This window comes from Caulobacter sp. AVps16 (assembly GCF_058681455.1).
The window spans coordinates 1,014,904-1,072,574 of the sequence record NZ_CM178739.1 but is presented as its reverse complement, the minus strand read 5'-3'; the positions used below and the strand labels follow the sequence as shown (position 1 = coordinate 1,072,574).

51 protein-coding genes (1 of these 51 running past the window's edge) are annotated in these 57,671 nt (G+C 66.4%); 17 read left to right on the top strand and 34 right to left on the bottom strand.

Annotated elements, in window-relative coordinates:
• A protein-coding gene (locus ACW17U_RS05105; RefSeq protein ID WP_492055088.1) for a Coq4 family protein crosses the window boundary here: on the bottom strand, positions 1-532 show its 5' portion. It extends 257 nt beyond the left edge of the window; 532 of the gene's 789 nt are visible here — the first part of the coding sequence; the start codon lies at positions 530-532; its stop codon lies beyond the left edge, outside the window.
• 70 nt (positions 533-602) lie between these two features.
• Here ACW17U_RS05105 and ACW17U_RS05100 point away from each other — a divergent pair, with 70 nt between their 5' ends.
• The 6 genes from ACW17U_RS05100 to ACW17U_RS05075 all read left to right on the top strand — a co-directional run bounded on the left by ACW17U_RS05100 (position 603) and on the right by ACW17U_RS05075 (position 8,060).
• Entirely contained in the window at positions 603-851 is a 249-nt protein-coding gene (locus tag ACW17U_RS05100; protein ID WP_492055087.1) for a ribbon-helix-helix domain-containing protein, read from the top strand.
• A 280-nt stretch (positions 852-1,131) separates the two neighbouring features.
• Positions 1,132-3,522, top strand: coding sequence for an ATP-dependent helicase (locus tag ACW17U_RS05095; RefSeq protein ID WP_492055086.1), 2,391 nt, complete (start codon positions 1,132-1,134; stop codon positions 3,520-3,522).
• 822 nt (positions 3,523-4,344) lie between these two features.
• Positions 4,345-4,785: a hypothetical protein gene (locus ACW17U_RS05090; RefSeq protein WP_492055085.1), complete on the top strand. Its 441-nt coding sequence runs from the start codon at positions 4,345-4,347 to the stop codon at positions 4,783-4,785.
• A gap of 54 nt (positions 4,786-4,839) precedes the next feature.
• Entirely contained in the window at positions 4,840-5,706 is an 867-nt protein-coding gene (locus ACW17U_RS05085) for a 50S ribosomal protein L11 methyltransferase (RefSeq protein WP_492055084.1), read from the top strand.
• 74 nt (positions 5,707-5,780) lie between these two features.
• Entirely contained in the window at positions 5,781-6,206 is a 426-nt protein-coding gene (locus ACW17U_RS05080) for a hypothetical protein (protein WP_492055083.1), read from the top strand.
• 42 nt (positions 6,207-6,248) lie between these two features.
• A complete protein-coding gene (locus tag ACW17U_RS05075) occupies positions 6,249-8,060 on the top strand; it encodes an aminopeptidase P family protein (protein WP_492055082.1) in 1,812 nt (603 codons plus the stop codon).
• 118 nt (positions 8,061-8,178) lie between these two features.
• On the opposite strand, the gene ACW17U_RS05070 is transcribed toward ACW17U_RS05075, so the two are convergent.
• From ACW17U_RS05070 to lpxC, 6 genes are all read right to left on the bottom strand, one after another.
• Positions 8,179-8,598: a DUF2147 domain-containing protein gene (locus ACW17U_RS05070; RefSeq protein ID WP_062147352.1), complete on the bottom strand. Its 420-nt coding sequence runs from the start codon at positions 8,596-8,598 to the stop codon at positions 8,179-8,181.
• 114 nt (positions 8,599-8,712) lie between these two features.
• Positions 8,713-11,064, bottom strand: a complete 2,352-nt coding sequence (gene ligA / locus ACW17U_RS05065; RefSeq protein ID WP_492055081.1) for an NAD-dependent DNA ligase LigA — start codon at positions 11,062-11,064, stop codon at positions 8,713-8,715.
• A 91-nt stretch (positions 11,065-11,155) separates the two neighbouring features.
• On the bottom strand, positions 11,156-12,424 hold the full coding sequence (locus ACW17U_RS05060; protein ID WP_492055080.1) for an NRAMP family divalent metal transporter: 1,269 nt from the start codon (positions 12,422-12,424) through the stop codon (positions 11,156-11,158).
• 271 nt (positions 12,425-12,695) lie between these two features.
• Entirely contained in the window at positions 12,696-14,393 is a 1,698-nt protein-coding gene (gene recN / locus ACW17U_RS05055; protein ID WP_492055079.1) for a DNA repair protein RecN, read from the bottom strand.
• A 156-nt stretch (positions 14,394-14,549) separates the two neighbouring features.
• Positions 14,550-15,467 carry an outer membrane protein assembly factor BamD gene (locus tag ACW17U_RS05050; RefSeq protein ID WP_062147363.1) on the bottom strand — a complete coding sequence of 306 codons (918 nt, stop codon included), beginning with the start codon at positions 15,465-15,467 and terminating at the stop codon, positions 14,550-14,552.
• A 108-nt stretch (positions 15,468-15,575) separates the two neighbouring features.
• Positions 15,576-16,472, bottom strand: a complete 897-nt coding sequence (lpxC, locus tag ACW17U_RS05045; RefSeq protein ID WP_062147364.1) for a UDP-3-O-acyl-N-acetylglucosamine deacetylase — start codon at positions 16,470-16,472, stop codon at positions 15,576-15,578.
• A gap of 340 nt (positions 16,473-16,812) precedes the next feature.
• On the opposite strand from lpxC, the gene ACW17U_RS05040 reads away from it, so the two are divergent.
• Complete coding sequence (locus ACW17U_RS05040) at positions 16,813-18,864, top strand: S9 family peptidase (RefSeq protein ID WP_492055689.1); 2,052 nt, start codon at positions 16,813-16,815, stop codon at positions 18,862-18,864.
• 119 nt (positions 18,865-18,983) lie between these two features.
• On the opposite strand, the gene ACW17U_RS05035 is transcribed toward ACW17U_RS05040, so the two are convergent.
• The 6 genes from ACW17U_RS05035 to yajC all read right to left on the bottom strand — a co-directional run bounded on the left by ACW17U_RS05035 (position 18,984) and on the right by yajC (position 23,767).
• Positions 18,984-19,697, bottom strand: coding sequence for a squalene/phytoene synthase family protein (locus tag ACW17U_RS05035; protein ID WP_492055078.1), 714 nt, complete (start codon positions 19,695-19,697; stop codon positions 18,984-18,986).
• Between the two features lie 70 nt (positions 19,698-19,767).
• Positions 19,768-20,379: a urate hydroxylase PuuD gene (locus tag ACW17U_RS05030; protein WP_492055077.1), complete on the bottom strand. Its 612-nt coding sequence runs from the start codon at positions 20,377-20,379 to the stop codon at positions 19,768-19,770.
• A gap of 87 nt (positions 20,380-20,466) precedes the next feature.
• Positions 20,467-20,829 carry an Mth938-like domain-containing protein gene (locus tag ACW17U_RS05025; protein ID WP_062147367.1) on the bottom strand — a complete coding sequence of 121 codons (363 nt, stop codon included), beginning with the start codon at positions 20,827-20,829 and terminating at the stop codon, positions 20,467-20,469.
• Between the two features lie 2 nt (positions 20,830-20,831).
• Entirely contained in the window at positions 20,832-21,797 is a 966-nt protein-coding gene (gene secF / locus ACW17U_RS05020; protein WP_236849460.1) for a protein translocase subunit SecF, read from the bottom strand.
• A complete protein-coding gene (gene secD, locus ACW17U_RS05015; RefSeq protein ID WP_492055076.1) occupies positions 21,798-23,399 on the bottom strand; it encodes a protein translocase subunit SecD in 1,602 nt (533 codons plus the stop codon).
• A 59-nt stretch (positions 23,400-23,458) separates the two neighbouring features.
• Complete coding sequence (gene yajC, locus ACW17U_RS05010) at positions 23,459-23,767, bottom strand: preprotein translocase subunit YajC (RefSeq protein WP_084745932.1); 309 nt, start codon at positions 23,765-23,767, stop codon at positions 23,459-23,461.
• 117 nt (positions 23,768-23,884) lie between these two features.
• Between yajC and ACW17U_RS05005 the strand changes: the two genes are divergently transcribed.
• Positions 23,885-24,724, top strand: a complete 840-nt coding sequence (locus ACW17U_RS05005) for an ATP-binding protein (protein WP_492055075.1) — start codon at positions 23,885-23,887, stop codon at positions 24,722-24,724.
• 811 nt (positions 24,725-25,535) lie between these two features.
• Positions 25,536-25,784, top strand: a complete 249-nt coding sequence (locus tag ACW17U_RS05000) for a hypothetical protein (RefSeq protein ID WP_062147382.1) — start codon at positions 25,536-25,538, stop codon at positions 25,782-25,784.
• Between the two features lie 40 nt (positions 25,785-25,824).
• Here the strand turns inward: ACW17U_RS05000 and dipM are convergent, their stop codons facing one another.
• From dipM to serS, 4 genes are all read right to left on the bottom strand, one after another.
• Positions 25,825-27,720: a cell division endopeptidase DipM gene (gene dipM / locus ACW17U_RS04995; protein ID WP_492055074.1), complete on the bottom strand. Its 1,896-nt coding sequence runs from the start codon at positions 27,718-27,720 to the stop codon at positions 25,825-25,827.
• A 98-nt stretch (positions 27,721-27,818) separates the two neighbouring features.
• Complete coding sequence (locus ACW17U_RS04990) at positions 27,819-28,478, bottom strand: protein-L-isoaspartate(D-aspartate) O-methyltransferase (protein WP_062147388.1); 660 nt, start codon at positions 28,476-28,478, stop codon at positions 27,819-27,821.
• Positions 28,475-29,269 carry a 5'/3'-nucleotidase SurE gene (surE, locus tag ACW17U_RS04985; protein WP_492055073.1) on the bottom strand — a complete coding sequence of 265 codons (795 nt, stop codon included), beginning with the start codon at positions 29,267-29,269 and terminating at the stop codon, positions 28,475-28,477. The genes ACW17U_RS04990 and surE overlap by 4 nt, the downstream gene beginning before the upstream one ends.
• A 5-nt stretch (positions 29,270-29,274) precedes the next feature.
• On the bottom strand, positions 29,275-30,570 hold the full coding sequence (serS, locus tag ACW17U_RS04980; protein ID WP_492055072.1) for a serine--tRNA ligase: 1,296 nt from the start codon (positions 30,568-30,570) through the stop codon (positions 29,275-29,277).
• Positions 30,571-30,933: 363 nt separating this feature from the next.
• Between serS and ACW17U_RS04975 the strand changes: the two genes are divergently transcribed.
• Positions 30,934-31,428, top strand: a complete 495-nt coding sequence (locus ACW17U_RS04975; protein WP_166504220.1) for a hypothetical protein — start codon at positions 30,934-30,936, stop codon at positions 31,426-31,428.
• Between the two features lie 374 nt (positions 31,429-31,802).
• Here ACW17U_RS04975 and tatC read toward each other — a convergent pair whose 3' ends face one another.
• The 8 genes from tatC to ACW17U_RS04935 form a co-directional block, all read right to left on the bottom strand.
• On the bottom strand, positions 31,803-32,702 hold the full coding sequence (gene tatC / locus ACW17U_RS04970) for a twin-arginine translocase subunit TatC (RefSeq protein WP_062147398.1): 900 nt from the start codon (positions 32,700-32,702) through the stop codon (positions 31,803-31,805).
• A complete protein-coding gene (tatB, locus tag ACW17U_RS04965) occupies positions 32,699-33,295 on the bottom strand; it encodes a Sec-independent protein translocase protein TatB (protein ID WP_492055071.1) in 597 nt (198 codons plus the stop codon). Before tatB ends, tatC begins: the two co-directional genes overlap by 4 nt.
• A 90-nt stretch (positions 33,296-33,385) precedes the next feature.
• Positions 33,386-33,601, bottom strand: coding sequence for a twin-arginine translocase TatA/TatE family subunit (gene tatA, locus ACW17U_RS04960; RefSeq protein ID WP_062147404.1), 216 nt, complete (start codon positions 33,599-33,601; stop codon positions 33,386-33,388).
• Between the two features lie 612 nt (positions 33,602-34,213).
• Positions 34,214-34,876 carry an SMC-Scp complex subunit ScpB gene (gene scpB / locus ACW17U_RS04955; protein ID WP_492055070.1) on the bottom strand — a complete coding sequence of 221 codons (663 nt, stop codon included), beginning with the start codon at positions 34,874-34,876 and terminating at the stop codon, positions 34,214-34,216.
• A 157-nt stretch (positions 34,877-35,033) separates the two neighbouring features.
• Positions 35,034-35,858 (bottom strand): segregation and condensation protein A, encoded by an 825-nt coding sequence (locus ACW17U_RS04950; RefSeq protein ID WP_492055069.1) that lies wholly within the window; start codon positions 35,856-35,858, stop codon positions 35,034-35,036.
• On the bottom strand, positions 35,855-36,877 hold the full coding sequence (nagZ, locus tag ACW17U_RS04945; RefSeq protein ID WP_492055068.1) for a beta-N-acetylhexosaminidase: 1,023 nt from the start codon (positions 36,875-36,877) through the stop codon (positions 35,855-35,857). The genes ACW17U_RS04950 and nagZ overlap by 4 nt, the downstream gene beginning before the upstream one ends.
• A 10-nt stretch (positions 36,878-36,887) precedes the next feature.
• The gene (gene ftsN / locus ACW17U_RS04940; RefSeq protein WP_492055067.1) at positions 36,888-37,679 is read right to left on the bottom strand and encodes a cell division protein FtsN; all 792 of its coding nucleotides are present in this window, start codon (positions 37,677-37,679) and stop codon (positions 36,888-36,890) included.
• Positions 37,680-37,849: 170 nt separating this feature from the next.
• Positions 37,850-39,034, bottom strand: coding sequence for a deoxyguanosinetriphosphate triphosphohydrolase (locus ACW17U_RS04935; RefSeq protein WP_492055066.1), 1,185 nt, complete (start codon positions 39,032-39,034; stop codon positions 37,850-37,852).
• A gap of 89 nt (positions 39,035-39,123) precedes the next feature.
• Here ACW17U_RS04935 and erpA point away from each other — a divergent pair, with 89 nt between their 5' ends.
• A complete protein-coding gene (gene erpA, locus ACW17U_RS04930; protein WP_062147421.1) occupies positions 39,124-39,456 on the top strand; it encodes an iron-sulfur cluster insertion protein ErpA in 333 nt (110 codons plus the stop codon).
• 78 nt (positions 39,457-39,534) lie between these two features.
• On the opposite strand, the gene ACW17U_RS04925 is transcribed toward erpA, so the two are convergent.
• A complete protein-coding gene (locus tag ACW17U_RS04925) occupies positions 39,535-39,873 on the bottom strand; it encodes a hypothetical protein (protein WP_236849461.1) in 339 nt (112 codons plus the stop codon).
• Positions 39,874-39,908: 35 nt separating this feature from the next.
• Between ACW17U_RS04925 and xth the strand changes: the two genes are divergently transcribed.
• Together xth and ACW17U_RS04915 are read left to right on the top strand one after the other, a co-directional pair.
• Positions 39,909-40,697, top strand: coding sequence for an exodeoxyribonuclease III (gene xth, locus ACW17U_RS04920; protein WP_492055065.1), 789 nt, complete (start codon positions 39,909-39,911; stop codon positions 40,695-40,697).
• A 55-nt stretch (positions 40,698-40,752) separates the two neighbouring features.
• A complete protein-coding gene (locus ACW17U_RS04915; RefSeq protein WP_492055064.1) occupies positions 40,753-41,649 on the top strand; it encodes a hypothetical protein in 897 nt (298 codons plus the stop codon).
• Between the two features lie 5 nt (positions 41,650-41,654).
• Here the strand turns inward: ACW17U_RS04915 and ACW17U_RS04910 are convergent, their stop codons facing one another.
• The 6 genes from ACW17U_RS04910 to ACW17U_RS04885 all read right to left on the bottom strand — a co-directional run bounded on the left by ACW17U_RS04910 (position 41,655) and on the right by ACW17U_RS04885 (position 49,733).
• A complete protein-coding gene (locus ACW17U_RS04910; RefSeq protein WP_492055063.1) occupies positions 41,655-42,302 on the bottom strand; it encodes a LysE family translocator in 648 nt (215 codons plus the stop codon).
• Between the two features lie 11 nt (positions 42,303-42,313).
• Positions 42,314-44,050: a dihydroxy-acid dehydratase gene (gene ilvD / locus ACW17U_RS04905; protein ID WP_062147436.1), complete on the bottom strand. Its 1,737-nt coding sequence runs from the start codon at positions 44,048-44,050 to the stop codon at positions 42,314-42,316.
• Between the two features lie 182 nt (positions 44,051-44,232).
• On the bottom strand, positions 44,233-46,458 hold the full coding sequence (locus tag ACW17U_RS04900) for an ATP-binding protein (protein WP_492055688.1): 2,226 nt from the start codon (positions 46,456-46,458) through the stop codon (positions 44,233-44,235).
• A 228-nt stretch (positions 46,459-46,686) separates the two neighbouring features.
• The gene (locus tag ACW17U_RS04895; protein ID WP_492055062.1) at positions 46,687-47,061 is read right to left on the bottom strand and encodes a response regulator; all 375 of its coding nucleotides are present in this window, start codon (positions 47,059-47,061) and stop codon (positions 46,687-46,689) included.
• 225 nt (positions 47,062-47,286) lie between these two features.
• On the bottom strand, positions 47,287-48,732 hold the full coding sequence (locus ACW17U_RS04890) for an AMP-binding protein (protein ID WP_492055061.1): 1,446 nt from the start codon (positions 48,730-48,732) through the stop codon (positions 47,287-47,289).
• Positions 48,733-48,794: 62 nt separating this feature from the next.
• Positions 48,795-49,733, bottom strand: a complete 939-nt coding sequence (locus ACW17U_RS04885; protein ID WP_492055059.1) for a Gfo/Idh/MocA family protein — start codon at positions 49,731-49,733, stop codon at positions 48,795-48,797.
• Between the two features lie 119 nt (positions 49,734-49,852).
• Here ACW17U_RS04885 and ACW17U_RS04880 point away from each other — a divergent pair, with 119 nt between their 5' ends.
• The 3 genes from ACW17U_RS04880 (at position 49,853) to ACW17U_RS04870 (ending at position 54,494) form a co-directional block, all read left to right on the top strand.
• Positions 49,853-50,884 (top strand): NADP-dependent oxidoreductase, encoded by a 1,032-nt coding sequence (locus ACW17U_RS04880; RefSeq protein ID WP_492055058.1) that lies wholly within the window; start codon positions 49,853-49,855, stop codon positions 50,882-50,884.
• Positions 50,885-51,504: 620 nt separating this feature from the next.
• Positions 51,505-53,502 (top strand): glucans biosynthesis glucosyltransferase MdoH, encoded by a 1,998-nt coding sequence (gene mdoH / locus ACW17U_RS04875; protein WP_492055057.1) that lies wholly within the window; start codon positions 51,505-51,507, stop codon positions 53,500-53,502.
• Between the two features lie 98 nt (positions 53,503-53,600).
• Positions 53,601-54,494: a hypothetical protein gene (locus ACW17U_RS04870; protein ID WP_062147452.1), complete on the top strand. Its 894-nt coding sequence runs from the start codon at positions 53,601-53,603 to the stop codon at positions 54,492-54,494.
• Between the two features lie 112 nt (positions 54,495-54,606).
• On the opposite strand, the gene ACW17U_RS04865 is transcribed toward ACW17U_RS04870, so the two are convergent.
• The gene (locus ACW17U_RS04865) at positions 54,607-55,995 is read right to left on the bottom strand and encodes an MATE family efflux transporter (protein ID WP_492055056.1); all 1,389 of its coding nucleotides are present in this window, start codon (positions 55,993-55,995) and stop codon (positions 54,607-54,609) included.
• Between the two features lie 277 nt (positions 55,996-56,272).
• Here ACW17U_RS04865 and ACW17U_RS04860 point away from each other — a divergent pair, with 277 nt between their 5' ends.
• On the top strand, positions 56,273-57,106 hold the full coding sequence (locus ACW17U_RS04860; RefSeq protein WP_492055055.1) for a flagellin: 834 nt from the start codon (positions 56,273-56,275) through the stop codon (positions 57,104-57,106).
• 7 nt (positions 57,107-57,113) lie between these two features.
• Here the strand turns inward: ACW17U_RS04860 and ACW17U_RS04855 are convergent, their stop codons facing one another.
• Positions 57,114-57,602 (bottom strand): PepSY domain-containing protein, encoded by a 489-nt coding sequence (locus ACW17U_RS04855; protein ID WP_492055054.1) that lies wholly within the window; start codon positions 57,600-57,602, stop codon positions 57,114-57,116.
• Positions 57,603-57,671: the final 69 nt, after the last annotated feature.

Below are 57,671 nucleotides of genomic sequence, written 5' to 3'. Positions count from 1 at the left end.
GGCTGCGGGTCTGGGCATAGGAAAAGGCGACCACGCAGACCTCGCCCAAAGCATCGGTGCTGTAGCCGGTCAGAACATGCCAGACATCGTGGACATCCCGCAGGCGCCGGCCGTACCAGGCGAGCGGATGCAAGGCGTCGACATCGTTGTCGGCCACCTTGCGGCTTTCGTCGGCCAGGCCCTCGGCCGACAGGCCACGCGGGGCGATGAAGTCCCGATAGGCCGCCCCGACCGTCCCCGGCGCGAACTGGGCCAGCCAGGCCTTGTCGGACAGGCGAAGTGCGAATTCGTCGCGCTCATAGGCGATGCGCCCGCCTTCCGGGGTCGACAGCAGACGGCGATAGCCGTTGGGAACCGCCTTGCCGGCCAGGGCCCGCATGATTTCGAACACCTGGGCGGTGTCTTCCTTGTCGGCGATCAGCCGGCGCAGGGCTTGGAGGGCCCGGATCGGCTGCAGCCGGAAGGCATCGCGCCTTTTCGGCACGAAGCCGGGCGGGGCAGCATGATCAAGGACTTGCGTGGCGGCGTTCATGAGGCATGCTCCGAGCGGACGCAACGAAGGTGACATCGCGTCACCTTTTTTCAAGAGGCAAATGGCCGCCATGGGCAGTCTCAAAAAGCGTTCGGTCAATCTGGCCGGCCACGCCACATCCTTGGCGCTGGAACCGGAATTCTGGTGGGCCCTCGAGATGGCTGCCGCAGCCGAGAGCCTGAGCATGGCCGCCCTGATCCAGCGCATCGACACCGGGCGCGGCGAGAGCCCCCTGGCTTCCGCCTGCCGGGTCTTTGCCCTCAGGCAGGCCCTCGCAGCTCAGCCCGGTCGGGAAGAGGTCGGCGACGGCAGGGGCTGAGGTTCAGGCATCGGGCTCGGCCGGGCCAATCCCGTCCGAAAGGACAGGTGTCCGGGCAGATTTGCAGACCCGCCAAGACGCCAGGCCATCATCAGGGTCAGCCCCACAACCAGCAGGCCCAGTCCGGCAAGCCAGGCCGCAGAACGGTTATGGCGGATGCGCTCGGCCATGCTGGCCTCCCCTCAACTATGCTGCCTCCTGAACGCCTTCCGGGCTGGACCGGTTCCGCAAACCGCCAAGGAGGGCTTAAGCCTCCGCCCGTCTGTGCTACATATGTTCCATGTCTTCAGGCTACGACTCGCATCCGCCCCATGGCGATCTCCCCTCCCCGCGCATCTCCGACCTCGCCCGCCCGCGCGGCCCGGGCGGCGATCCCGGCTATCTGGACGGGCTGAACCCCGAGCAAAGGGCGGCGGTCGAGACCACCGAAGGTCCCGTCCTGGTCCTGGCCGGGGCCGGCACCGGCAAGACCCGGGTTCTGACCACCCGTCTGGCCCATATCCTGTCGACGGGTCGCGCCCGCCCCTGGGAGCTTCTGGCCGTCACCTTCACCAACAAGGCCGCCCGCGAGATGCGCGAGCGGATCACCCACATCATCGGGGCCGAGGCCGAGGGCCTGCGCTGGCTCGGCACCTTCCACTCGGTGGCCGCCCAGATCCTGCGCCGCCATGCCGAGCTGGTCGGCCTGAAGTCCAGCTATACGATCATCGACAATGACGACCAGGAACGGCTGCTGAAGCAGCTGATCGAGGCCGAGAACATCGACGCCAAGCGCTGGACGCCCAAGATCCTGGCGGGGATGATCGACAACTGGAAAAACAAGGGCTGGACGCCCGATCGCGTGCCCCCCGCGGATGGGTCCGAGTTCGCCGCCGGCAAGGGCACCATCCTCTATCGTCAGTACCAGGATCGTTTGCGCATCCTCAATGCCTGCGACTTCGGCGACCTGCTGCTGCACAACATCACCATCTTCACCAGCCATCCCGACGTTCTGACCGACTACCAGACCCGCTTCAGATATGTGCTGGTTGACGAATACCAGGACACCAATATCGCCCAGTATCTCTGGCTTCGACTGCTGGCCCAGGGCCGGCAGAATGTCTGCTGCGTGGGCGATGACGACCAGTCGATCTATGGCTGGCGCGGGGCCGAGGTCGACAACATCCTGCGGTTCGAACGCGATTTCCCCGGCGCCAAGGTGGTCCGGCTCGAGCGAAACTATCGGTCTACGGAGCATATTCTGGCCGCCGCCTCGGGCCTGATCACCGCCAACAAGGACCGCCTGGGCAAGACCCTCTGGACCGACGAGGCGGGCGGCGAAAAGGTCAAGGTCAGCGGCGTCTGGGACGGCGAAGCCGAAAGCCGGATGGTCGCGGACGAGATCGAAAAGGCCAAGCGCGCCGGCCGCAAGTACAGCCACATGGCCATCCTGGTCCGGGCCAGCTTCCAGATGCGCGCCTTCGAAGAGCGCTTCGTGATGCTGCAGATCCCCTACAAGGTGGTCGGCGGGCCGCGCTTCTTCGAGCGGGCCGAGATCCGCGACGCCCACGCCTATCTGCGCCTGATCCAGTCGCCGGATGATGACCTGGCCTTTGAGCGCATCGTCAACACGCCCAAGCGCGGCATCGGCGATACCTCGGTGCAGAAACTGCTGCAGGTCGCCCGGCTGGAGAGCCTGCCGGCGGTCGAGGCGGCGCGCACCCTGGTGGGCAGCGACGAACTTCCGGCCCGAACCCGCACGGCCCTCAGCAACTTCCTGCGGGACCTGGATCGCTGGCGGGCCCTGGCCCAGACCATGCCCCACCAGCGGGTGCTCGAAGCCGTTCTGGAAGAGAGCGGCTATACTGACGCCCTGCGCCTCGACAAGGGTCCGACCAGCCAGACGCGGCTGGAGAACCTCAAGGAGCTCGTCCAGTCGATGAGCGCCTTCGATACCCTGGAGGCCTATCTGGAGCACGTGTCTCTGGTCATGGACCTCGACAAGGGGGCCGGCGACGACGCGGTCTGGATCATGACCCTGCACTCGGCCAAGGGGCTGGAGTTCCCTCTGGTGTTCCTGCCCGGCTGGGAGGAAGGCGTCTTCCCCAGCCAGCGCAGCATGGACGACAAGGGCACCAAGGGGCTCGAGGAAGAACGGCGCCTGGCCTATGTCGGCATCACCCGGGCCCGCGAAGAGGCCCGGATCAGCTTCGTGGCCAATCGCCAGGTCTATGGTCGCTGGACCAGCCAGCTGCCGTCGCGCTTTGTCGATGAACTGCCCCTGGCCCATGTCGAGGCGGCGTCCGAGACCGGCTATTATGGCGGCGGTCCAGGCATGCAGCAGACGGCGGCCTCGCGCTGGGACGATACCGGCCAGAGCGCGTTCGGCGGTTCGGGCTATGCCAGCCCTGGCTGGAAGCGGGCCCAGGACCGCATGGCCGGCGGCGGCAATTCCTGGAGCAATCCCCGCACTGGCGGCTCGGGCGGCCGCTCGGCCCCGATCGAGGGCGAAGGCCGCCTGGTGGCCGTCTCGGCCCCCTCCAGGGCCAGCGCCTTCCAGCGCGGTGACCGGGTGTTCCACGTCAAGTTCGGCTACGGCCAGGTCTCCAGCGTCGAGGGCAACAAGCTGTCGGTCGCCTTCGACAAGGCCGGCGACAAGAAGGTCATCGACAGTTTCGTTGAGAAGGCGTGACATTCAGGCTCCGGGTTAGGGTCCCGCCAGATTCGCCCCCTACGGGCTGCTGCGCATTTCATCTTCCCCCTCCGGGGGAGGACGACCTGCGAAGCAGGTCAGGAGGGGGCGAGTCTGGCTGACACAGCTCCACGCCCCCACGCGATCCCTCGCTGAGGTTCTGGAAAGGGTCGCGGAGCGTCCGGACCACGTCCGGATGAGAGATTGAAAATACCGTTTCGACGAAGCCGTCCGCTCCGCGTCACCGTTTTCCATCAGCCTCCCGCCAGGTGGCCCTGTTGAGGCCTTACCGGGACCCGGACCGCGCCGTTTCCAGCTCAGTCCGGCGGTCGAAGAGGACGGGCTTACAGCCAGACACGCCCTTTTGCCTTCAACCACGCCGACGGCGGGCGGGTCTGGCCAGCAACCAGATCCCCGGACACGCTTCAGTATCCCCCTGAAGCCCAGCCCCGCTCGATCACCCCCCGCCGCCGCAATGGTCGCTGGCCCTGCGCCCTTTCCTCGCGACGAGGTGGGTTGATTATGCGGCAGGTTTTGGGGCGTCGGACGGGCGCGGTGGTTGTTTTTACAGGGTGTTGAATAGGCTGGGGTTTGTTCGGGAAAGCACGGGGATAGAGGGCAGTCTTTCCCCGTACTAGCCCCCTACGGGCTGCTGCGCAGCCGTCTTCCCCCGGAGGGGGAAGATGTAGGGCGGCAATCTCATCTTCCCCCCGCAGGGGGGAGGACGACCTGCGAAGCAGGTCAGGAGGGGGCCAGCGGCGTCGGCCGGAAGAAATCCGCCCTCCCTACCGAACGGAACAGCGCCTCAGACGCTATCCGTCCATGGCTCTCGATCTAACGCCACTGATGACCTTCGCCGTCTCACGGCCGGTGCTGTTCGGCGCGCCGCTGGCGGCCATGCTGGGCGCGGTTCTGGGGCTGGTGTCCCAGGTCGGACCCCAGACGGCAGCCCCCGTCGAAACCCGGCCGCTCAACTACGCCGCGCTGGAAGACCGCCTCCAGCCGATCGAATGGCCGGCCGGCAAGGTCCCGGACTATGTGATCGGCACTGATTTTCTGGTCGAGGCCCGTCCGCGCGCGAAACCTCTCCGCCGCATGACACGATCGAGCCCCCGCCCATGGTCTATGTCGCGTCCGAGCCCGCGCCTCCGGTGCTGCGCGCCACCCGACCGGCACGCGACGAAACCCGCTGGCCTTCCGCCCAGGGCGATATCCTCGACCTTCGCCTGCCCGAAGACGACCCGCCAGGACCGACTTTGCTGAACTAAGCCGCCGCAAAGGCTCGCCTTTCGCCTCAGGGATCGGTACTGGAGCGGCATGACCGACTATACGCCCCAACAGATCGTCGCCCGCGGCGGCCGCCTCGACGCCGAAGCCGCCGCCGACGCCATCGACAACCACCCCGGCCTCGAAGGCGCGACCTACTCGATCCTGGAAGAGGACGAGGACAAGAACATCTGGCGGATCGACGCCTTCCCGACCACCCAGGAAGAATCCGACGGCCTTGCGAGCGTGCTGGCCGGCTACAAGGTCAAGGTGACCACCGAGGTCCTGGCCGATGCCGACTGGCTGGCCATGGCGCTGTCGGGCCTGCCGCCGGTCAAGGCCGGACGGTTCTTCGTCTATGGCATGCACGACCGCGGCCGCCTGCCGGCCAGCACGGTCAACCTGCGCATCGAGGCCGGGGCGGCCTTCGGCACCGGTCACCACGGCACCACCGTCGGCTGCCTGCAGGCCTATGACCGCCTGATCAAGGCCCGCAGCTTCAAGAAGGTGCTCGACGTCGGGGCCGGCACGGGCCTTCTGGCCATCGCCGCCGCCCGCACCGGCAGCAAGCTGGCCGTTGGCACCGACATCGACAAGCCCAGCGTCCGGATCGCCCGCGAGAATGCCCTGGTCAATCAGGCCAATGCGAAATTTGTCCACGCCTCGGGCCTGGGCCACCGGCTGGTCGCCGACAATGCGCCCTATGACCTGGTCTTTGCCAACATCCTGGCCCGTCCCCTGATCAGCCTGGCCCAGGACATCAAGCGCGCCCTGGTTCCCGGCGGCACGGTCATTCTGTCCGGCCTGCTGCGGACCCAGGAGCGGATGGTCAAGGCCGCCTATCTGTCGCGCGGCTTCAAGGTGGTCACGCGCATCCATCGCGACGCCTGGGCGACCCTGGTCCTGCAGCGCCCCTGAGCAAGGGGCCGGAACCCGCGGGCCAAAGACAACGTTTCCTAAGCCAGAACGTCCCCGGCCCAAGGAATAGCCCGATGACCTATACCGACCCCAGAGTCCCGCCGACCGAACGCGTGGTCGCGGTGCGCGAACCCAATACCACCGGCTGGATGGTGGCGGGCATCGTGGCTATTGTCGCGGTGATCGCCGTGGCCGTGATGCTGAGCCAGCGTCCCGCTGACACGACCCAGGATCAGTTGATGCAGGCCCAGGAGCAGGGCCGAAACGCCGGCATGATGGAAGGCGCTCAGTCCAGCCTCACCAGCAACGCCCAACAGGCCGCGCTTGCCGCCGAAAACGCCGCTCGCAGCGCAGCGGCCGCAGCCGACGAGGCGCGTCGGGAGACCGAACGCGCCGCCGCCAACGCCACTCAGGCCGCCAAGGACGCCACCGACCGCGCTGCAGCCCGGACGGATAGCACCGCGCCGTCGCCCGACAGCCAGCCCCCCCTGCGGCCATAATCAGCCTCTTCCCAGGCTTGGGTCGGCGGATTACATCGGGGCATGCGCCAATCCTTCGATGAATCCACCGACCCGTCCTTTGGTCCACGTCACGTTCCGCTGATCCGCGCCGCCATGGCCCGCCAGGGGTTGGATGGCTTCCTCGTGCCCCACGAGGACGAGCACCAGAACGAATACCTGCCCGCCGCCAATGATCGTCTGGCCTGGGCCAGCGGCTTTACGGGCTCGGCCGGGGCCGGCGTGATCCTTAGCGATCGTGCCGCCGTGTTTGTCGACGGGCGCTACACCCTGCAGGTCCGCGAGCAGGTCGACCAGGGGGTGTTCGAGATCCGCGACCTCGTCGAGGGCGGTGTCCCGGCCTATCTGGAGACGGCGTCTGCCGGATCGGTGATCGGCTATGACGCCCGGCTGCACAGCCCCCAGGCGCTGGACAGCCTGAAGGCCGCCGCCGCCAAGGCCGGTGCCGAACTGAAACCCGTCGCCCTCAATCCGCTGGACGAGGCCTGGGGCGCGACGCGTCCGCCTCAGCCGATTGCGCCGATCGTGCCGCAACCGGTCGAGCATGCCGGCGAGGACTCCGCCTCAAAGCGCGGCCGCATCGGCGCGAGCCTCGCAGCCCTGGGCGCCGACGCCGCGGTGATCACCGCTCCGGCCTCGATTGCCTGGCTGTTCAATGTCCGCGGCGGCGACGTGATCCGCACGCCCCTGCCCCTGTCCCAGGCGATCGTCAGCGCCGACGGCTCCGCCCGTCTGTTCGTCGATCCGGCCAAGGTCACCGAGGACTTGCCCGCCTGGCTGGGCAACCAGGTCAGCGTGGAGGCCCCGGACGCCCTCGACGCCGCCCTGGCCGACCTGGCGGGCAAGAGCGTCCTGGTCGATCCGGGTCAGTCCTCGGCCTGGTACTTCGACAGCCTGGCCGCCGCCGGGGCGACGGTGGTGCGCGGGATGGATCCCTGCACCCTGCCCCGGGCCTGCAAGAACAGCGTCGAGCTCGAGGGCACGCGCGAGGCCCATCGTCGCGACGGCGCGGCCCTGACCCGGTTCCTGCACTGGCTGGCCACCGACGGCCAGATCAACCCGCCGGACGAGAAGGAAGCCGTCACCAAGCTGGAGGCCTTCCGCGAGGCCACCGGGGTGCTGAAGGATCTGTCCTTCGACACCATTGGCGCGGCCAACGGCCACGGTGCCCTGCCCCACTATCGCCCGACCGAGCGCAGCAATGAGCGCGCGGCCCTCGGCTCTCTGCTGCTGGTCGACAGCGGCGGCCAGTATCTGGACGGCACCACCGACGTCACCCGCACCGTGGCCATCGGCCAGCCGACGGCGGAAATGGTTCAGCGCAATACGCTGGTCCTGAAGGGCCATCTGGCCATCGCTCGCCTGCGTTTCCCGGCCGGCACGACCGGGTCGGCGATCGACGCCTTTGCCCGCGCCGCCCTGTGGGCCCATGGCCTCGACTATGACCACGGCACCGGCCACGGAGTCGGGGTCTATCTCGGCGTTCATGAAGGTCCGCAGCGGATCTCCAAGGCCCCCAATACCATCGCCCTGCAGCCGGGCATGATCGTCTCGAACGAGCCCGGCTACTACAAGGACGGCGAGTACGGGATCCGGATCGAGAACCTCGAAGTGGTCATGCCGGCCGAAGACATTGCCGGCGGTGACCGCCCGATGCACCGGTTCGAAGCCCTGACCCTGGCCCCCATCGACCGCCGTCTGATCGACAAGGCCCTGCTCACGGCCGAAGAGATCGCCCAGTTCGACGCCTATCACGCCCGCGTTCTGAGAGAGGTCGGGCCGCGGGTTGAACCCGAAGTGCGGGCCTGGATGGAAGAGGCCTGCGCGCCGCTTTAGCGACGACTTGCCCCCTCCAGGCTGCTTCGCAGCCGTCCTCCCCCGTAGGGGGAAGACGCTCTCATCTTCCCCCTATGGGGGAGGAGCGCGCAGCGCGGAGGGGGCAAGAGTTCGAAACCTATTTCACCCGGTTCCAGACCTGGGTCTTGCACAGGGGCGCGACGATGCAGCCCTTCAGTTTCAGCTGAGTGTCGCTGATCATTTCCAGCGTGCCCGCATAGGTGCCGCCGTCATCGGGGTTGTACACCTTGCCGCCGCTCCACTTGGCGGGGCCGCCCGTGAAGTCCGACAGCAGCAGCAAACCCTTCAGCGTGCGCCCCTGCTGGGCGGCGTCCTTGTTGCGAATATCCTTAAGGGCCGGATTGGTGCGGATCTGGTTGGAGGTCACCAGCTTGCCGCAGAGACTGGCCCCGCAGCGGCTGATCTCTACATGTCCGCCATTGGTCGGCGTGGCCCACAGGCCGGTGACGTCAGCGGCCGAAGCCGGGCCAGCCAGCGCGCCGAGGGCCGCAAAGGCGATGAGGATGGTGCGGTTCATGGTTTTCTCCCTCGTTCGCGCTGTGCTGCGCGTTTGATGACCGATTGCGTGATCACGGCTAAGTCAGCAAGCCCTGAGGCAAATTGAAGGCCAAGACTTTCAGATTTGACCAGCCTAACCGGCCACCATGGCCAGCCACTCATCCTCGGTCATCACCTGGATGCCGAGTTCGGTAGCGGTCTTGAGCTTGGAACCCGCCCCCGGCCCTGCCACCACCAGATCGGTCTTTTTCGACACCGAGGAGGCGACCTTGGCCCCCAGGGCCTCGGCCTGGGCCTTGGCCTCGTCGCGGGTCATCTTCTCCAGAGCGCCGGTGAAGACCACGGTCTTGCCGGCTACGGCGGTGTCGGTCTTGGGCTTGGCCACGGCCTGGATGTCGAGCTGCTCGACCAGGGCAGCGACCTTCTGGCGATTGTGATCCTCGCTGAAGAACCGGGCCAGGGACTGGGCCGCCACGGGCCCGACGCCATCGACAGCGGCCAGGTGCAGATAGTCCTCACCCGGCGCGCCGTTGGCTGCTTCCGCCAGGGCCTGGGCAAAGGCGTCCCAGGTTCCGTAGCGCTCGGTCAGGGCGGCGCGGGCCGGCTTGGTCAGCTTGGGCACGGCATGACCGATCTTGATCTCCAGGCTCTCGGCCTGCGGCCACGGATCGGCCTTCAGCCCGCCTTTTCCGACCTCGACCAGCAGGTCCAGCGCCTTGGGCCCGACGCCGGGCGCGGTGGAAAGCTCCAGATAGGTCGCAGTCGGCAGGCCCGTGGCGGCGGCCTCGGCGGCGGCCTGCAGGTCAGCGAAGGTGTCGAAGTGGCGAGCCAGAACGGTCGAGGTGGTCTCGCCGATGTCCCGCATGCCCAGACCATAGATCACCCGGTCAAGGCCGATGGTGCGCCGCGCCTCGATGCCCTTGACCAGATTGGCCACCGAGGTCTCGCCATAGCCGTCGCGGGTGCGCAGAGCGTCCAGCTTTTCCGCATCTCGAGCCAGGCGGAAGATGTCGGCGGGCTCCTTGATCCAGCCCTCGTCAAAGAAGGCCTGCAGTTGCTTCTCGCCCAGGCCCTCGATGTCGAAGGCCCGGCGCGACACGAAGTGGCGCAGGTGCTCCACCCGCTGGAACGGACAGGCAAACTCACCCGTGCAGCGGCGCACGACGGACTCGGTCCCCGAGGCATTGGTCTCGCGGGCCAGAGGCGTCTTGAGCGGACACGGGCAGGCGTGGGGGAATTCATAGGCCGGCGGCGCGGGATCCGGTCGCGCTTCCAGCGCCACCTCGACGATCTGCGGGATCACGTCGCCGGCCCTCTGGATCACCACGGTGTCGCCCACCCGCACGTCCAGTCGGGCGATCTCGTCGCCATTGTGCAGGGTGGCGTTGGTCACAGAGACGCCGCCGACGGTCACCGGCTTCAGCCGGGCGACCGGCGTGATCGCCCCGGTCCGGCCCACCTGCAGGTCGATGGCCTCAAGGATGGTGCGGGCCTTCTGGGCCGGGAACTTGCGGGCGATGGCCCAGCGCGGCGAGCGCGAGACAAAACCCAGGCGCCTTTGCCGGTCCAGGTCGTCGACCTTGTAGACGACGCCGTCGATGTCGAAATCCAGGGTCGGTCGCAGGGTCTCGAAGGCGGCATAGATGTCGAGCAGGCCCTGGGCATTCTCCACCCGTTTGGCCGGCGGGGCCGTGGTCACGAAACCCCACGCTTCGAGCTGGGCCAGGGCCTCCCACTGGCTGCCGGCGAAGCTGTCGCTGACCAGGCCCCAGGCATAGCCGAAGAACCGCAGCGGGCGTTGGGCGCTGATCTTCGGATCGATCTGGCGCAAGGAGCCGGCCGCGAAGTTGCGGGGATTGGCATAGGTGCGCTGACCTGCGGCCTCGGCGGCGGCATTGAAGGCGGCGAAAGCAGCCAGTTCGACATAGACCTCGCCGCGCACCTCGATCACCTCGGGCCAGCCCGAGCCCTTCAGGCGATGGGGAATGTCGGCGATGGTCCGCAGATTGGCGGTGACGTCCTCGCCCACGCGGCCATCGCCCCGGGTTGCGCCCTGGACCAGCACCCCCTTCTCGTACCGGAGAGAGGCCGACAGGCCATCGATCTTGGGTTCGGCCGTATAGGCGACAGTCTCGTCCGCCGACAGCTTCAGGAACCGCCGGATCCGCGCATCGAACTCGGTCGCCTCGTCATTGGAGAAGGCGTTGTCGAGGCTCAGCATCGGTACACCGTGCTCAACCGGCGAGAACTGATCGGCCCGTGCCGCTCCGACCGACATCGACGGCGAGTTCTCCCGGATCAGATGCGGAAAGCGGGTCTCGATATCGAGGTTGCGACGCTTGAGCGCATCATACTCGGCGTCGCTGATCGTGGGCGCGTCCTGCTGGTGATAGCGCAGGTCGTGCTCGGCCAGATCATCGGCCAGTCGGGCCAGTTCGCTGGCAGCCTCGGTCTCGGACAGGTCGGCGACGGGGATCAGGGTCACGGGCGAATCCGGCTTGAGGGGTGTCGCCGGGATTTTAGCCGATGCCGGCGCAAAACGCTCCTTCCGGCGCACGCCAGCCTGTTCGTTAGACCTAGAGTGCCGTTACAAAGAAGATCACCGTCGCGGCAGTCATGACCGCCGTCGCGGCCCATCCCAGGGCCGTCTCGCCATTGGACAGGGTGAGCCGGCCCATGGCCCTGGGATTGCGAACGATCAGCATCATCACCGCCATCAGGGGCGCAGCCAGAACGCCGTTGACCACGGCGGCCCAGTAGAGCGCGCGGGCCGGATCGATCCCGATGTAGTTGAGCGACGCCCCAAGCAAGGTGGTCACGGCGATCGTGGCGTAGAACAGGCGCGCGCGCTTGGGCTTGGCGTCGAGGCTGCCGGCCACGCCGACCATCTCGGTCACGGCATAGGCCGCTGATCCCGCCAGCACCGGCACGGCGAGCAGGCCCGTGCCGATAATGCCCACCGCGAACAGCGCGAAGGCAAACGGTCCGGCAATGGGTTTCAGCGCCTCGGCCGCCTGGGCCGATGTGGTGATGGTGGTGATCCCGTGCGCGTGAAGGGTCGCGGCGGTGGCAAAGACGATCGCCAGCGAGACCAGCGTGCTGAAGGACATGCCCACCAGCGTGTCGGCACGGATGCGCCGCAGCTCCGGGCCAGCCTCCCTGGGGGTGATGCACAGGGGTTTGGCGTGATGGCGGTGCTGCTCCTCGATCTCCTGGCCGGCCTGCCAGAAGAACAGATAGGGGCTGATGGTCGTGCCGAGGATCGCTACGAAGGCGGTCGCATAGGCTGCGTTCCACTGGATCTCAGGAACGACCAGGGCCAGCAGGGCCTGGCCCCAGGGCACACCCGCAACCATCACCACGGCGAAGTAGCTGAGCAGGGACAGGGTGGTCCACTTCAGCACGGCTGCGTAACGGGCATAGTCCAGGAAGACTTCGACCACGACGCAGAACACGCCGAACAGCAGCGTATAGAGGGCACTAGGGCCACCGGTCAGCAGCGACAGGGCCGCGCCCATCGCACTCAGATCCGCGCCAAGATTGATGATGTTGGCGACCAGCAACAGCAGGACGACGCCAATCAGCAAGGGGCGTGGGTAATGGCGGCGCAGGTTGCGGGCTATGCCGCCCCCGGAGACCCGGCCGATCTCGGCGGCGACCTGCTGAATGACGGCGAGCAGGGGAAAGCTGAGAACGAAGGTCCAGGCCAGGCCATAGCCAAACTCGGCGCCAACCTGGCTGTGGGTGCCGATGCCGCTGGGGTCATCATCCGCCGCGCCGGTGATCAGCCCCGGGCCCAGCTGGGCGAAAAACCGTTTCAGTCGAGAGGGTTTGGTCTTGCTCACAGCCAAGCTGTAGAGCGCCGCAACCTCATTACCTTGATCCTGATCAAGGGAAGTTCAGCCCGTGACGCTGCGCCGGAACTCTCAGGCTATTACGCGTCAGCCCTGACGCAGGCTCCGAAGCCCTTCCCTTCCCTTCCCTTCCCTCGCCTCGCCGTGCCGAGCGCGCCGTCAGGATGAGCGCTGTTTCATCGCCGGAACCTGCAAAGGCCTCATCTTGAGCTTGTCGAAAGACGAGACTGTCGCGTCAGAGCGATCAGTATGTCTGCAGATCCTAGCTGATCAGCGCTCGAGCCGCCGCGCGCGCCGCCTCAGTGACCTCAGCGCCGGATAGCATGCGAGCAATTTCTTCCTCGCGCTGACCGGGCGACAGGGGCTCGACGCGGGTACGGATCGCCTGATCGTCGCCGGACTTGGCGATCCGCCAGTGGGCGTCGCCGCGAGCCGCAACCTGAGCCGAATGGGTCACCACCAGCACCTGTGCATTCTCGGCCAGACGCTTGAGCCGCTGCCCCACGGCGTCCGCCACCGCTCCGCCGACGCCCTGGTCGACTTCGTCGAAAATCATCAGCGGTTGGGGACCCGACCCGCGCCCGGCCAGGGCCGCCTTCAGCGCCAGGGCGAAACGCGCCAGCTCGCCACCGGAGGCGATGGCTTCCATCGGGCCGAAGGGGGCCCCGGGATTGGTTGAAATCTCGAAGGCCACCCGATCCATGCCGGTCGGACCGACCCGGTCCTCCGGCAGAGGCTCGACCGCCACCCGGAACCTGGCCTTGTCCAGTTTCAGCGGTGCCAGCTCGGCCTCGACCGCCACGGCAAGGCGATCACCGGCGGCCAGACGCTCGGCCGTCAGGGCTTCGGCCGCGAAGATGTAGCCATCGCGGGCCGAGGCGGCTTCGTCCTCGGCGGCCTTCAGCGCCTCGCTTGAGGTCTCGATGGCCTGCAGGCGGGTCGCGAACTCGGCGCGCAGGGACGGCAGGTTTTCGGTGGCGACATTCAGCTTGCGGGCCATAGCGCGCAGGGCGAACAGGCGCTCCTCGGTCTTTTCCAGCCGGTCAGGTTCGAACTCGAAGCTCTCGGCCACGGCGTCGATGGCAGCGCTGGCCTCCTGGGCCTCGACCAAGGCCCGGTCGACGGCATCGCAGGCGGCCGTCAGGCGGGTCATGGCCGCGCCGTCCGCTGGAGCCCCGGCGTGCAGGGCCCGTTCGCGCGCCCGCTCCAGGGCGCGGAAGGCCTGGGCCAGCTTGCCGGACAGGGCATCACCGCCGAGGGCATCCTGGGCCGAGGCGATATCGGCCAGGGCCTTTTCGGCTGAACCCAGCAGGGCGCGTTCCTCGGCCAGGGCGGTTTCCTCGCCTTCACGAGGGTCGAGACGATCCAGCTCGGCCAGGCGAAGGGTCAGCTCTTCGGTCTCGGCAGCGGCCTGATTGGCCAGGGCACGAAGGGCCTCGGCCTTCTCGCGCGCCGCCCGCCAGCCGCTCCAGGCCGAGGCTACGGCCGAGACCGCGACCCCGCCAAAGGTATCCAGCAGGGTGCGGTGGGTGCGTGGATCCAGCAGGCCGACCGTTTCGTGCTGGCCGTGCACCTCGAGCAGCAGGGCACCCAGATCCTTGAGCACGCCGACACTGGTGGCCTGGTCATTGACAAAGGCCCGGGACCGGCCGTCCGGCGACAGTTGGCGACGCAGGACCAGATCCTCGTCGCGGCCGTAGTCCAGCCCCTTGTCGTCCAGATAGGCAAAGGCGGGGTGGTCGGCCGGCAGGGCGAAGATGGCAGTGGCCGAGGCCTGGCCCGTCGCGCCGCGTCGCACGAGGCCGGCGTCGGCCCTTGCGCCGGTGGCGAGGCCCAGGGCGTCGAGGATGATCGATTTTCCGGCCCCGGTTTCACCGGTCAGGGCCGTCAGCCCCGGACCAATGGCCAGATCCAGGCTCTCGATGAGCACGACGTCGCGAATGGAGAGGCCAATCAGCATGTCGCGGAGAATCGCGCAGAATCAGCGTTTCTCAAAGCGCTCAGACGCCCTGATGTTCAGCTTGTGTTCCGAAAGGCGCGCGCCCGGTCCGGCTGGAGCCCCATCCAACCTGACGGCTTCATCAGGGGCGGACGATAAGGGCTCTAAAACAGAAGCCTAGAGCCCGAGCGCGCCGCGGACGCCGCCCTTACCGGCCGGCTTTTCACCGGGAGGAGCCAGGGTGGCGTTCTTGTCGCGCACCAGGCGGTCCAGCAGGTTCTTCTTGGCACCGGGAGTCAGAGGCTCGACGGCGGGCTTGAGACCGGCGTCGTTCAGGAGCTTGTAGGCGTCCATGTACCAGCGATCGCCGGGGAAGTTGAAGCCCAGTACCGCGCCGTTGCGCTTGGCCTCTTCGGTCAGGCCGAGCGTCAGATAGGACTCCACAAGGCGGTAGAGCGCCTCGGGGGTGTGGGACGTGGTCTGGTGACGGTCGATCACCGTCTTGAAGCGGCCGATGGCGGCCAGGGCCTGACCCTGGCGCAGATAGTAGCGCCCGATCGCCATTTCCTTGCCGGCCAGCTGGTCATTGACCATGTCGATCTTCAGGCGGGCGTCCTGGGCATATTCGCTGGACGGATAGCGCTGCACGACGTCCCGCAGAGAGGCCAGGGCCTGCTCGGTGGCCGCCTGGTCGCGATTCACGTCGACGATCTGCTCGAAATAGCAAACGGCCTTCAGATAGTAGGCGTAGGAGGCCGACGGATTGCCGGGATAGAGCGAGATGAAGCGGTCGGCGTCGCCGATGGCGTCATTGTACTGGTTGCCCTGATAATGGGCGAAGCCGGTCATCAGGATCGAGCGGCGCGACCACTCCGAATAGGGATGCTGGCGTTCGACTTCGCGGAAGTAGTCGACGGCCTCGTTCCAGCTGCCGCGATCCAGCCGGTCAGCACCGGTGGCGTAAAGCAGCTCCACCGGCCGCTCTTCATAGACCAGGGTCGGCTTCTTGGCCTTGCCGGCGCAGCCCGCGACCGTGACGGAGACGAGAACGGCGGCGAGGACGACGGCCGAACGACCCGGGAATTTAAGAAGCACGGACTATCACCCTCGAAGCAAACGCGCGCCTCAGCGCCGTGCAAGGCTTCTACACCACGCCGCCAAGGGCGCAAATGCGAAGGCCGACAACGCCGGTCGCGCTTTTCTTTAGACAGCCTCGGCCAGTTCCAGCGCGTGGGTGCGCAGGCGCCAGGCGCGCGGCTGGGCCAGCAACGCCCGAACCACGGCGTTATTGAGGCCGTGACCGGCCAGAACCCCTTCAAAGCGGCCGATGATCGGCGCACCCAGCACATAGAGGTCGCCGACCGCGTCCAGAGCCTTGTGGCGGACGAACTCGTCGGGACGGCGCAGACCTTCGGGATTGAGAACGCGATCGCCGTCGATGACGACGGCATTGTCCATCGAACCGCCCCGCGCCAGACCGATGGCACGCAGGGCCTCGACGTCACGGACGAAGCCAAAGGTGCGGCAGTTCGACAGCTCCGACCGGAAGGACTCTTCGTCCACAGTCAGATCGACGCGCTGGCGGCCGATGGCCTTGCTACCGAAGGCGATCTCGAAGGCCACCTCGAAGCGATCCGACGGGGTCAGGCTGGCGACCTTGTCGCCCTCCTCCACGCGGATCGGCTCCAGGATCTCGATATATTTGCGGGCGGCTTCCTGCCGGCGGCGGCCGGCGCGGTCCAGGACCTGCACGAAAGGCTCGGACGAGCCATCCATGATCGGGACCTCAGGACCGTCCAGTTCAACGATGCAATTGTCGATCGACAGGGCCGCCAGGGCCGCCATCAGGTGCTCGATGGTCGAGACCCGAACATCGTCGGCATTATTGATCACGGTGCCCAGCTGGGTCTGACAGACGGCATCCGGCTTGACCGGAACCCGGTTGTCCAGATCGTGGACATCGGTGCGCAGGAACACGATCCCGGTGTCGATCCCGCCGGGCCGCACGGCGACACGGACATGCTCGCCCGTGTGCAGGCCGATCCCCGCAAAGATCACCGGTCCTGCGACCGTGTGCTGAAAATACGCCGAAGCCGACACGAAAGACCCTTGTAACTCTACTCATGGGCGGTTCACGGGCGGTCCTTTGACCGCTCTATGCCCTGTGTACCATTTAGGGACGATGCCGCAGTGCGGCAAAGCAAGTCCTGTTTCGGATTGTTACCTTCCAAGCCTTTGTAATCGTGACGATTTTTTGACACAAATTCGCCACATCCTTTTCTTGGGCGGCGGACGATCGTCCAGGATGATCTTTCGCCCTCCCTGCTGGCCTCGCGTGCAAGCCAGGGATAGGCTGACCGCTTCCGTCCGGTAGAAAAAGGCCAGAACCTTGCGTTTCAAGATCAACAGTTTGCGTTTGGCGGCTTCGGCCCTGGCCCTGATGGTGACCCTGGACGGTGCGGCCCTCGCGGCCGGCGCGCCGGAACCCGTAAAGCGGCAGGTCTTCACCGCCAAGGACATGGCCAGCCTCAACCGCCTGAGCGATCCCCGCGTGTCGCCGGACGGGCGTTATGTCCTGTACTCGGTCCGGACGATGAATTTTGAGGCCAACAAGGCCTCGATGTCGCTGTGGATCGCCGATCTGAAGGCCAGGACCCCACCGCAGCGCCTGGCGATTTCGGACGGCGGGGCCAGCAGCGGCCGCTGGAGCAGCGACGGCCAGTCGATCTATTTCCTGTCCGGCCGCGCCAGCGGGACCGACCAGGTGTTCCGCACCGACGTGGCGGGTCAGACTGCCGTGCAGGTAACCCGGACGCCGTTTGATGTTCAGGCCTTCAAGGTGTCGCCGAACGGCAAGACCGTCGTCGTCGGCCTGGCCGTGTTCCCGGACTGCCCGGACCTGGGCTGCACCGAGGCCCGCCTCGCCGCCAAGGCTGCATCCAAGGCGACGGGCGTCGTCTATGATCGCCTGTTCGTCCGCCACTGGGATACCTGGGACAACGGAACCCAGAACCACCTGTTCGCCTATGCGCTCGACGACAAGGGCGTGGCGACCGGGACGCCCGTCGACCTGATGAAGGGCTTCGACGGCGACAGCCCCACCAAGCCGTTCGGCGGCGACGAAGACTTTGTCATCACCCCGGAGCAGGACGGCGTCGCCTTCACAGCCAAGCTGGCCGGCAAGGACGAGGCCTGGAGCACCAACTACGACTTCTGGGTCGCCAAGTTCGATGGCTCGGAGCCGATCAGCAATCGCACCGCCGCCAACAAGGCCTGGGACACGGCTCCCGTACCGTCGCCGGATGGCAAGTTTGCCGTCTATCGCGCCATGAGCCGTCCAGGCTTCGAGGCTGACCGCTTCCGCATCATGATCCGCGACCGGACCACCGAGCAGGACCGCGAGCTGGCCCCGGACTGGGACCGTTCGGCTGACGCCGTCGCCTGGAGCGCGGACGGCAAGACGATCTATGCCACCGCCTTCGATGTGGGCCAGGCCAAGCTGTTCGCGATCGACGTCAAGTCCGGCAAGGTCACGGCCCTGACCGGCGCCGGCCATGTCAGCGCCTTCGATGTCGGACCGCAGGGCCTGGTCTATGCCCAGGACTCCCTGAAAAGCCCGTCGGAGCTCTTCCTGCTGCCGCCCAAGGGACCTGCGGTCAAGATCGCCAGCGTCAGCGCCGAGGCCCTGAAGAGCGTCGCCTGGGGCGAACCCGAGCAGTTCAACTTCAAGGGCTGGAATGACGAAACCGTCCACGGCTTCGTCGTCAAGCCGGCCAATTTCGATCCGGCCCGCAAGTATCCGGTGGCCTTCCTGATCCATGGCGGGCCCCAGAGTTCGTTCGGCAATGCCTGGAGCTATCGCTGGAACCCGCAGGTCTATGCCAATGCCGGCTATGCCGTGGTGATGATCGATTTCCACGGCTCCACGGGCTACGGCCAGGCCTTCACCGACTCGATCAGCCAGCACTGGGGCGATCGTCCGCTGGAGGACCTGCAGAAGGGCTGGAGCCACGCCCTCAAGGCCTACAGCTTCCTGGACGGCGACCGGGCCTGCGCCCTGGGAGCTTCCTATGGCGGCTACATGATCAACTGGATCGCCGGCAACTGGAACGAGCCCTGGAAGTGCCTGGTCAATCACGACGGCATCTTCGACACCCGCTTCATGGGCTATGCGACCGAGGAGCTGTGGTTCACCGAGTGGGACAACGGCGGCACCCCCTGGGAGCCGAACACGACCTTCACGAAGTTCAATCCGGCTGACCACGTGGCCAAATGGACCAAGCCGACCTTGGTCGTGCAGGGACAGCTCGACTATCGCGTGCCGCTCGAGCAGGGGCTCTCGACCTTCACCGCCCTGCAGCGCAAGGGCGTGCCCAGCAAGCTGCTGTACTTCCCCAATGAGAACCACTGGGTCCTGAAGGCCCAGAACTCGGTGCAGTGGCACAAGGAAGTGCTGGACTGGCTGAACACCTGGACGGCCGAGAAGAAATAGTCCGCCTAGAGCGTTTTCCGATAAGTGTGAAACGGTTATCGGATCGAAAAACGCTCTAAACTTTTGATTTAGAGCCCTTTTCACCCGACCCTGATGAAGCCATCAGGTCGGAAAGGGCTCTAGACCCGGCCCGTCGCCACCGACCAGGTGAGGCGGGCCTTTTTCTCCAGCTCACCCGGGTCGCGTTCCCGGGCATAGGGACCGGCCAGGGCCGCCGTTGCAATCGCCGGGAAGGCGGCGACGGGCAGGCCCCTCACCTCGCGGCGAGCGGCTTTCAGCTGCTCTGCCACCCGCCGGGCCAGGTCGACCGGCGTCCACGCTTCCGGCAGGCGCGACCGTCCCGCCTGTTTCAACCGCCATAGACCGGCCAGGCCATAGGCGCGGGCCGCGCCCTTGACGGCGTGCGGGTCGGCGGACGCCTCCAGCCGCCGGGCGGCCAGCACGGCCAGGGCTCCGGCGGTGGCGTCGATATAGGCAAGCACCCTGCCCTCGTCTTCCGGCGGGACCTCGTCAAGATCGGCGAACCGGGCCTCGGCCATGGCGGCCAGGGCCAGGGGGTCGATGCCCGAGGCCGCGAGGGCCTCGACATTGGGATGCTTGCGCGGGGCCTTGCCGGCCGCGAGCTCATCCATGGCCTCACGCCACCAGGTCAGGCGGATCTCGCCCATCAGGGCGTTGGAGACCCCGCCGGCCACCCGGGCCAGCTCGTAATTGAACGCATAGAGCGCGATCACATCGGCCCGCGCTGCGGGGTCGGCGATGAAGCGGCTGGCCAGCCAGCGGTCGGGATCGACGCGGCGGACGAGATCGTCGAGGGTTTCGGTGTCGGCCATGGGTCTTCAAACGAGAAAGGGCCCGCCGATTCCCCGGCGGGCCCTCCCCTTACACGATTTTGGTCGGGGTTTAGCCGAACAGCGTCTGGTTCATCGTCATGGTGGCCAGCATCGGGATGCTGAGCAGGGTGTTGGTGCGCGAGAACAGCATGGCCAGTCGGGCCGACTTGGCCTTGGCGTCTGCATCGGCCTCGACGATGCCGAGCGCGATCTTCTGGTTGGGCCAGATAAAGACCCAGACATTGAAGAACATCACGGTCGCCAGCCACATGCCCACGCCGATGAAGGTGTAGCGCGCGTCGACGTCGGGCGAGTAACCGCCGGCCAAGCCCAGGGTCGCGGCCTCGAACAGATAGTTGCGGCTCATGGCGAGGATCACGCCCATGACCCAGGTGGCTAGGGCTGCCCAGCGGAACCAGAACAGGGCTTCAGGCGCGATGTACTTGCTGACCGCCGGCTTCAGCTCGGCCGGGATCTGCGGCATGACGCGGATCTGCACGAAGTTGAAATAGTAAAGCAGCCCGATCCACAGGATGCCGAAGAACACGTGCATGAAGCGGAACACTGCTTCGAAGAAGACCAGGCCGCCACCGGCATGCATGTAGTAGCCAACGGCCATCACGACTGACAGCAGGACGCTGACGATGATGGTGTTGCGGAAGTTCGCGAGAAGTCCGGACATCCAAGTTCCCCCTAAGAACCCAAGAAATTTGACGGCAAGCTATAGGCCGGATCGAAGAGTCGGGCAAAGCCCGGAAAACAACGCTTTCTAGACGGCGATCAGGGCCGCCGCCAGCCGCCGGCCTTCGCTGGCCAGGACATTATAGGTTCGGGCCGCCGCCTCGGTGCTCATGAATTCGAGGCCGATACCCGCCGCCTTCAGGGCATCGCGGACATCACGGGGCGGCAGGGCATTGACCAGCCCCCCGCCCAGCAGCACGAACTCGACCGCGCCGCCGGCAGCGAAGACCTCGACGAAGTCGTCGGGGGTCAGGGCCGCCAGGGCCGAGGCCGACCAGGCCCGCGGCTTGTCATCGATGACCAGCAGTGAGCCCGGATGCCAGAGGCCGGAGACGCGGAAGCCGCCGCCGCCCCAGGCGTCGATCGAGGGCGGACGGCGCGGTTCAGCCATGATCAGGGACGCGAGGCCGCGCCGAGCTTGATCGGCGTCGCCTCTTCGTCGCCGCGCTTGACGCCCCACAGCAGGATGATCGGCGCGCCGACATAGATCGACGAATAGGTGCCGACGGCGATGCCGAAGATCATCACGACCGAGAAGCCAAACAGCGCCTCGCCGCCGAACACCGCCAGACCCGCCAGGGCCATGATGGCCGTGACGCCGGTGATGATGGTGCGCGACAGGGTTTCATTAATCGAGAGGTCAATCACCTCGCCGAGCGGCATCTTCTTGTACTTGCGCAGGTTTTCGCGCAGGCGGTCGAACACGACGACGGTATCGTTCATCGAGTAGCCGATCACGGTCAGCAGGGCCGCGACCGTATTGAGGCTGAACTCGATCTTGAACAGCACGATGAAGCCGAAGGTCAGGATCAGGTCGTGCAGCAGACCCGCAACCGCGCCAAGGCCAAACTGCGGCTCGAAGCGGAACCAGATGTAGAGGAACATCAGGCCGATCGCGAGTGCCAGGGCGATGATGCCGCTGCGGAACAGTTCGCCCGAAACCTTGGGGCCGACCGCAGAGGGATTGATGAACTGCACAGGGTCGCCCAGTGACTGGCGCAGGGCGTTCTTGGCATTGGTCAGGGTGACGCCGGCGTCGCCGCCTGCGGGGGTCTGGAACCGCACCAGGGCGCGGTCGACGGCACCGAAGGCCTGCACCTGAACATCGCCCAGACCCTGGGCTTCAAGCGTAGAGCGCACCTTGGCCAGATCGACCGCGCGGGGCGCAGTCGAGACTTCCATGACGGAACCGCCCTTGAAGTCGATGCCCAGGTTCAGCCCGGGCTTGAAGACGCCGATCAGGGAGGCGACCACCAGGACCGCGCTGATCAGCGCCATCAGGCGTGCGAACTTGACGAAGGTGAAGTTGGTTTTCTGCGGGAGCAGCTTGATCAGGGGCCAGGCCATGGGTGCGCTCACTCAGATCGGAAGTTTCTTGGGGCGGGCGGCGCGGAACCACCAGCCGATGAGAAGCTGGCTGACCAGCACGGCGGTGAACACCGAGGTGAACACGCCGATCGACAGGGTCCAGGCAAAGCCGCGAACCGGGCCGGCACCGAAGGCAAACATGATGCCTGCCGCCACCAGGGTGGTGACATTGGCGTCGATGATCGTGCTCATGGCACGAGAGAAGCCGGCGTCGGCGGCCATGATTGCCGATCTGCCGGCCCGGGCCTCGTCGCGCATCCGCTCATAGATCAGCACGTTGGCGTCCACGGCCACCGCCAGGGTCAGGATCAGACCGGCGATGCCGGGAAGGGTCAGGGTGGCCTGGGTGATCGACATGGCCGCCACGATCATCGTGCAGTTGATCACCAGGGCGATGACCGAGATGCCGCCAAACAGCAGGCCATAGGACAGCAGCATGAACACGACGATGGTGATGAAGGCCACAAGGGTGGAGATTGCCCCGGCCTTGACGGCGTCGGCGCCCAGTTCGGCTCCGACCGTGCGCTGTTCTTCAACGTTCAGCGGTGCGGGCAGAGCGCCCGACCGCAGCAGCAGGGCCAGTTCCGAAGCGCTCTCCGGCGTGAAATTGCCGGTGATGATCCCGGAACCACCCGTGATGGCACCATTGATGACCGGTGCCGAGATGATCTTGGCGTCCAGGACGATGGCGAACTTCTTGCCGACGTTGCGGGCCGTGGCATCGCCGAACTTGCGTGCGCCCTGGCCGTTGAAATTGAACGAGACGACAGGATTGCCGCTCTGGGAATCGAAGGTCTGGCGGGAATCGGTCAGTTCGTCGCCCGACACCACGGCCCGCTTGCGCACGACATAGGCCGGAACATAGCCGTCCTCGCTGGGCAGCATTTCAGAACCCGGCGGGATGCGGCCGGCCGCCATGTCCTCGGGGGTGACGCTCTCGTCGACCATCTGGAAGGTCAGCTTGGCGGTCTTGCCGATCACCGCCTTCAGCTTTTCGGGATCGCTTTCGCCGGCCGCCTGGATGACGATCCGGTCGAGGCCCTGACGGGTGATGGTCGGTTCCTTGGTGCCCAGGCTGTCGATGCGGCGACGGATGGTCTCGATCGACTGCTCCACGGCCATGGCCGCGTCGGCCTTGGCGGCCTCGGGGACGAAGCTGATCTCCAGCAGCTGGTTGTCGCGGGTGGCGACCGAGATGTCGCGACCGCCCACCGCGCCGACCAGGGGCGAGCCCACCGACTGCCGCAGCAGGTTGGCGGCTTCATCGACCTTGGCGGCGTCGGTAATGCGCACGCTGATCACGCCGCCGGCTTCGCGCAGGTCGCCAAAGGCGATCTGCTCGCCCCGCAGGCTGGTGCGAACGTCTTCGACCAGATTGGTCAGGCGTTCGCGACGCAGCGCGGCCGTGTCGACCTCCATCAGCAGATAGGAGCCGCCCTGGAGATCGAGACCCAGGTTGAGCTTCTGCTTGGGAACCCAGCCGGGCAGAGCGTCGAGCGTTCTTTGCGGCAGAAGGTTCGGCAGGGTGAAGACAAGGCCGAAGATCACCGACAGGGTGACGACGATGATCTTCCAGCGGGACAGTGTCAGCATGGATTAAAGGCTCTGGACGACGCCTTGCGGCGTCTGTGGTCGGCGGACGATCTAGGTGATCAGCTCTTGGGGTCGTTGGCCGGGGCGGGTTCGCCCTTGGCGCGGACTTCGGTGATCATGCCCTTCACCACCTTGACGGTGACGCCCTGAGCGATCTCGAGACCGACTTCCTTGTCCTCGACCCGCACGATCTTGCCCAGCACGCCGCTGGACAGAACGACATTGTCGCCGCGCTTCAGATTGGACAGCATCAGCTGATGTTCCTTGGCCCGCTTCTGTTGCGGGCGGATCAGCATGAAATAGAACAGCACCACCATCAGGAGGATGGGGGCAATTTGCATAAGCTGCGCGCTCAGGCCACCGGACATAACGTCTCCAAGAATTTCTGCGGTCGGGACACCCATATAGGGTCTCGCCAAGTCGGCGGAAGCTATGCGTTCACCTGCTGTTTTGCAATGACGGCGCGGCAAGGTTAGGACCGGCCCATGATCGATGCCCAAAATGCCCTGCTCACCCGGATCGCCAACGCCCTTGAACGGCTGGCACCGGCCGCGAAAACCCCGCCGGATTTCAGCGGCGGACGCCTTTTTCGGCATGACTGCGCGCGTGACGCCTTCGTCGCCGCCCCGGATTATCCGATGGCCCTGGACCTGCTGGTCGGGGTCGAGCGGCAGAAGGACCGGTTCGTCGAGAACCTGAACCGCTTCGCCACCGGCCTGCCGTGCAACCACGTTTTGTTGTGGGGCGTGCGCGGTACAGGCAAGAGTTCGCTGACCAAGGCCGCCTTCATGGCGGTCTGTCGGGACCACGCCGATCTGAAGCTGATCGAGATCGATCGCGACGAAATCGCCGCCCTGCCGCCGTTGTTTGATCTGCTACGCACGCGGGCCGAGCGCTTTGTGGTGCTGTGCGACGACCTGTCGTTCGAGGACGGCGCAGCGGCCGCCAAGGCCCTGAAGTCGGCCCTGGAGGGCGGCGTGGCCGGCCCGCCGGAAAATGTCCTGTTCGTCGCCACCTCCAACCGCCGTCATCTGATGCCGCGCGACCATGTCGAGACCCAGGGTGCCATTGCCGCCGCCGAGAACGCTGAAGAGGAGATGAGCGTCTCCGACCGCTTCGGTCTGTGGATCGGCTTTCCGCCCATGGATCAGGCGACCTATCTGCAGGCGATCCGCGCCTATGCCGAACGCTTCGACCTGGTGGTCGAGAACCTCGACCGCAGGGCCCTGCAATGGTCGCAGCTGCGCGGCGCGCGCTCGGGCCGCGTGGCCTGGCAGTTCATCCGCGATCTGGCCGGGGAGCTGGGCAAGGGGCTGCCGGCTTAGCGGCCAGGCCCTGGACATGGCCGCGCGCCCTCGCGCTTGGGCTGCGAGGGTGATGGAAAGGGTCGCGGAGCGTCCGGACAACGTCCGGATGATTGGATAGAGTAACCGTCTCGACGAAGCCGACCGCTCCGCGTCACCGTTATCCGCCAGCCTCCCGCCAGGTGGCCCTGTTGAGGCCTTACCGGGACCCGGATCGCGCCGTTTCCAGCGCGTTCCGGCGGTCGAAGAGGACGGGCTTACAGCCAGACACGCCCTTTTGCCTTCAACCACGCCGACGGCGGGCGGGTCTGGCCAGCAACCAGATCCCCGGACACGCTTCAGTATCCCCCTGAAGCCCAGTCCCGCTCGATCACCCCCCGACGCCGCAATGGTCGCTGGCCCTGCGCCCTTTCCCCGCGACGAGGTGGGTTGATTATGCGGCAGGTTTCAGCGCGTCGGATTGGCGCGATGGTTGTTTTTTCAGAGCGTTGATTTCGCACGGATTTGTTCGAAACCGAAACGGGAATTAGGGCAGTTCATCCCCGCACTTGCCCCCTACGGATCGCTTCGCGATCGTCTTCCCCCGGAGGGGGAAGATGAAGGGCGACGATCTCATCTTCCCCCCGCAGGGGGGGAGGACGACCTGCGTAGCAGGTCAGGAGGGGGCCTGCGGCGTTAGCCGGAAGGCACTCCACCCTTCGCGCCGAACGGAGCCAGCCTGAAATCTCACGGCGCGACGGAACGAAGGGGCCAGGGGACAAGTCCCGGGATCGCAAGACACCGCTCGCCGCTTGGTTTATAATCGGGCAGGAAATCAACCCGGAGAGTCCCCATGGCCAAGCCGTGGTTTCGGACAAAGTCATACGGCTTCGGCGCGGGCCTGCCGTGCAGTTGGGAAGGCTGGGTGGTGCTGGTGGCCTTCATAGCCGCAATGATCGGCCTGTCTGCCCTGCCCGCGCCCCTCGTCCAGGCGCATCCCTGGCTGACTGTCAGCCTGCATCTGGGACTGATCGCCGGCGTCGTCGTGCTGGTCTGGAAAAAGAGCGACAAGCCCTGGGGCTGGCGCTGGGGCGACGAGTAGCCGAACGGCCCGCCTCTTGCGAAGCGGGCCGTCCTTTATTCTAGCGCGGCAGGAGCAGGGCCGGATCGACCGGGCGAGCCTTATCCTTGACCGTCGGCGCATAGCGCATCTCGAAGTGCAGCTGGGGCTCATTGACCCCGCCGGTCGAACCGACCGTACCGAGCTGCTGCCCCTTGACGACCTGCTGACGCATCTTGACGTCGGTCGAGCCGAGATGGGCATAGGCCGTGACCCAGCCGTCGGCATGCTTGACCAGCACCAGATTGCCGAAGGTCGGCACCTGGTTGCCGGCATAGGCGATCTCGCCATCGGCCGAGGCCACGACCGGCGCGCCGGCATTAGCGCGGATGTTCAGGCCGTCATTGCGCTGGCCGGTGCCCTTGACCCCGAAGTCGGAGATGATCTCACCCCGCAGCGGCCAGGAGAACTTGCCCTTGCCCGAGGCAATGATCTCGGCCTCGGTCGGGGCGGCGCTGCTCTCGATGATCGGACGGGCCGGCAGCGAGGGCGGCGGATTGACCGGCAGGGCCGCGACCGGAGCGCTGGGACGCGGCGTCGCCGGGCCGGGACGGTAGGGAATCGGCGCCGACGGCGTCGTCACGGTGGATTCGCCTGTCGTCGGAGCCTGGGCCACCGTCGATCCGGCCGCCGGCCGGGTTGAGGTGGTGGTCGTCTTGATCGGGCCCTTGTCCTTGTAGCCGTCGGGCAGGACGATCTTCTGCCCCTTCTTCAGGGTGGCGGTGACCTTCAGGTCGTTCTCGGCGGCCAGGGCCTTGGGCGTGACATTGAAGCGCTTGGCGATGGCGGTCAGGGTGTCGCCGGTCTGGGCGACATAGGCCTTGGCCGTGGTGGCCGGGCCCTTGACCTTCGCACCCAGCCTCAGGGCCTTGTCGGGATTGAGATCATTGGCCTCGGCCAGGTCGCTGACGCTCATGTCGAAGCGCCGGGCGATCGCCGTCAGGGTGTCGCCAGACTTCACCGTATAGACCTGACGCGGTCCGGCCACCGTGACCACCGCTCCCGTCACACTGGTCGTGGTCGTGGTGGTCGTGACGCTGGCCGGGGTCACCGAAGGGCTCGCCGCCGGGGTGGAAACGGGGGGCGGGGCGGCCTGGGTGGTGGTCGCAGGACGCGACGTCTCCGCCGGACGGACGGCAGGCGGCGTCGAGGCACCGGCAAGCGTCGTCACCGGGGTGCTGGACGGCGGGGCAGCGACGGCGGTCTTGGTCGGACCCTTGTCCTTGAAGCCGTCGGGCAGAAGCAGCTTCTGGCCCTTCTTGATCGCCGCGCCGGCCTTGAGGTCGTTCTCCTCGGCCAGGGCGGCGGCTGTGACGGAAAAGCGCTTGGCGATGGCGAACATCGTGTCGCCCGACTGCACGATATAGGCCTTGGACTTCGGACCGGCCGGCCCGACGATCTTCTGGCCCAGTTTCAGGCGGTAGGGCTTCTCCAGGTCGTTGAGCTTGACCAGTTCGGCGCGGGTCGTACCGAAGCCACGGGCGATCGCGTCCAGGGCGTCGCCGGATTCCACGATCCGCATCTGCGGCTTACCGGGCACGTCCACCACCGGGCCGGCCACCGTGGTCACGATGATCGGGGCAGCGGGCCGGATCTGGGCCGGAGGCGGGGGCGGCGGCGGGGGCGGCGGCGGCGGCGGAAGCTCGGCCCGGGTCACCGGCGGTTCGCTATAGGTCGGCGGTGCCGGCTCGACCGGGATCGGCTCGCGGCGGATGACTTCCGGGGCCGACGGGCGCGTATCGAGCGGCTCGGCGGCCGGTGCCTGGGTGATCGGGAAATTGGGGGTCTGGGCCCTGGGAGCCGGTCCGCCCGGCTGGCCGTCGCGCGCGGGATATTGCGGTCCCCCGGTCGACTCGCAGGCCGCGAGGGTTCCAGCCGTCAGGGCGATCACCGCCGCGCGCGTCCACAACTGCCTCATAGCCTCTCCTTTCCTCACAAGTCGTCCAGACGCCCCTGTGAGGGTAAATCAATCATTAACCGCAAGGACGCCGCACAGGCCGCGCCCCCATTCCCGCTTCACTGGTCGCGGGCCACGCCGTCGAGCAGCGGCACAAACCGCACGTCGCACAGCACCTCGACCTTGAAACCGCCCTTGCCGTCACCGGCATAGCGCCGAAGGCTCTGAACCGGCCCCTTCCCGATCGGCGCCACGAGGACACCATTGGGCTTGAGCTGGGACAAAAGGCGTTTCGGATCATCTTCGGCGGCGGCCGTGACCATAATACGGTCAAACGGCGCCTGTTCGGCCCAGCCTTCGCCACCATCCCCGAACTTGGTGATGACATTGGTCAGGCCAAGCCGGGCGAAACGCGCCTCGGCCTCCTTCATCAGGGTCCGGTAGCGCTCGATCGTATAGACCAGCCGCGAAACATGGCTGAGGACGGTAGTCTGGTAGCCCGACCCTGTGCCGATCTCGAGCACACGCGAGCGCGGCTCGATGGTCAGGGCCTGGGTCATCAGGCCGACAATATAGGGCTGGCTGATGGTCTGGCCGCAGGCGATCGGCAGGGCCGAGTCCTCCCAGGAGCGCGCCTTGAACAGATCGGGCGTGAACAGATCCCGCGGCGTCTTCTCGATGGCCGCCAAAACCTGGGGATCGGTGATGCCCTGATCGCGCAGGGCCTGCATCAGGAGGGGCAGATCGGTGGTGGGCGCGATCTTGGCCTTGCCGCTCATCCGCGCCCTCCGGCCTTGGGCGGCGCGCCGCCCAGAACCCCCTTCAGGGCATGGACGGTTTCATTGTGCGTGAGATCGATATGGAGGGGCGTGACCGAAATCCGGCCCTCATAGACCGCCTTGAGGTCGGTGCCGTCCTTGGGCTTTGACGGCGTGGCGGTGAACCCCATCCAGTAGTAGTCGCGGCCCCGAAGGTCCGTGCGCTTGTCCCAGTGGCGCAGGTGGCCGTCGCGGAAGCCCTGGCGCGTGACCTCGACCGCCGTCACCTGTTCCGGCGGCAGGGCCGGGAAATTGACGTTCATGATCACGTCGGCGGGCCAGCCCACCTCCAGCAGGCGCTGGATGATCCCCGGACCAAAGGTCTCGGCGGTCTCCCAGTGGGCGACGACCTCATCATGAAAATAGTTCATGGCCTGGGACAGGGCGATCGAGCGGATGCCCAGGGCCATGCCCTCGATGGCACCGGCCACCGTGCCCGACAGGGTGACATCCTCGGCGATGTTCTGGCCGCGATTGACCCCCGACAGCACCAGATCCGGCGCAGGACCGTCGATCAGCTGCTGGACGGCCATCATCACGCAGTCGGTGGGCGTGCCCTCGACGGCGAAGCGGCGATCATCCAGACGGCGCACGCGCAGCGGATCGGCCAGGGTCAGGGCCCGGCTGGCCCCCGACTGCTCGTATTCCGGCGCGCAGATCCAGATGTCGTCGCTCAGGGCGCGGGCGATCTTCTCCAGCGCAACGAGGCCGGGGGCATGGATGCCGTCGTCGTTGGTGAGCAGAATGCGCATGCGGCTCAGGCCTGACCGCCGAGGTGGGTGATGCCGCCCATATAGGGCAACAGCACCTCCGGAACGGTGATGACGCCGTTTTCGTCCTGATAGTTCTCCAGCACGGCCACCAGGGTGCGGCCGACCGCCAGGCCCGAACCGTTCAGGGTGTGGACGTACTGCGTGCCCTTCTCGCCGGCCTTGCGGAACCGGGCGTCCATGCGCCGGGCCTGGAAGTCGCCGCAGTTCGAGCAGGAGCTGATCTCGCGGAAAGTGTTCTGCGACGGCAGCCAGACCTCGAGGTCATAGGTCTTGCGAGCCCCGAAGCCCATGTCGCCGGTACACAGCAGCATGGTTCGGAACGGTAGCTTCAGGGCCTTCAGCACTGCTTCGGCGCAACCGACCATGCGTTCGTGCTCGGCCTCGCTCTGGTCAGGCGTCGTGATCGAGACCAGCTCGACCTTGTAGAACTGGTGCTGGCGGATCATGCCGCGCGTGTCGCGACCCGAAGCGCCGGCCTCGGAGCGGAAGCTGGGCGTCAGGGCCGTCATCCGCAGGGGCAGAGCGGCCTCGTCGGTGATCTGCTCGCGGACGATATTGGTCAGGGAGACCTCGGCCGTGGGGATCAGCCAGTGCTCGGCTGTGGTCCGGAACAGGTCTTCAGCAAACTTCGGCAGCTGTCCGGTGCCGTAGAGCGCCTCGTCCTTGACCAGCAGCGGAGGGCTGACCTCGATATAGTCATGCTGCACCGTCTGCAGGTCGAGCATGAACTGGCCTAGCGCCCGTTCCAGCCGGGCGATCTGGCCCTTGAGCACCACAAAGCGCGCACCGCTCATGCGGGCGGCGGCTTCGAAGTCCATGCCGCCCAGGGCCGCGCCCAGGTCGACGTGATCCTTCGGGGCGTTCAGGCGACCCGCGGGCAGGGTCGAGGCATCGCCCCAACGGCGGATCTCGATATTGCCCGCCTCATCCTCGCCGGGCGGCACGTCGTGGGCCGGGATGTTGGGCAGGCTGGCCAGCAGGTCCTTGAGCTGGCTACCGGCCTCGGCTTCCAGCACGGCGGCCTCGGCCATCAGGGCTTTCAGGGTCTCGACCTCGGCCATCAGGGTCTGGGCCTGGGCCTCGTCCTTCTGGGCCTTGGCCATGCCGATGCGCTTGGAGGCCTCGTTGCGCTTGGCCTGGCTTTCCTGCAGCGCGGTCTGGGCGGCGCGCAGCTGGGCGTCCAGCCTGACCGCTTCAGCGGCCGCGCCCGACCGCCCCTTGGCCGACCAGGCGGCTTCAAAGGCTTCAGGATTGTCGCGGATGGCCTTGATGTCGTGCATCGGAAGCGGGCTCGAGGAGTGGCTTAGAGAAGCGCCCTCTCTAAGGCGCGTCGGCTGAGGTGCCAACCTTTTCAGGGGGGCATGGCGTCACGGATTCGTCGCCAACTGCCATGTTGTCCCGAGACCACCAGCTGCGACAACAAGTCGCACCCAGAAATCACAGCGACAGATTGGCGCACCTTAAGAACAGATAGGAATACTTTCAAAAGCAGTTTTCAAGAACGTCGTTATCGCAAAGATGAATCTACCCACTATACCTTCAATAATTCACGTTAACTTTGTTTTTGAACTCCAATTTAAGGTGAAGCTGAGAAACCTAGATCCAAGTACGCAGAACCGCGTTTTCTCCCCTCAATATACAGGATGTACACCTTGAAGAAGTTCGCAGCCCTCGCCGCCATCGTCACCGTCTCGGCCGCCATCGCCGCCCCCGCCAGCGCCGCCAACCTCGTGCGCGTCTCGCTCGCCGGCAAGACCAGCGTCCAGATCAGCAACGAGATCAAGGCCGCCGCCGAAGCCGTGTGCGCCAACGAGAAGTCTGTCTCGGTCGCCGCCTGCATCGAATCCACGACCATCGACGCAAACCGCCAGCTGGCCTCCCTGCAGAAGGCCCGCACCGGTGCCACGAAGGTCGCCACGACTCAGGAAGCCGTGACCATCGTACGCGTCTCGGTGAAGGGTAAGTCGACCGACCAGATCCATGCCGAGATCCGCGCCGCCGCCGAAGCGGTCTGCAAGGCCTCCAAGGACTTCGCCAACCGCAATGAATATCAGGCCTGCGTCGGCGGCACCGTCCGCGCCGCCAAGGCCCAGCTGCAAGCCATGAACAACCAGCCCAAGCAACTGGCTGCCATGTAAGCTTGACGCTTCACGGCGCCTGAACAGGCCCCGGAAACCAGAAGGCCTCCGCTCTTTCCAGGGCGGAGGCTTTTTTGTTGGGTCATCCAGCGACTGTTCCCCGGTGGGCCCAACGCCCAGATCGATTGCGGGCCGGCGGCTCGAACAGACCTCACACCCGGATCAGCGCCCTGCACCACGGCCGGAGGCCGGACGGCGCAATAGCGCACGGGACAAGGCCGTGAGGACGGTGGCCGCCACGGCTCGAAAACCTCGTCCTTCAACAGGTTCAGGAACAGGTTTTCGTACGCGCGGTGCAAGCGCGCCATGATTGAGGGCTTGTCGAAAGCCGAGCGCCAGCCCCGCCGAGGGATCAGGCTCGCCGCCCTCTGACCCTAGACCGGGACGATCTCGTTGCGCTTCTTCTCGTCCCGCGCCTTGCCGCGCTCAATCAGCCAGACGCACCAGATGCCGATTTCGTAGAGCAGGCACATCGGGATGGCCAGGGTCAGCTGGCTGATCGGATCGGGCGGGGTCAGGATGGCCGCCGCGATAAACACGCCGACGATCGCATAGCGGCGGCCCTCGCGCAGGAGCTTGCTGGAAATGATCCCGGCCAGGCCCAGAAGCGACACCACCACAGGCAGCTGGAAACAGAGGCCAAAGGCCAGCAGCAGCGAGGTCACCAGGGTCAGATAGTCGCTGACCTTGGGCAGAAGCTGGATCGAGATGCCGGCCGTAGAGACCTGCTGGCTCAGCGAGAACCACAGCACGAACGGCAGCATGATATAATAGACCAGCGCCGCGCCGAGGGTGAACATCAGGGGCGAGGCCAGCAGAAACGGCAGGAAGGCCCCGCGCTCATTCTTGTAGAGGCCCGGCGCAACGAACCGGTAGAGCTGCCAGGCCAGGACCGGAAAGGTCAGGACCACCGCGCCGAAGCCCGCCAGCTTGATCTTGGTGAAAAAGAACTCCAGGGCCGCCGTATAGACGAGGTCGAGCGCCTTGGTCGAACCGGTCGGGATGTCCTTGAGACCGACCAGGGCCAGCAGCAGATCGAACGGACCGTGCTTGCCGCCGGAATGCTGGGCCGCCAGCAGCTGCTGGGCCACGGTGAAGGGTTTGACCAGGAACAGGAAGATCTGGTCGGCATAGGCGAAGCAGACGCCGAAACCGACGAACAGCGCAATCACACAGATGATCAGGCGCATGCGCAGCTCGACCAGATGGTCCAGCAGCGGGGCACGCGAGGCTTCGATCTCGTCTTCGGGCTGATGGCCGATCGCTTCGGTCACGAGACGATATCCGATGCGGTTGAGCCGCCGGCCTTGACGGCCTTGCGGCGCGGGGCGCGAGCCGCCTTGGGAGCCTCGACCACGACCTCGGCCTTTGGCGCGCGCTTGCGGGGCGCAGCCTTGGCGACCGGGGGCTCAACCACGGCCTGGGTCTTGGCGGCGCGCGGCTTGCGGGGCTTGGCGACGGGCGGTTCTGTCGCGGTATGGGGGGGCAGGATCGAGGGTTCGCTGACGGCACCGATCGGCTGGTAGCCGGCATGGGGCGAAACCTGGACGGCCCCGCTGCTCAGACTGGCGTCGATGTCGGCAAAGACCTGGTCGACGCCGACGTCCTTGGCCTGGTCGGCCGCTTCGCGCAGGGGCGAGGCATACTGGCCCGACCGCATGGCCTCGACCTCACGACGCAGGTCGTCGAGTTCGGACTGGCGAGCCATTTCGTCGAAGCTGGCGCGAAATTCTGACGCCATGCCGCGCATCTTGCCGACGAACTGGCCCAGCTTGCGGAGCAGCATGGGCAGATCCTTCGGACCCACCACGATCAGGGCGACCGCAGCGATGACCAGAAGTTCCGAGCCGCCGATATCAGGAAGCATTGACGCGCCTTAGTGCGACGCGGGCCTTGGCCCGCTGTCGCGAAGTGAAGGGGACGCGCGCGGCGGGGTTCGCCAGCGCGCCCGGGGTTCTTACGACTTTTCTTTTTCGGCTTCGGTGCGCGGCAGCGCGCCGGTGGCCTTGCTGTCAGCGCTCTCGCTGCTGGTGTCGTCCTTCAGGCCGTCCTTGAAGGCGCGAATGCCCTTGGCGGCATCGCCCATGATTCCCGACAGCTTGCCACGGCCACCGAACAGCAGGGCGACAACCCCAAGCACGATCACCCAGTGAATCCAGCTCATGCTACCCATAGCGACCATGCTCCTTGCGACAGCGGCCCATTAGCCGCTGCGGCGTGTCGTTACAATCTCTCAGACAATATAGGCGTTCGCGAGGCAGGGAGCCAAGGGTCTGTCCGCCCCCCTTCCCCCTCAACAACCGTCATTGCCGCCCTTGTGGCGAGAACCCCGGGTTCAGCTGACACCTGAAGCCCATTGGCGCGCCGGCGCGCCACACGTCCGCCCCTGCAGCGGATCGAGGGAGTCCCGCCACAGGGGCGAGTGTTCACCGGGACCGGCACGGGTTAGCGGTGGCAATCTGAAGGTCTGGTTTGGGCGTTTGTGCTGCTGGCTCCTCACGACCCAAAGCAGGCCTTGCCCTCTCCCCTTGCGGGAGAGGGTGGCCCGCGAAGCGGGTCGGGTGAGGGGTCGCGCGGACCATTCCGATAAGGTTTTCATCCCCTCATCCGTCAGCTTCGCTGACACCTTCTCCCGCAAGGGGAGAAGGATAGTGTTGTCCGCCCCCCTTCTCAGACGTTCGCAATGTCCGCATCCGGCACCGGCACCCGACCTTTGGCAGAGTCAGTGCATTCCCTCATTCAACGGCGGGAATGGGGAGGCCAAAGGGCGCTATCGCGCCTGACCTCAACCCTTCTCCAGCTCGCCCAGGAAGTCCTGGGCAAATTCCGGGGCCTCGTCGCCGTCTTCCAGCGGATCCTCGTCCTCGCCTGAGCGCAGGCCGAGCGGGTCGGGCACCGAAAAGCCCGGCGGCAGGTTCATTTCCAGCAGGCCGGCGGCCTTCATCTCGGTGATGCCCGGCAGGTCGGACAGGGTCGCCAGGCCGTAATGCTCGAGAAAGGCGTCCGTGGTGCCCAGCGTCACCGGACGGCCCGGCGTGCGGCGACGGCCGCGCATCCGCACCAGACCCAGCTCCAGCAGGACATCGATCGTGCCCCGGCTGGCCTGGACGCCGCGCACGGCCTCGATCTCGGCCCGGGTGACCGGCTGGTGATAGGCGATGATCGCCAGGGTTTCCTGGGCGGCCTTGGACAGGCGGCGCGGCTCCTCGCGCTCCTCGGTCATCAGAAAGGCCAGGTCCGTGGCGGTCTGGAAGCGCCAGCGATTGGCGACACAGACCAGCTCGATCCCCCTGCCCTCATATCGCGCCCGCAAGGCGGCGATCCCGGCCTGGATGTCGGCACCGTCCGGCAGGCGCTTGGCCAGGTCGACATCGCTCAGCGGCTCGGCGGCCGCAAACAGCAGGGCCTCGATGCAGCGCTCGGTGAACTGGGGGTCGATCTGGGTCATGGCCACCCTATAACCGGTCTCCCCGGCGAAAACCGGGGCCCAGATTCAGCCTGAGCGTCTGGGGATGATCCGCTTTGCGACCTTGCCAGGAATACAGGTGCCCTGGGTTCAATCTGGGCCCCGGCTTTCGCCGGGGAGACCGGGATTTTGCAAACCCTCACTCCACGGCCTCCAGCGGTTCGGCCCGGCTCCGCAGATAGATGTCGGTGAAAGCCTCCATCTGCCGCGCCTCCAGCACGCCCTCCTTAACCAGTTCCAGCGAGGCGGCAAGGGTAGAGGCCAGGTAGGAGGCCGGCGACGGGCCGTCGTCCTCGTCCAGGGACCGCTCCACCGGAGCCACGGTCGCCAGGGTCGTCCAGTCGTCCAGCCTTGGCAAAAGGGTGCGCAGCCGGTCGCGGGCATCCTCCAGCGGATAGGCCGTCGGCGGTCGCGGGGCGTAGTGGCGGCTGTGCTCTTTCTTGCGCTGGGTGATGTAGGCGCTCATCAGGCCATAGAGGTCGCCCTCCAGCCGCGTCGAGGAGACGATCTTCACCGCCTCGGGATCGCCGCGCATAAAGACATCGCGCTTCAGCAGCGGACGCTCCTTGAGGGCCTCGACGGCCTTGCGCATGACATCCAGCTTGGCGAGCCGGAACGCCAGCTGCGCGGCCATCTCTTCGGCCGGCGGCTCTTCGGTTCTGGCCCGTTCAGGCTTGGGCAAAAGCAGGCGGGATTTCAGATAGGCCAGCCAGGCGGCCATCACCAGATAGTCGGCCGCCAGCGAGAACCGCACGCGCCGCGCCTGCTGGACAAAGGCCAGATACTGCTCGGCCAGGCGGGTGATGGACAGCTGCAGCAGGTCGACCTTCTGGCTGCGGGCCAGGGCCAGCAGCACATGCAGGGGGCCTTCGAAGCCGTCGATGTCGATGACCAGCGCCGCGCCGTCCTCGGCCGCCTCATTGGCGGCTTCAAAGTCGAGCGTGGGCTGGAAGCCCGTCGTCACGCAAAGCGTCCATTGAAGGCCGCGTCAAACCGCGCGCGGGCCTCGGCGACATCCAGCGGCTCGACCACCTTGACGATCCGGCTCATCACGGCCTGGGACCGGCGGCGGGCCTCCTTGGACAGGCCACCGACCCCGGCCATCACGGCCTTCATCTCGTCCATGTCGCCATTGCAGTGCAGGACCACATCGCAACCGGCCGCCAGACTGTCCTTGGCCCTTTGCCGGAAGTCGCCCGACAAGGCCTTCATCGACAGGTCATCGCTCATCAGAAGTCCGTCGAAGCCGAGGGATTCACGGATGATTTTCTTGATGGCCTTCTTCGAGGTCGTGGCCGGGCGCTTGCGGTCGATGGCCGTGTAGACGACATGGGCGGTCATCGCCATCGGCATGTCGGACAGCACCCGGAACGGGGCGAAATCGCGGGCGTCGAGCTCGGCCAGCTTGGCCTTGACCACCGGCAGTTCCAGATGGCTGTCGCTCATGGCGCGGCCATGGCCGGGAATGTGCTTGATGATCGGCAGGACGCCGCCGGCCAGCAGGCCCTCGGCGGCGGCGCGGCCGAGACTGGCCACCTGCTCGGGCGTGTCGCCATAGGCGCGGTCGCCGATGATCTCGTGGCCCTTGGGGTCGGGCACATCCAGGACCGGCACGCAGTCGACATTGACGCCGATGGCCCGCAGGTCATGGGCGATCAGGCGCGCGCCCAGGCGGGTGATCTCCCGGGCGACCAGAGGATCATTGGCCACCAGCTCGCCATAGGCGCGGCCAGGCGGATAAAGCTTCCAGTGCGGCGGCTGAAGGCGGGCGACGCGGCCGCCTTCCTGGTCGATCAGGATCGGCGCGTCGGGCCGGCCCACCGTGTCGCGCAGGGCCTGGGTCAGGGCCAGGGTCTGTTCGGGCGTGTCGATATTGCGCCGGAACAGGATGAAGCCCCAGGGCTTCACGTCCCGGAAAAAGGCGACTTCATCGGCCGTCAGGGTCGTCCCGGCGCAGCCGAGGATCGCAGCGGAGGTGCTCAAGCGTCTGGCCCTACTTCACGAAGCAGGACTTGCCCGCGGCCGAGATGGCATCGCAGAAGGCCTTGGCGGCCTCGCGGCTGGCGAAACCCGTCACAGAGGTGCGGTAGAGGGTCGTGCCGTTCTTGTCGATCGCCTCGACCTTCTTGCCCTTGCCGGCGGCCAGACCCGGGGCCAGGCGGGCAGCCTCGCTCCAGGCCTTGTCGGCCAGGGCGGGCGACGACAGGGCACCGATCTGGACCATGGCCGCACCGCCGGCCGCACTGGCCGGCTTGGGGGCCGCGGCCGTGGCCGTAGCGACCACGACCGGCTTGGCGGCGACCGGCTTGGGTGCCGGCGCAATGGCGGCAGTCGCCAGGGTCTCGATGGTCGGGGCCGGCGCGGGCTTGGCAGCAGGCTTCAGCGCGGCGGGTTTCGGCGCGGCGGTCTCGACCGGGGTAGCCTCGACCGGCGCGGTCGGACGCGGCAGCGGGGTTTCCGGCTGGGCGGCGAAGGTGGGCGAGGGCTGGTTCTCTTCGTTGCGATAGATCTGCAGGCCGGCGGCCGGATCCGTGGGCTGGCTGCCGGCGGCCGGCGGCGTCTTGACCTCGGCGACCTGCGAACCGACCGTGCGCGGCGGCTCGTTGGGACCGCGAACCCCGCCGCGATAGATCAGCACCACCGCCACCACCAGGGTCAGTAGCACGACCGCGCTGATGATCAGGGTCATGGGCAGGGGACGGGATCCGCGCACCGGCTGACGCGCATCGAACGACAGCGGCGCATCGGTCGGCGGCGTATAGGCGCCGCGGTGGGGATCAGACATCGCGATTAGGCTCCAGACTTGTACGCACGCGGCTCGGCCCGCCGAATCACGCGTGGGCGAACCTAGTTTACCGAAGGCGCAAGCCGGCCATAACCGCCTGAGCCATCACGTTTTCATGGAAACGCCCATTCCCTCCCCAGATAGGGGGGACGGCGTTCGTTGGGCCGAGCCTAGTTCCAGACGTCGAGCTGGAACAGCTTCCTATGTTCCTCGATGGCGAAGCGGTCGGTCATGCCGGCGATATAGTCGCAGACCACCCGGGCGCGCCCGGCCTCGTCGCGGTTCTGCGACTTCTCGAACCAGACCGACGGCAGGACATCCGGCTCGGCCAGAAACAGCGTGAACATCTCGGCGAGAATCCGGCGCGCCTGGCTGCGTGTGCGATTGACCCGCCAGTGGCGGTACATGCGGGCGTGCAGGAACTGCCGCAGGCGGGCCAGATCCTCGGCCATGTCCGGCGAAAAGGCCACCAGCGCATGGTCCAGCGCCCGAACGGCATCGGCGGACTGCACGCCGGTAGCGGCCGCCCTTTGCAGGGTCTCGCCCATGACGTCGTCGACCATGGCCCCGATCATGCGGCGCACGGCCTCCAGGCGGGTCAGTCGCGCGTCCAGGTCCGGCCGCTCGCTCTTCACCGCAAACAGGATCGGCCCGATCAGCGGCACGTCCAGCAGTTCGTCGAGGCCAAACAGCCCCGCCTCGACCCCGTCATCGACGTCGTGGTTGTTGTAGGCGATGTCGTCGGCCAGGGCGGCGACCTGGGCCTCGGCCGAGGCCCAGGTGCCCAGGCCCAGATTGTACTCGTTGTCGTACTTGGAAATGGCCTTCCAGGAGGGCTTGCCCAGCTTCTCGGTCACCGGGCCGTTGTGCTTGATGATCCCCTCGAGGGTTTCCCAGGTCAGGTTCAGGCCCAGAAAGTCCGGATAGCGGTGCTCGAGTTCGGTCACCACCCGGAAGGTCTGAACGTTGTGATCAAAGCCGCCATAGGGCTTCATCTTGTCCTGCAGCTCGTCCTCGCCGGCATGGCCAAAGGGCGGGTGGCCGATATCGTGGCCCAGGGCGATGGTCTCGGCGAGATCGGAGTCGAGGCCCAGGGCCGTGGCCAGCGAACGCGCCACCTGGGCGACTTCCAGCGAATGGGTCAGGCGAGTGCGGAAATTGTCGCCCTCATGGGCCACGAAGACCTGGGTCTTTTCCTTGAGCCGGCGAAAGGCCGAGGTGTGGATGATCCGGTCCCGGTCACGGGCGAACGGCGTACGTGTCCGGCTCTCGTCCTCCTTGAACCGACGCCCCCGCGACCGGGTCGGATCCTCGGCATAGGGCGCGCGCGCGACAAGGTAGGGAGAAGACGTCATGAACAACTCTTGGACCGCATCAGGGCTTTCACCCCTTCCGTTGGGGCGATGATATCCTCATATAGGTCAAGGATGAGTTTTCCACAGCCATGACCGACACAGCCGTAACCCTTTCGCCCAACGCCGCGCGCCGCATTCACGCCATCGGACAGACCGAGGGACGCCCCGTCATGCTGCGCGTCGCGGTCGACGGCGGCGGCTGCTCCGGTTTTCAGTACCGTTTCGATCTGGTGGAAGCCGCCGAGGCCGATGACCTGAAGATTGAGCGCGACGGGGCTGCGGCCCTGGTCGATGTGATCTCCCTGGCTCTTCTCAAGGGTTCGGAGATCGACTTTGTCGATGAACTGGCCGGCGCGGAGTTCCGGGTCCGCAACCCCAACGCCAAGTCCAGCTGCGGCTGCGGCGTCAGCTTCTCGATCTAGAACGCGCTTTCCGACGAAGTGGATACCGGTTCGTCGGCGAGAAAGTGCGCCACTATAGCCGCCGTAGGGCCGCAGGCTCTACGAGGGCACGAACTGCAGGACGGTCAGGGCCAGCCCGCCCCAGGCGACGGGTGCGGCCATCGCGGCCCAGGCCTCGGTGTGTTTGCCCTTGCGCCACTGCATCCAGCCGACCAGCGGGGCCAGCATGCAAACGGCCCAGAACAGGGCTCCCAGGCCGAAGCCCAGCCAGGCCACCGGATTGCCCAGATTGCCCGGACCATCGAAGACCAGGGGCGAGAACACCGCCAGAATGGCACCGATCAGGGCGGCCAACGCCCATACGAACGTGATCAGGGCCAGCAGGATCTGCTGTCCCTTTTCCGAAATCCTGAACCCTGTCTTGAGCGCTCGCGTCATGCGCCCTAGCCTCCGCGCGCCCACTGGAGCCGTCAATGCGTATCGCCACCTGGAATGTGAATTCTGTCAATGCTCGCCTCGAAGGGGTTCTCGCCTGGTTCGAATCCCAGGCTCCGGACGTCGCGGTCCTGCAGGAAATCAAGTGCATCGACGAGAAGTTCCCGACCGAAGCCTTTGAAAGGCTGGGCTATAATGTCGCAGTCCACGGTCAGAAGACCTATAATGGCGTTGCCCTGCTGTCGAAGTTCCCGCTGGAGGATGTCCGGCGCGGCCTGCCGTTCCTGCAGGAGGACGAAACCGACGAGCAGTCTCGCTATATCGAGGCCGTGATCGCCGCCCCGACCCCGGTGCGGGTCTGCGGTCTCTATCTGCCCAACGGCAATCCGCTCGGGACCGAGAAATTCGCCTACAAGCTGGCCTGGATGCGTCGCCTGCACAGCCACGCCAAGGGCCTGCTGGCGCTCGAGGAGCCCCTGGTCATCCTGGGCGACTACAATGTCATTCCCGAGGTCGAGGATGTCGCCAATCCTGAGGCCTGGACCGGCGATGCCCTGTTCCAGCCCGAAAGCCGGGCCGCCTTCCGGGCGCTGAAGAATCTGGGCCTGACCGACGCCTATATGCAGGCCGACGGGGCACCCGGCGGTTATACCTTCTGGGACTATCAGGCCGGGGCCTGGCCCCGGAACCTGGGCATCCGCATCGACCACATCCTGCTGTCGCCCCAGGCCAGCGATCACCTGGTCGAGGTGGTGATCCACCGTGACGAGCGCGACAAGGAAAAGCCGTCGGACCACGTCCCGGTGGTCGCCGAACTGAGGCTTTAGCGGTCGGCCTCTCCCCCCTGTCGCGAATCCGGGATTCCGACTAGCTTCGACAGCCATGAGCGAACTTGCCCGCCTCCTGCTGTTTGTGGCCATCGCCGGATCGGCGGTGACCTTCCTCGGCAGCGCGGCGATCTGGTTCATGGACGACGACCGGCGGATCCGCCGGGCCCTGCGCTACGTGCTGAAGGGCGAACCCGAAGTGCTGATCCTAGCCCATGGCCGCGGTCGGGGGGCGGGCTTTTCCTTTGCCACCGGACTGGCGGCGGTCGCCTGGGACAGTGGCACCTGGTGCCTGATCTATCGCATCGACGAGCTGATGGGGGCCGAACTGCTGGTGGACGGCCAGGTGGTCGGACGGGTGTTCCGGGGCGAGACCCGCCGGGCCGTCGACCAGGTGGCCCCTCAGTCCGTACATGTCGTGACCCTGCGGCTGGTCTTCGACGATCCGCGCTACCCGGACTTTGATCTCGACCTCTGGACCCCGGGCGACGAGCAGCGTCGGGAAAGCCGGTCGCCGGCCGACGCCATGCAGGAAGCCAATCGCTGGCTCGCCCGCTGTGAGGCCATCGTCCGTCGCCCCAAACCGCCCCGCCCGGTGCCTGCGCCCCCGCCGGAGCCCCTGCCCGCGCCCTCCCCGATGCTTGCGCCGGCTCCTGAACCTCCGGCCGCAGCGCGGCCGCCCCGGCCCGAGCCGGACCCCGAGCCCGTCCGCCGCACGCCGCCGCCTCCCGCGCCTCCCGCGCCTCCCGCTTCAGCGTCGCCCCCGCCGTCACCGGAACCGGTGTTCAATTTCGATGAGGACGACGACGAACCCAGCTTTGATCTCGACGAGCCCCCCTGGGAGATCGATCCTTCTCCGCCCCTGAAACCGACCTACAGGCCAGTCTCAAAGGCCAAGCGCGATCCCAGGACTTCCCAGAGCGAATTGCCGTTCGATCTGGACGAGGACTGAACCGCTCAGGACCTCTGGCGGGTTTCCCAGACCATCCAGGCCGCCACAACAACCAGGGCAAGGGCTAGTCCCCGCGAGATCCAGACCTGCCCGCGCGCCCGGTCCAGCAGGCTGGCGGCGCGATCAGCGCCGAGAACGATCCCGCCATGGATCCCGACGCTGATGGCGATGTGGACCAGGCCCAGGATCAGAACCTGGGTCGTCGGCGGCGCGTGATCCGCCTTGATGAACCCCGGCAGCAGGGTGACATAGAACAGGGCCGCCTTGGGATTGAGCAGATTGGCCAGAAGGCCGCGCCGGAACAGCACCCAGCGCGAGGGTTGGCGGACATCGGCGGCCTCGGCATCACTGGCGGACCGCCAGGCATCATAGGCCATCCACAGCAGGTAGGCGACCCCGGCCCAGCGCAGAAGCTCATAGAGCGGGCGATAGCGCAGGAAGACTTCGGTCAGGCCGAACACCGCCGCCAGCATGTAGACGGACAGGCCGCAGGTGACCCCGGCTACAGCCATCAGGCCCGCGCGTCGGCCATGGGCCGCCGACAGCGCCGCCAGATAGGCCATGTTGGGCCCCGGCGTCAGTTCGATCAGGATGATCGCGGCCAGAAAGGGCGCGATCATCCCGGGATCAACAGGCCAGGCCGCGTGAGGCATGGCCTCTCCTCTTACAGATCGGCGTAGATGTGGGTCTCACCATCCGCGCCCGGATGGGTGGTGGCACCCAGGTGGGCCGGGCCCACCAGCTGGGCGAACTTCCAGATGGCACCGCTGTTGTAGTTGGTCTTGCGCGGCGACCAGGCGGCCTTGCGGCGCGCCAGCTCTTCCGGCTCGACCTCCAGATCCAGAATGCCGGCATCGGAGTCGATATTGATGATGTCGCCGTCCTGGATCAGGGCGATGGGACCACCGGCCTGGGCCTCGGGGCCGACATGGCCGATGCACAGGCCGCGCGTGCCGCCCGAGAAACGGCCGTCGGTGATCAGGGCCACCTTGTCGCCGCGGCCCTGGCCGGCCAGGGCCGCCGTGGTCGACAGCATCTCGCGCATGCCCGGGCCGCCCTTGGGGCCTTCATAGCGAATGACCAGGACGTCGCCGTCCTTGTAGTCGCCCGCCTCGACGGCGGCGAAACAGGCGTCCTCGCCCTCAAAGCAGCGGGCCGGGCCGCGATGGCTGCGGTGCGAGGTCATGCCGGCCACCTTGACGATGGCCCCGTCCGGAGCCAGCGAGCCCCAGAGGCCCACAACGCCGCCGGTCGGCGACAGCGGGTTGGAGACCGGGCGGATCACCACCTGGTCGTCGCGCCATTTCACGTCCTTGAGGTTCTCGGCGATCGTCTTGCCGGTCACCGTCATGCAGTCGCCGTGGATGTGGCCGCCTTCCAGCAGGGTCTTGAGCAGAACCGGCATGCCGCCGGCCTCGCCCATGTCCTTGGCCACGAACTGACCGCCGGGCTTCAGATCGGCCAGATAGGGCGTGCGCTTGAAGATCTCGGCGACGTCGCGCAGCGTGAATTCAATGCCGCACTCATGGGCCATGGCCGGCAGGTGCAGGCCACCATTGGTCGAGCCGCCGGTGGCCGCCACGACGACGGCGGCGTTCTCGAAGGCCTTGCGGGTGCAGATGTCACGCGGACGCAGATTGCTCTCGATCAGCCGCATCACCGCCTCGCCCGAGGCCACGGCATATTCGTCGCGGCTCAGATAGGGCGCGGGCAGCGAGGCCGACAGCGGAAGGGCCAGACCGATGGCTTCAGAGACGCAGGCCATGGTGTTGGCGGTGAACTGGCCGCCGCAGGCACCGTCCGACGGACAGGCATGGGTTTCCAGGTCGCACAGGTCTTCCAGCGTCATCTTGCCGGCCGAGTGCATGCCGACGCCCTCGAACACGTCGACCACGGTGACGTCCTTGCCTTGCCAGCGGCCGGGCAGGATCGAACCGCCATAAAGGAACACCGACGGCACGTTCAGGCGCAGCATGGCCATCATCATGCCCGGCAGGCTCTTGTCGCAGCCGGCCACGCCGACCAGGGCATCATAGCCGTGGCCCCGCATGGTCAGTTCCACCGAGTCGGCGATGCAGTCGCGGCTGACCAGCGAGGAGCGCATGCCCTCGTGACCCATGGCGATGCCGTCGGTGACGGTGATGGTGCAGAACTCGCGCGGCGTGCCACCGGCCGCCTTGACGCCCTTGGAGACGGCATGGGCCTGGCGCATCAGGGCCGTGTTGCAGGGGGCCGCTTCGTTCCAGCAGGAGGCGACACCGACAAAGGGCTGGGCGATGTCACGGGTGCCGAGACCCATGGCGTAATAATAGGAGCGGTGCGGCGCGCGCGACGGACCTTCGGTCACATGCCGGCTCGGCAGTTTGGACTTGTCCCAGCTTCCGTCAGGTTTCCTGGTCATGGCGCACGCCCTTGCGAATTGGAGCGGTGTCCTTACCGCCGCCAGACTTGGCGCGAAAGGCCCCAGCGAGGATTATTCCTCCAGCGAAACCGGCCAACCTGTTCATTCCTTGCCTCAACCCCGCCCTTACGCGCCCGTCCGAGGCATGTTTCGGGCTGGCGCGTGTCTGTCGGCGCAATCGGTCAGGCCGCTGAAGGCGCGGCCTCGGCTTGATCCAGAAACGCGGACAGCGCCATGACCCCCGCACGGGTGGCGGCTCCGTCACGCCGCTCGCCTGCAGCTTCCAGCCCAGCCCCGAGGTCCGTGATGGCCTGGAAGCCGAAGGCCCCGCCGGACCCCCTCAGATTGTGGCCGAGAAGGATGACGGTCTCGAAGTCCAGGCCGGCCAGGGCGGCGTCCAGGTCAATCGCTGTCTGCCGGCAGTTCAGCAGATAGGCGGGCCTACGCGCGGCCAGTTTTCGCGCCGCCGGTCTGGTCTGGTCTTCGGCGGGGCTTGCCGTAGCCGCCGGGGCCTTCAGGGTGGAATGTTCCCGGATCGCCTGCAGCAGGACGTCCTGCTTGATGGGCTTGGTCAGATAAGCGGTGCAGCCGGCGGCCAGACAGGTCTCGCGATCCCCCTTCAGGGCAGAGGCCGTCAGGGCAATGATCGGCGTCAGTGGCCGGTCATTGGCGGCCTCCCAGGCCCGAATGGTGCGCGTGGCCGTGAGACCGTCCATGACCGGCATCTGGCGATCCATCAGCACCAGATCGTAGCGGCAGGCCTCCACCATGGCGCAGGCGATCGCGCCGGTCTCGGCCACGTCGACGCGATGGGGCGTGTCGGCCAGATAGGCCAGGGCGATGGTGCGATTGTCCGGCGAGTCCTCGGCCAGAAGGATCCGAAGCCGGGGCTGGGGGACATCGGCATCCGCGTCCCGCGGGGCCAGTTTGGGCCGATCAGCGTCGGCCCAGATGGCGAGCGGCACGGAAAAGCCGAAACGGCTCCCGACCTCGATCTCGCTCTCGACCCAGATCCGCCCGCCCATCAGCTCGACGAGCTGTTTGGAGATGGTCAGGCCCAGCCCCGAACCGCCGAACCGGCGGGTCGTCGAGGAATCGGCCTGGGTGAAGCGTTCGAACACCTGCCGCAACTTGTCGCCCGGGATGCCGATTCCGGTGTCCACGACCGTGAATCGCAGGTCGGTGGGATTGGATCCATCCTGGTCACGCTCCACCGACAGGGACACCCGCCCGGTCAGGGTGAACTTGATGGCATTGCCCAGCAGGTTGAGCAGCACCTGCCTTAGCCGGGCCGGGTCGCCGACCAGGTCGTTGCTGACGTCGGGCGCGATCATCCAGACCAGGGACAGGCCCTTTTGGGCGGCGCGCGGTGCGACCATCTCGATCACCTTCTCCAGATGATCCGTCAGGGAAAAACCCGTCCGCTCCAGGTCCAGTTGTGAAGCTTCCACCTTGGAGAGGTCGAGTATGTCATTGATCAGGTTGAGCAAATTGTCGCCCGAGCGGCGGAAGATCTGGACGTACTTGTCCTGCTCGGGCGTCAGCTCTGTCTTGGCCAGCAGGTCGGCGATCCCCATGATCGAGTTCATCGGGGTGCGGATTTCGTGGCTCATGCTGGCCAGGAAGTCGGACTTGGTGCGGCTGGCGCTTTCGGCATCGGCCTTGGCCTGCTGCAGCTCGGCCTCGACCCGCTTGCGCTCGGTGACATCGCGGGCCGCCGCGAAGACGCCCTGCAGGGTCCGCTTGCGATCATAGAAGGTGGTGGCGTTGTAGGAGACGACCGTCTGCTTGCCGTCGCGGGCCCGGGCGGTGAGCTCGTAGTCGGTGACGGATTTCTCGCTCAGCACGCGCTTGATGCCGGCCTCGGCGCGGTCGGGATCGGTGAAACAGTCCTTGAACGGCGCGCCGATCAGCTCGTCGCGGGTGCAGCCCGTCAGGGCTTCCATCTGCTTGTTGACGTCGGTGATGATGCCCGACGGATCGGTCGTCATCAGGGCGTCGATGTTGGATTCGATCAGCGAGCGCGTGTAAAACTGCTGGTCGCGAAGGCGCTGATCGGACTTCTTCTGCTCCTCCTCCACCAGCTTGCGGGCCGTGTTGTCGGTGCCGATCAGCAGATAGCCGATGATCGTGCCCGGGGCGTCACGCAGGGCTGTTACCGACACCACGGCCGGAAACCGGGTCCCATCCTTGCGGATATAGGTCAGCTCATAGATGTCTTCGATCCCGCGAGAGGCCTTGAAAACCAGGGCCTCAAAGCCCGGCGTGATCGGGGTCGCCAGTTCGGCGCTGAGGGCCTTGGCCCGGGCGATCAGCTCCTGGGGATCGGAGATGTCGGCGGGGGTGATCGTGTTCATCACCTCGGCGGCCGTGTAGCCCAGCATCCGCTCGGCCCCGACATTGAAGATCTGGATGACCCCCCGCGCGTCGGTGGCGATGCTGGAGAAATTGGCACTGTTGAAGATGGCGCTCTGCAGGGCGCCGGCCGCAACGATCGATTCTTCAGTCTGGCGATGGGCTGCCAGGTCCTCGCCCTGACTGGCGAACTTGCCGGCGGGGCGTCCAGATTTTGATATCGGGATGGGGTTTCCTAGCGCAAAGGGTCGAGGACAAGGGGTGACGTGTTGCGGGTGGTCCTACTGGCCCAGGGTTTCGAGCAACGAACCGAGCGACGTGCCCAGGTCCTCAGGCGTGTAGGGCTTCGCCAGGAACTGGCCCCCATTCACGAATAGGCTCGCCATCTCGGTGTTGAGCGGCGTGCCGGAGGTGTAGAGGACCCGCAGGTCCGGCCGGATCCTGATCGCCCGATTGGCCACGTCGTAGCCGCCCAGGGCCAGGGCCCGCAGGCGGATGTCGACAAACAGCGCGTCGATCGAACCCGAGGCCGACAGGTGGACCAGGGCCTCGGTCAGATCACTGGCCATCAGGGGGTTGTGGCCCATGTCCTCCACCGCCCACTCCGCAGCCTGCAGGACGAAAACCTCGTCCTCAACGATCAGGATAGTCGCCATCAGGATGCCTGACGGGGGCGGCACAACGCTCGGCGCGGCATACTGAAAAAACCTCTGGCACCGTCCTGATGGACCCTCGGCGCAAGGACAGAACGCCACTCCGCAGACAAGGTTCCACGTCTTGCGGATAAACCGTCTTCGTCCGCAGTGCGCTTCAACCGGTCACCGCCAAACGGCGCTTTGCCGCCCTACGCCGAGGTACCGGGGCACGGCGTCATGATCGTCTCATTTCGCCGTCAGCATGGCCTTGAGGACTGACCTTTGGACCTTTCGTGTTCCCGAGTCGGAGCGTGGAAACTCGGCCATCGTCTCGACCCTGAGCCTGTCGATGCCCGAGAACCTGGCCTTGATCCGCTCCACCGCGCCCTCCGACGGACGGACCTGGGATTGGACCGCGACGATCATCTCCTCATCGCCCTCCGCCGTGTTGTGGATGAAGAGGCAAACGTCTTCGGCCGACAACTCGTCCTGGATCAAGGCCTCCAGCGGGGCCACGGCCCGCTTGTGGCCATGGAGATTGATCACATCGACAACCCGCCCAACAATTCTGACGCGTCCATCCGGCCGGCGCACGGCCATGTCGCCCGGATAGAAGCAGCCGTCGCGGAACACGGCAGCGGAAGCGCGGTCATCACCCAGATATCCTTGAGGATCATAGGCTTTCAGCCGGATTCTGAGTGTCCCTTCCACGTCCACCGGCACGACGTCGCCCTGGGCATCGACGATTTCAACCACGCAGCCCGGCGCAACATCCAGCCAGTGGAAATCATCGCCACCGTCATCCAGGCGCGACAGCGGCACGTCGATCAGCTCAGTCGCGCTGTATCGAAGAATGATGTTGCGCGACATCCGGGCGCGAATGAACTCCATCATCCGCTTCGTCACGAAACCGCTGGAGAGTGAAACGAGGGTGTCACTGGGTTTGAGGTCACCGGCTTGGGGCGACTTCATCAACTGCAGAATATCCGCCGGCAGGAGAGCGACCTGATCGGACTCTTTTGCGGCGTAGTTGAACAATTGGTTCGATCTCTGATCGAAGATGACCGTGCCGCCGACATGCCATACTGCTGACGGCTGCTTGTAGCCCGCGCCCGTCCAGACGCCAAAACTCATGCCATGAAAGATACTGGAGTCGTCAAGGCCAAGCGTCGCGGCGCGAAAAGCGTTGCGAAGATCCTCCTGCGCGCCGCTGAGAACAACGCCCTTACCCGAGCCCGTTGTTCCGGATGTAAAGAGCAGGTGGTCACCACATTCCAGATGACCCAAATTTACGTCTGAAGCGTCGAATACCTTGATCGTTCTCCAGAGCGAAGGAAAATAAATCTGTGGCAGTTTCTCAAATTCATCACCGCAACCTGAAGTAAGCTTTCCATCGCTTTCGACACGCAAAACAGCGGAGACACCAATGTTACTGGGGATTTCGGCCAAGGATCGCGCTGATATAGTGTGCAGGCCCTTCGCTCGGGCTGCTATTCCAACAAACCAGGCGTGAGCAATATTGCGCGCGATAACGGCGACAGTACTCCCTGCCGCCACATCGAATTGGGACAAAAACTTTATGGCACTTGTTATGCAGCCCGCGAAGGTCGCGTAATTGATGACTTGATCAGCATATATGATTGCGGTTTTCTCAGGTCGTCGAAGAGCAAACTCACATATTCTACTGTACAACAAAACCAGGCCCTCGGACTCACGAGATGCAGACCGACCAGAATTAGAGTTCGATCTTTAGCTTAGTGCCCTTCAGCCGCCTGCTCGACCGCGAGGGCAAGATCCAGCGCCCGCGCCGCCTCCTCCCCCGTCACCACCGGGCGAAGAGCCTCGCCGCGCACGGCAGCCAGGAAGCCGGCCACGCTGAGACCCAGCGGATCCTTGCCCGCAGGGGTTTCGGTGAAGTCCTCGATCAGCGGGAACGGCGTCGTATTGCGGAAGGTGCGGGCCAGGAAGTCGATCTCGACCTCACCGGAAGGATAGACGACCTTCATGGTCCGTTCGCGCGCCTCGGCCACCCGCGAAGCGTCGAACACGGCGGTGAAGCCGTTCTCGAAAGTGGCCTCGACCTTGACCCAGTCCAGCGAGTCCGAACGGGTGATTGCGCCCTCGCCTTCCACTGTCACCGGCTCGGCCGCGCAGAGGGCCAGGGCCAGGTCGATGTCATGAATCATCAGGTCCAGCACCACCGAAACGTCGAGATTGCGGTCCGAGGGCGTACCGCGCCGCACGGCTTCGAGGCGCAGGGGCTGTTCGGGGATGTCGAGCAGGCCCATGGCCCGGAACACCACCCGCTCCTGGTGACCGCAGGCCAGGGGCACCCCGGCCTTCAGGGCGGCGGCGACCATGGCGTCGGCGTCCTGCGGCGTCACGGCCAAGGGCTTTTCGGAATAGACCGGCTTGCTCGCCTTCAGGGCCGCCAGGGCTGCTCCTGCGTGGTGGACCGCGGGCGTGGCCACGGTCACCACATCAACCGCGGCCAGGAAGGCGGCCATGTCGTCATAGGGCGTCGCGCCCAGGGGCTCAGCAAGGGCCGCAGCGCGGGCCAGGTCGATGTCGAACACCGCGACGAGATCGACGCCGGGCAGTTCGACATATTTCTTGGCATGGTAGCCGCCGAACACGCCGGCACCGACGACGCCGGCCCTGAGGGCGGCAGCTTGCTGGATCGCTTGGGTCATGTGCGCTGTCTAAACCGCTTCGTCGTCGCATAGAAGCGCTGGAGCCCCGCAACGCGACGCGCTAAACAAGCGTTTAAATGAGCAACGCGCCGCGAAGGCGCGTGACCAAGGAGCTGTCCATGACCACCTCGCGCGAAATTCGCCTCAAGAGCCGCCCGGTGGGCGTTCCTACCCAAGCCGACTTCGAACTGGCCACTGTTGAGGTCGCCGCACCCGGCCCCGGCGAGGTCCAGGTCAAGAACCTGTGGATGTCGGTCGACCCCTACATGCGCGGCCGCATGTACGACCGGGCCAGCTATGTGCCGCCGTTCGAACTAGGCAAGGCCCTGCAGGGCGGTGCCATCGGTCAGATCGTCGCCTCGAACGATCCCGAGTTCGCTGTCGGTGACATCGTCAATTCCATGTTCGGCTGGCGGGAAGTGTTCAACGTCTCGCCCGCAGCCATCAAGGCGGCCGGCGGCGCGATGGGTGCCCTGACCAAGATCGACACCCACGGCCTGCCGCCCCAGGCCTTCCTGGGCATCCTCGGCATGCCAGGCATGACCGCCTATGCGGGCCTGCTGCGCGTGGCAGCCCTGAAGGACGGCGACGTCGTGTTCGTCTCGGCCGCCGCCGGAGCCGTCGGCTCGGTGGTCTGCCAGATCGCCAAGCTGAAGGGTCACACCGTGATCGGCTCGGCCGGCGGTCCGGACAAGGTCGCCTTCCTCAAGTCGATCGGTGTCGATCATGTCATCGACTACAAGGCCACCCCCGACGTGGTCGCCGAACTGGCCAAGGTCGCCCCCAAGGGCATCGACGTCTATTTCGAGAATGTCGGCGGCGTGCATCTGGAAGCGGCCATCAATTCGGCCCGCCCCTTCGCCCGCTTCGCCCTGTGCGGAATGATCTCGCAGTACAATGAGACCGGCAAACCGGTCGGCCCGTCCAACATCATCCAGGCCGTCGGCAAGAGCCTGCGCATGGAGGGGTTCATCGTCTCCAACCACTATGACCTCTATCCGGCCTTCGCCCGCGACATGGCCGAGTGGATCAAGGCCGGCAAGCTGACCTGGAAAGAGACCGTCGAGGACGGGATCGCGCGCGCGCCAGACGCCTTCATCAAGCTGTTTGCCGGCGAAAACCTGGGCAAGATGCTGGTGAAGCTGGGCTAGCGGTCCCTTCTCGAGCGCCGGAACCCTGTCATCCCCGCGACACCGTCGCGACGGGATGACAGGCCCTTCCGACGCCAGTGAAAACAGGCGGCCTGCGGGGCCCTCGGCACCGAAAGCGCAGCCCTACGCCGTCCTCTCGCTGCCGTGATCGCGCGTGAGAGTCGGGCGGCCCACAGCCGATAAATCGCCCGCTGAGTCGCCTCGCGAGCGGGCATCACCCGCTCGCCGCGCCCGGTTCGCCGGCTTACACGGCCTGCTGACACGGCACCCCGGCACGTAGTTCACGGGCCGGAGACGCGGCAAACAGGACGCAAAGTCCTTGTTTTTCAATATATTACTAAACACCCCTCAGGGCGCGACCGGCACTCGCCTGTGACGGATTCCAGCTTTTTTTCCGCAACTGCGAAAACGGCGTGATTTCCGGTAGCGATTTCGTGATCAAAGTTTTACTCTAGGCAGGCCGGTGGATCTCCACGCCGGAAATCGACTGTCATGAGCAAGCCCTCCACCGCGGCGACCGATCCCCCGGGAACGATCGTCAGCGTGCCCCGGGCAACCCTCATTCAGCGACACGCCGGAGAGAGCCCGGTTCAGGCCGGACAGACCGAGACAATGACGACATGAGCGATCGCTCTTCCCTCTTCGACCTCAGCTCGTCCACGAGCGTGTCGCTGGACCAGGTCCTGCAGCGCCGCGACACAGTGGAGATCCCGGTCGAGTCGCCCTTGGCCATGCCGGTCCAGCCCCTCTCGTTCTGGGAAGGCGGCGCGCGCCGCGCCACGGAAGTCGTCGGCGACATCACCGCCCGCCGCTGGATGGTGTTCCTGGCGACGGCCTTCATGGGCGTGGCCGGCTGGAAGGCGACCTTCGACACGATCGCCCTGGGCGGCGTCACCCGTCTGGAGTTCATCTGCCTGGTGCTGCTGGCGCCGCTGTTCACGGCCCTGTCGCTGTGGTTCTGCACTGCCGTCGCCGGCTTCGTGATCCTGCTGGGCAAGCCCAAGGATCCGCTGGGCATCGACAGCGCCAAGCCCATGCCCAAGCTGCGCGCCCGCACGGCGATCCTGATGCCGGTGCACAATGAGGACGCCACAGCCGTCTTCGCGCGTCTGCGGGCCATGGACGCCTCGATCGCCGAGACCGGCAACAGCCGCGCCTTCGACATCTTCATTCTGAGCGATACCCGCGACGCCGCCGTGGCCCTGGCCGAACAGGCCTGCTTTGCCCGCTTCCGCCGCGAAGCCAGCTCGGCCGTGTTTTACCGCGTCCGCCAGGAAAACAAGGGCCGCAAGGCCGGCAATATCGCCGACTGGGTGGCCCGTTGGGGCAGCGCCTACGAGCACATGCTGGTCCTCGACGCCGACAGCCTGATGACCGGCGACGCCATGGTCCGCCTGGCCGACGCCATGGAGCGTCACCCCGGTGCCGGTCTGATCCAGACCATGCCGATGCTGATCAACGGCCAGACGATCTTTGCGCGCACCCTGCAGTTCGCGACCCGTCTCTATGGCCGCGTGGCCTGGACCGGTCTGGCCTGGTGGTCAGGTTCGGAAAGCTCCTTCTGGGGCCATAACGCCATCGTCCGCACCCGCGCCTTCGCCGAAACCTGCGGCCTGCCCTCGCTGGACGGCCCCAAGCCCTTCGGCGGCGAGGTGATGAGCCATGACGCCCTGGAAAGCGCCCTGCTGCGCCGCGGCGGCTGGAGCGTGCATCTGGCCCCCTATCTGGAAGGCTCCTACGAAGAGAGCCCCTCCAACCTGCTCGATTTCGCCACCCGCGACCGTCGCTGGTGCCGGGGCAATGTCCAGCACATCCCGCTGGTCGCCCTGCCCGGCCTGCACTGGCTGAGCCGGATGCACCTCGTGATCGGCGTGCTGAGCTATGTCCTCTCGCCCCTGTGGTTCATGGCCCTGTCGGCCGGTGTGATCTCGCGCCTGCTGATGCCGTCGCTGAAGAAGGCCGCCTTCACCATGGCCGACCTGCAGGCAGCCGCTCACGCCCTGATCGACTGGAGCGAGATCCAGGCTACGGCCTGGGCGATGATCATCACCTTCATCCTGCTGTTCGGGCCCAAGATCCTTGGCTCGATCCTGGTGTTCTCGCGTCCTTCCGAAATCAAGGGTTTCGGTGGCCGTCGCCGCATCGCCGCCGGTCTCGGCGTCGAGATGCTGCTGTCGGCCCTGGTCGCCCCCATGCTGATGTTCACCCAGACCCGGGCCCTGATCGAGATCCTGGCCGGCAAGGTCGGGGGCTGGGCCACCCAGCGTCGCGACGCCGACAAGGTGACCGGTCAGGAAGCTTTCCGCGCCATGGGCTGGATCAGCGTCACCGGACTGGTGCTCGCCACCCTCTTCTGGTTCACGCCCGACCTGCTGACCAGCACCGCCCCGATCCTGGCGGGTCTGATCCTGGCCGTGCCCCTGACCATGCTGGGGGCCCACAAGGCCGCCGGGCTTCGGCTCAAGGCCAACGGCCTGTTCATGACCCCGGAAGAGCGCCGCCCGCCGGCGATCGTCCGCGCGGCCCTTGGACCGGTTTGCGAGCCGCCCGCCCGCTGGTTCGCCCGCAACGGTCGCACGACGCCCGCAGCAGAGGTCGCCGAGCAGACCGCCGCCTGAAACCTCGGCAAATTACGCGTGCAGGGCGAACGCCCGCTGGCCCTTAGGGGATTGGCGGAGTAGAAGCGCGGCTTCGTTCTTTTCCGACGGAGCCTGCCGTGTCGCGCCTGTTCAGCGCCTATGTGATCGTCGACTGGAGCGCGGCGGCCAAGCCGACGACCGGTGCGGACTCCGTCTGGATCGGCGTGCTGAAGCGCGACGTCCGCTTCCGCCTGACCTTCGAGAGCCATAACCCGGCAACGCGCCAGGAGGCCGAGACCAAGCTCGCGGCCATTCTCGACGACTTCAAGAAGCGCGGCGAACGGGCCCTGGTCGGGTTCGACTTCCCGCTGGGCTTCCCGCGCGGCTTTGCCAAGGCCCTGAGCCTGCCCGGAGAGCATCCGTGGCGCGCGGTCTGGGACCAGCTGAACAAGATGGTCAAGGACAAGGCCGACAACACCAACAACCGCTTCGGGGTCGGCTCAGAGATCAACCGCCGCCTGACGGGTGGTCCCTTCCCGTTCTGGGGCTGTCCGCCCCGCGACACCCTGACGACCCTGCAGCCCAAGCGCACCCGCGAGCATGGTCCCGACGACCTGCCAGAGTTCCGCCATGCCGACGAGGCCGCCAAGGGCGCGCACTCGATCTGGAAGCTCTACTACAACGGCTCCGTCGGGGGGCAGGCCATCGTCGGGATCCCGGCAGCCCGACGGCTCAAGGATGCCCGTGGCGACGCGGTGCGGGTCTGGCCGTTCGAGACCGGCTTCAAGGCACTGACCGAGGCGGACCTCGAGGGCGTCCTCGTGGTCATGACCGAGGTCTATCCCTCGCTGCTCAAGGCCGTGCCGGCTGCGGGCGAGGTCAAGGACCTGGCCCAGGTGCGGGCCCAGGCCGAGCACTTCGCCAAGCTGGACGAAGCCGGCAAGCTGGCGGCGCTGTTTGCCGGGCCCAAGGCGTCGGATGAGGTGCTCGAGGCGGCCGCTACCGAAGAAGGCTGGATCCTGGGGGCTTAGCAGCCACTTGCCCCCTCCTGGCTGCTTCGCAGCCGTCCTCCCCCGGAGGGGGAAGACGAGATCATCTTCCCCCTCCGGGGGAGGAGCGCCGCAGGCGCGGAGGGGGCTAGTGTTAGCCGGCCAAGCCCCGATCCTTCACATCCAGCATCCGGAACCGTCCGAGCAGGAAGGCCATCGACACAAAGCTGGTCACGATCACCGACCAGACGATGCCGTTGACACCCAGGCCCATCGGAATGGCCAGCCACCAGGCCAGCGGCCCCATGATCACGCCATAGCTGATCAGGTGGGTGATGGTGGGGATCCACACCTCGCCGCGAGCCCGCAGGGCCTGGGCCGCCACAACCTGCACGGCGTCAGGGGCCAGGAACAGGCAGGTCAGGGCCAGGGCCGGCGCGATCAGGGCAATGGCACCGGGGTCGGCGGTATAGGCCGACGCCACCAACTCGCGCAGGGGGAACAGCAGCAGGGCCACCGCCAGCCCGACCACGGCCGTGAAGGCAAAGGCCACCCAGCCGGCGCGGGTCATGCCCGCAGGGTCGCGCGAGCCGAAGGCGCGACCGACCTGCACCGAGGTCGCGGTCGAAATGCCCAGGGGCAGCATGAAGATCACGGCGGCGACATTGATCACCACCGCCCAGGCGGCGACCGAGAGTCCGCCGATCCAGCCGGCAACCAGGCTCATGCCGGCAAAGGCCGCGACCTCGAAGAAGTTCGACGCGCCGGCACCATAGCCGATCCGGCGCTGTTCGATCGAGGCCGGCAGATCACGAGCCGGCTTGTCGAAGATACCCAGCGTGCGCGCGTCCTTCAGGCGCAGGACATAGACGGCGAGCATGATCAGCAAGGCCGCCCGCGCCACGAACGTCGCCCAGGCCCCGCCTACGGCCCCGAGCGCCGGCAGGCCGAAGGTTCCGGGCACAAGCAGCAGATTGACCGCCAGATTGACGGCATTGGCCACCCACATGGCGATGGTCACGGGACCGGGGCGCGACAGCCCTTCCAGCCAGAAGCTCAGCACCACGGTCAGGGCATAGAGCGGCAGGGATAGCGAGAAGACGATCATCGGCGCGGTCGCGCCATCGGCCAGGGCCTTGGGCAGATGGACGGCGTGCAGCAGGGGTGGCCCCAGCAGGGCCAGGGATACGGCCGAGGCCATGCCGATCCAGAAGGCATAGACGAGGCCCCGCCGCAGCACGGCCCCGGTATCGTGCGGCCTGCCCGCGCCGATCGCCCGCGAGGTCATCACCTGGGCCCCCACCAGCAGACCGACCGTCATGGTCACGAAGACCGAAGACGGAGCCCAGGCCATGGCGTGAAAGCCCAGCTGCTCAGCCGAGAACCTTCCCACGACAATGGCGTCGGTCAGGCCCATGACCATGATGCCCAGGCGCGACAGCACCACCGGCCCGGAAAGGCGCAGCAACTCGATCAGATCCAGCATCAGGGGGCTGCGGGGCCGCTCGGGAGACGGCGCCGACGTCACCGCGTCACTTGGCATGGGCAGGCCTTTCAGAAGGGCCGGCAAGTTGGCGCATGGGGTCCTGCGGGGCAAGGCCGGTCGCGATCGTTGTTGAACATCCGACCGGGGTCGTGGTTTTAGGGCCGCAGCACCGAGCCGGCGGCCGGTTTCCTGGATCGACGACCATCGACGGGTGTGAAAGGCCTTCTTTTTCTCCGGACACGAACGGAGCGCTAACGCTGTTCCGGTTAGGCTTCTCGCCAGGTGCCCGTTGCGCCTTCGGTCCTTTGACCGAGCCCAGGAAGCAGTCCCGTCGATGTCGCTGAACAGCGTCAACACCAATGCCAGCGCCATGATCGCCCTGCAGTCGCTGGCGTCGGTCAATCGCGACCTGTCCGGCACCCTGCGCCGCATTTCGACCGGACTGGCGGTCTCGAGCGCCAAGGACAATCCGGCCGTCTGGGTCATCGCCCAGTCCCAGCGCGCCGAGGCCAACGCCCTGGACTCGGTTCGGGATTCCCTGCAGCGCGGCCGCTCGATCACCGACGTCGCCCTGTCGGCCGGCGAGACCGTGGTCGACCTGCTGGGCAAGATGAAGGAAAAAATGCTGGCCGCGGCGGACACCAGCCTGACCACCGCCAGCCGCATGGCCCTGAACAGCGACTACCTGACCCTGAAGCGACAGATCGACCGGACCGTCAGCAATGCCGATTTCGGCGGCATCAACCTGATCTCTTCAGGTTCGGTCGGCCAGGTTCGCGCCCTCGCCAATGCCGACTGCAGCGACACGATCGACATCGACCATGTCGACCTGTCGACGACTGGCGCAGCGCTGGGGGGTCTGCCCGCCGATCTGCTGGCCGCACCGGTTACCGGGACCCAGATCGCAGCCATGAGCACGGCCATGGAGACGGTCACCTCGTCCCTGGCCCGCATCGCCACGGGCTCCTTTGCCCTCGAGGCTCACCAGACCTTTATCGACAAGCTCCAGGATACCCTGAACACCTCGATCGGGCGCCTGGTCGACGCCGACATGGCCAAGGAGTCGACCAAGCTTCAGGCCCTGCAGGTCCGGCAGCAACTGTCGATGAAGGCCCTGGCCATCGCCAATTCAGGCTCGTCCTATCTGCTGACCCTGTTCGGCCGCTAATTAGGTCTCAGTGCGGCCAGGCCTCTGCCAGCACCCTGGCGACACCGTCCTTGTAGCTGACCTCCAGCGCCGGGGTCTTGGGCTGGCCGGCGGCGAACAGTTCATAGATGACCCTGCCGTCGTTCTGGGTGCTTTCGATCACCCTCACAGGCCGGGCCTTGCCGGCGGCGGTCTGCACGGCTGCAGGCGCTTCGGTCCAGGCGATATCGCGCTGGGTCTCGACGATCTCCCAAGCGCCGTTGCGCTCCAGCAGGTCGAACTCGATCTCAGCCCCGCCGGGCAGGACGCCCTCGACGTCGAAATAGCGGCGATCCTCGCGCTCCTTCAACTCGGCCTCGATCACCTTCAGACCGGGGGCGGCCTTGAGCACAACCGACAGCACGCCGGGCGGCAGATCAGCGACGGCGACGGGCGTGATCCTGGTTTCCGGCGCGCCGGCATGGGCGGCGGCGGCAGACAGTGTCAGGCAGAAGGCCAAGACAGGACGGATTGGCATGTCAGTCTCCATGGACAGGGCATGATCAGGTAACCGGTATCATGCCTTGCCACGCGATCCACCCGCATG

Coding starts and splice junctions, on each gene's coding strand:
- ACW17U_RS04935 (WP_492055066.1), bottom strand. CDS start 39,034: ATGACGTCTTCTCCCTACCTTGTCGCGCGCGCGCCCTATGCCGAGGAT.
- ACW17U_RS05100 (WP_492055087.1), top strand. CDS start 603: ATGGGCAGTCTCAAAAAGCGTTCGGTCAATCTGGCCGGCCACGCCACA.
- ACW17U_RS04885 (WP_492055059.1), bottom strand. CDS start 49,733: ATGACCCAAGCGATCCAGCAAGCTGCCGCCCTCAGGGCCGGCGTCGTC.
- ACW17U_RS05035 (WP_492055078.1), bottom strand. CDS start 19,697: ATGGCCGACACCGAAACCCTCGACGATCTCGTCCGCCGCGTCGATCCC.
- erpA (WP_062147421.1), top strand. CDS start 39,124: ATGACCGACACAGCCGTAACCCTTTCGCCCAACGCCGCGCGCCGCATT.
- serS (WP_492055072.1), bottom strand. CDS start 30,570: ATGCACGACATCAAGGCCATCCGCGACAATCCTGAAGCCTTTGAAGCC.
- mdoH (WP_492055057.1), top strand. CDS start 51,505: ATGAGCGATCGCTCTTCCCTCTTCGACCTCAGCTCGTCCACGAGCGTG.
- ACW17U_RS05005 (WP_492055075.1), top strand. CDS start 23,885: ATGATCGATGCCCAAAATGCCCTGCTCACCCGGATCGCCAACGCCCTT.
- ACW17U_RS04925 (WP_236849461.1), bottom strand. CDS start 39,873: ATGACGCGAGCGCTCAAGACAGGGTTCAGGATTTCGGAAAAGGGACAG.
- ACW17U_RS05095 (WP_492055086.1), top strand. CDS start 1,132: ATGTCTTCAGGCTACGACTCGCATCCGCCCCATGGCGATCTCCCCTCC.
- ilvD (WP_062147436.1), bottom strand. CDS start 44,050: ATGACCAGGAAACCTGACGGAAGCTGGGACAAGTCCAAACTGCCGAGC.
- scpB (WP_492055070.1), bottom strand. CDS start 34,876: ATGACCCAGATCGACCCCCAGTTCACCGAGCGCTGCATCGAGGCCCTG.
- ACW17U_RS05030 (WP_492055077.1), bottom strand. CDS start 20,379: ATGTCCGGACTTCTCGCGAACTTCCGCAACACCATCATCGTCAGCGTC.
- secD (WP_492055076.1), bottom strand. CDS start 23,399: ATGCTGACACTGTCCCGCTGGAAGATCATCGTCGTCACCCTGTCGGTG.
- recN (WP_492055079.1), bottom strand. CDS start 14,393: ATGCTGATTGGCCTCTCCATTCGCGACGTCGTGCTCATCGAGAGCCTG.
- ACW17U_RS04865 (WP_492055056.1), bottom strand. CDS start 55,995: ATGCCAAGTGACGCGGTGACGTCGGCGCCGTCTCCCGAGCGGCCCCGC.
- tatA (WP_062147404.1), bottom strand. CDS start 33,601: ATGGGTAGCATGAGCTGGATTCACTGGGTGATCGTGCTTGGGGTTGTC.
- ACW17U_RS05040 (WP_492055689.1), top strand. CDS start 16,813: ATGGTGACCCTGGACGGTGCGGCCCTCGCGGCCGGCGCGCCGGAACCC.
- ACW17U_RS04860 (WP_492055055.1), top strand. CDS start 56,273: ATGTCGCTGAACAGCGTCAACACCAATGCCAGCGCCATGATCGCCCTG.
- ACW17U_RS05090 (WP_492055085.1), top strand. CDS start 4,345: ATGGCTCTCGATCTAACGCCACTGATGACCTTCGCCGTCTCACGGCCG.
- ACW17U_RS04915 (WP_492055064.1), top strand. CDS start 40,753: ATGAGCGAACTTGCCCGCCTCCTGCTGTTTGTGGCCATCGCCGGATCG.
- ACW17U_RS05085 (WP_492055084.1), top strand. CDS start 4,840: ATGACCGACTATACGCCCCAACAGATCGTCGCCCGCGGCGGCCGCCTC.
- ACW17U_RS05025 (WP_062147367.1), bottom strand. CDS start 20,829: ATGGCTGAACCGCGCCGTCCGCCCTCGATCGACGCCTGGGGCGGCGGC.
- ACW17U_RS04855 (WP_492055054.1), bottom strand. CDS start 57,602: ATGCCAATCCGTCCTGTCTTGGCCTTCTGCCTGACACTGTCTGCCGCC.
- dipM (WP_492055074.1), bottom strand. CDS start 27,720: ATGAGGCAGTTGTGGACGCGCGCGGCGGTGATCGCCCTGACGGCTGGA.
- ACW17U_RS04910 (WP_492055063.1), bottom strand. CDS start 42,302: ATGCCTCACGCGGCCTGGCCTGTTGATCCCGGGATGATCGCGCCCTTT.
- yajC (WP_084745932.1), bottom strand. CDS start 23,767: ATGTCCGGTGGCCTGAGCGCGCAGCTTATGCAAATTGCCCCCATCCTC.
- ACW17U_RS04990 (WP_062147388.1), bottom strand. CDS start 28,478: ATGAGCGGCAAGGCCAAGATCGCGCCCACCACCGATCTGCCCCTCCTG.
- ftsN (WP_492055067.1), bottom strand. CDS start 37,679: ATGTCTGATCCCCACCGCGGCGCCTATACGCCGCCGACCGATGCGCCG.
- ACW17U_RS05080 (WP_492055083.1), top strand. CDS start 5,781: ATGACCTATACCGACCCCAGAGTCCCGCCGACCGAACGCGTGGTCGCG.
- ACW17U_RS04975 (WP_166504220.1), top strand. CDS start 30,934: ATGTACACCTTGAAGAAGTTCGCAGCCCTCGCCGCCATCGTCACCGTC.
- ACW17U_RS05075 (WP_492055082.1), top strand. CDS start 6,249: ATGCGCCAATCCTTCGATGAATCCACCGACCCGTCCTTTGGTCCACGT.
- ACW17U_RS05070 (WP_062147352.1), bottom strand. CDS start 8,598: ATGAACCGCACCATCCTCATCGCCTTTGCGGCCCTCGGCGCGCTGGCT.
- ACW17U_RS04895 (WP_492055062.1), bottom strand. CDS start 47,061: ATGGCGACTATCCTGATCGTTGAGGACGAGGTTTTCGTCCTGCAGGCT.
- ACW17U_RS04880 (WP_492055058.1), top strand. CDS start 49,853: ATGACCACCTCGCGCGAAATTCGCCTCAAGAGCCGCCCGGTGGGCGTT.
- surE (WP_492055073.1), bottom strand. CDS start 29,269: ATGCGCATTCTGCTCACCAACGACGACGGCATCCATGCCCCCGGCCTC.
- xth (WP_492055065.1), top strand. CDS start 39,909: ATGCGTATCGCCACCTGGAATGTGAATTCTGTCAATGCTCGCCTCGAA.
- ACW17U_RS05000 (WP_062147382.1), top strand. CDS start 25,536: ATGGCCAAGCCGTGGTTTCGGACAAAGTCATACGGCTTCGGCGCGGGC.
- tatB (WP_492055071.1), bottom strand. CDS start 33,295: ATGCTTCCTGATATCGGCGGCTCGGAACTTCTGGTCATCGCTGCGGTC.